The organism is Citrobacter sp. Cs237, assembly GCF_030332325.1.
GTDB classification, from domain to species: domain Bacteria; phylum Pseudomonadota; class Gammaproteobacteria; order Enterobacterales; family Enterobacteriaceae; genus Citrobacter_A; species Citrobacter_A sedlakii.
The window spans coordinates 59107-114540 of record NZ_JAOWIB010000104.1 but is presented as its reverse complement, the minus strand read 5'-3'; the positions used below and the strand labels follow the sequence as shown (position 1 = coordinate 114540).

The 55434-nt window shown below is 54.9% G+C and carries 55 protein-coding genes, 1 tRNA gene, 1 other RNA gene and 1 pseudogene; 17 read left to right on the top strand and 41 right to left on the bottom strand.

The genetic code is table 11. The features are described 5' to 3' along the window. Positions 1 to 20 precede the first annotated feature (20 nt). From OGY07_RS12575 to actS, 4 genes and pseudogenes are all read right to left on the bottom strand, one after another. Positions 21 to 1168, bottom strand: a protein-coding gene (locus OGY07_RS12575) for an IS3 family transposase (RefSeq protein ID WP_199957947.1) whose coding sequence is annotated in 2 segments (ribosomal slippage) — positions 21 to 931 and positions 931 to 1168 — 1149 coding nt in all. Because the reading frame shifts where the segments join, the coding sequence is not laid out codon by codon here. 56 nt (positions 1169 to 1224) lie between these two features. Then, positions 1225 to 2259 (bottom strand): annotated as a pseudogene (locus tag OGY07_RS12570) (site-specific integrase); the annotation flags it as partial. 323 nt (positions 2260 to 2582) lie between these two features. After that, positions 2583 to 2656 (bottom strand) — tRNA-Gly (locus OGY07_RS12565). A 78-nt stretch (positions 2657 to 2734) separates the two neighbouring features. Further along, the gene (gene actS, locus OGY07_RS12560) at positions 2735 to 3484 is read right to left on the bottom strand and encodes an amidase activator ActS (protein ID WP_042292370.1); all 750 of its coding nucleotides are present in this window, start codon (positions 3482 to 3484) and stop codon (positions 2735 to 2737) included. A 222-nt stretch (positions 3485 to 3706) separates the two neighbouring features. On the opposite strand from actS, the gene idi reads away from it, so the two are divergent. Beyond that, the gene (gene idi / locus OGY07_RS12555) at positions 3707 to 4252 is read left to right on the top strand and encodes an isopentenyl-diphosphate Delta-isomerase (RefSeq protein ID WP_200035470.1); all 546 of its coding nucleotides are present in this window, start codon (positions 3707 to 3709) and stop codon (positions 4250 to 4252) included. Between the two features lie 89 nt (positions 4253 to 4341). Here the strand turns inward: idi and lysS are convergent, their stop codons facing one another. The 5 genes from lysS to xerD all read right to left on the bottom strand — a co-directional run bounded on the left by lysS (position 4342) and on the right by xerD (position 10431). Further along, positions 4342 to 5859 carry a lysine--tRNA ligase gene (gene lysS, locus OGY07_RS12550; protein WP_042292124.1) on the bottom strand — a complete coding sequence of 506 codons (1518 nt, stop codon included), beginning with the start codon at positions 5857 to 5859 and terminating at the stop codon, positions 4342 to 4344. Positions 5860 to 5868: 9 nt separating this feature from the next. Then, positions 5869 to 6967, bottom strand: a protein-coding gene (gene prfB / locus OGY07_RS12545) for a peptide chain release factor 2 (protein ID WP_120714868.1) whose coding sequence is annotated in 2 segments (ribosomal slippage) — positions 5869 to 6891 and positions 6893 to 6967 — 1098 coding nt in all. Because the reading frame shifts where the segments join, the coding sequence is not laid out codon by codon here. 91 nt (positions 6968 to 7058) lie between these two features. Continuing rightward, complete coding sequence (gene recJ, locus OGY07_RS12540) at positions 7059 to 8792, bottom strand: single-stranded-DNA-specific exonuclease RecJ (RefSeq protein WP_286600903.1); 1734 nt, start codon at positions 8790 to 8792, stop codon at positions 7059 to 7061. 5 nt (positions 8793 to 8797) lie between these two features. Further along, entirely contained in the window at positions 8798 to 9511 is a 714-nt protein-coding gene (gene dsbC / locus OGY07_RS12535) for a bifunctional protein-disulfide isomerase/oxidoreductase DsbC (RefSeq protein ID WP_286600901.1), read from the bottom strand. 23 nt (positions 9512 to 9534) lie between these two features. Next, on the bottom strand, positions 9535 to 10431 hold the full coding sequence (gene xerD, locus OGY07_RS12530; protein ID WP_286600915.1) for a site-specific tyrosine recombinase XerD: 897 nt from the start codon (positions 10429 to 10431) through the stop codon (positions 9535 to 9537). 99 nt (positions 10432 to 10530) lie between these two features. On the opposite strand from xerD, the gene fldB reads away from it, so the two are divergent. Continuing rightward, the gene (gene fldB / locus OGY07_RS12525; protein WP_042292135.1) at positions 10531 to 11052 is read left to right on the top strand and encodes a flavodoxin FldB; all 522 of its coding nucleotides are present in this window, start codon (positions 10531 to 10533) and stop codon (positions 11050 to 11052) included. 44 nt (positions 11053 to 11096) lie between these two features. Here the strand turns inward: fldB and OGY07_RS12520 are convergent, their stop codons facing one another. Beyond that, positions 11097 to 11504: a protein YgfX gene (locus OGY07_RS12520; RefSeq protein WP_269535699.1), complete on the bottom strand. Its 408-nt coding sequence runs from the start codon at positions 11502 to 11504 to the stop codon at positions 11097 to 11099. Further along, positions 11485 to 11751 carry an FAD assembly factor SdhE gene (gene sdhE / locus OGY07_RS12515; RefSeq protein WP_042292140.1) on the bottom strand — a complete coding sequence of 89 codons (267 nt, stop codon included), beginning with the start codon at positions 11749 to 11751 and terminating at the stop codon, positions 11485 to 11487. Before sdhE ends, OGY07_RS12520 begins: the two co-directional genes overlap by 20 nt. A gap of 256 nt (positions 11752 to 12007) precedes the next feature. On the opposite strand from sdhE, the gene ygfZ reads away from it, so the two are divergent. Beyond that, positions 12008 to 12988: a tRNA-modifying protein YgfZ gene (gene ygfZ, locus OGY07_RS12510; RefSeq protein ID WP_181822563.1), complete on the top strand. Its 981-nt coding sequence runs from the start codon at positions 12008 to 12010 to the stop codon at positions 12986 to 12988. A 100-nt stretch (positions 12989 to 13088) separates the two neighbouring features. Here the strand turns inward: ygfZ and trhA are convergent, their stop codons facing one another. Continuing rightward, positions 13089 to 13748, bottom strand: a complete 660-nt coding sequence (gene trhA / locus OGY07_RS12505) for a PAQR family membrane homeostasis protein TrhA (RefSeq protein ID WP_286600900.1) — start codon at positions 13746 to 13748, stop codon at positions 13089 to 13091. Between the two features lie 162 nt (positions 13749 to 13910). Then, a complete protein-coding gene (yqfB, locus tag OGY07_RS12500) occupies positions 13911 to 14222 on the bottom strand; it encodes a N(4)-acetylcytidine aminohydrolase (RefSeq protein ID WP_042292149.1) in 312 nt (103 codons plus the stop codon). A 52-nt stretch (positions 14223 to 14274) separates the two neighbouring features. On the opposite strand from yqfB, the gene OGY07_RS12495 reads away from it, so the two are divergent. Both OGY07_RS12495 and OGY07_RS12490 read left to right on the top strand, forming a co-directional pair. Continuing rightward, on the top strand, positions 14275 to 15003 hold the full coding sequence (locus tag OGY07_RS12495; protein ID WP_060569471.1) for a MurR/RpiR family transcriptional regulator: 729 nt from the start codon (positions 14275 to 14277) through the stop codon (positions 15001 to 15003). Between the two features lie 117 nt (positions 15004 to 15120). Continuing rightward, complete coding sequence (locus OGY07_RS12490) at positions 15121 to 16554, top strand: 6-phospho-beta-glucosidase (protein WP_286600899.1); 1434 nt, start codon at positions 15121 to 15123, stop codon at positions 16552 to 16554. Positions 16555 to 16612: 58 nt separating this feature from the next. On the opposite strand, the gene OGY07_RS12485 is transcribed toward OGY07_RS12490, so the two are convergent. From OGY07_RS12485 to gcvT, 4 genes are all read right to left on the bottom strand, one after another. Continuing rightward, positions 16613 to 17356 (bottom strand): SDR family oxidoreductase, encoded by a 744-nt coding sequence (locus OGY07_RS12485; RefSeq protein WP_042292156.1) that lies wholly within the window; start codon positions 17354 to 17356, stop codon positions 16613 to 16615. A gap of 75 nt (positions 17357 to 17431) precedes the next feature. After that, complete coding sequence (gene gcvP, locus OGY07_RS12480; RefSeq protein WP_286600898.1) at positions 17432 to 20305, bottom strand: aminomethyl-transferring glycine dehydrogenase; 2874 nt, start codon at positions 20303 to 20305, stop codon at positions 17432 to 17434. A 208-nt stretch (positions 20306 to 20513) separates the two neighbouring features. Further along, entirely contained in the window at positions 20514 to 20903 is a 390-nt protein-coding gene (gcvH, locus tag OGY07_RS12475; RefSeq protein WP_042292161.1) for a glycine cleavage system protein GcvH, read from the bottom strand. Between the two features lie 25 nt (positions 20904 to 20928). Further along, on the bottom strand, positions 20929 to 22023 hold the full coding sequence (gene gcvT / locus OGY07_RS12470) for a glycine cleavage system aminomethyltransferase GcvT (protein WP_042292164.1): 1095 nt from the start codon (positions 22021 to 22023) through the stop codon (positions 20929 to 20931). A 293-nt stretch (positions 22024 to 22316) separates the two neighbouring features. Between gcvT and OGY07_RS23480 the strand changes: the two genes are divergently transcribed. Further along, a complete protein-coding gene (locus OGY07_RS23480) occupies positions 22317 to 22400 on the top strand; it encodes a hypothetical protein (RefSeq protein ID WP_434219506.1) in 84 nt (27 codons plus the stop codon). Positions 22401 to 22473: 73 nt separating this feature from the next. Here OGY07_RS23480 and ubiI read toward each other — a convergent pair whose 3' ends face one another. From ubiI to ygfB, 4 genes are all read right to left on the bottom strand, one after another. Continuing rightward, positions 22474 to 23676 carry an FAD-dependent 2-octaprenylphenol hydroxylase gene (gene ubiI / locus OGY07_RS12465; RefSeq protein ID WP_286600896.1) on the bottom strand — a complete coding sequence of 401 codons (1203 nt, stop codon included), beginning with the start codon at positions 23674 to 23676 and terminating at the stop codon, positions 22474 to 22476. 99 nt (positions 23677 to 23775) lie between these two features. Then, positions 23776 to 24954 (bottom strand): 2-octaprenyl-6-methoxyphenyl hydroxylase, encoded by a 1179-nt coding sequence (ubiH, locus tag OGY07_RS12460; RefSeq protein WP_060569476.1) that lies wholly within the window; start codon positions 24952 to 24954, stop codon positions 23776 to 23778. Next, positions 24951 to 26267 carry a Xaa-Pro aminopeptidase gene (gene pepP / locus OGY07_RS12455; protein ID WP_199957201.1) on the bottom strand — a complete coding sequence of 439 codons (1317 nt, stop codon included), beginning with the start codon at positions 26265 to 26267 and terminating at the stop codon, positions 24951 to 24953. Before pepP ends, ubiH begins: the two co-directional genes overlap by 4 nt. Before the next feature lie 27 nt (positions 26268 to 26294). Further along, the gene (ygfB, locus tag OGY07_RS12450) at positions 26295 to 26873 is read right to left on the bottom strand and encodes a UPF0149 family protein YgfB (protein WP_131729030.1); all 579 of its coding nucleotides are present in this window, start codon (positions 26871 to 26873) and stop codon (positions 26295 to 26297) included. 167 nt (positions 26874 to 27040) lie between these two features. On the opposite strand from ygfB, the gene zapA reads away from it, so the two are divergent. The 3 genes from zapA (at position 27041) to OGY07_RS12435 (ending at position 28215) form a co-directional block, all read left to right on the top strand. Next, positions 27041 to 27370: a cell division protein ZapA gene (gene zapA, locus OGY07_RS12445; protein WP_006686880.1), complete on the top strand. Its 330-nt coding sequence runs from the start codon at positions 27041 to 27043 to the stop codon at positions 27368 to 27370. A 41-nt stretch (positions 27371 to 27411) separates the two neighbouring features. Beyond that, positions 27412 to 27595: non-coding RNA, 6S RNA (gene ssrS / locus OGY07_RS12440), on the top strand. Positions 27596 to 27618: 23 nt separating this feature from the next. After that, a complete protein-coding gene (locus OGY07_RS12435) occupies positions 27619 to 28215 on the top strand; it encodes a 5-formyltetrahydrofolate cyclo-ligase (protein ID WP_060569478.1) in 597 nt (198 codons plus the stop codon). Between the two features lie 68 nt (positions 28216 to 28283). On the opposite strand, the gene OGY07_RS12430 is transcribed toward OGY07_RS12435, so the two are convergent. Then, a complete protein-coding gene (locus OGY07_RS12430; RefSeq protein WP_199957203.1) occupies positions 28284 to 28763 on the bottom strand; it encodes an Hcp family type VI secretion system effector in 480 nt (159 codons plus the stop codon). 216 nt (positions 28764 to 28979) lie between these two features. After that, the gene (locus tag OGY07_RS12425) at positions 28980 to 29696 is read right to left on the bottom strand and encodes a hypothetical protein (protein ID WP_286600888.1); all 717 of its coding nucleotides are present in this window, start codon (positions 29694 to 29696) and stop codon (positions 28980 to 28982) included. A 196-nt stretch (positions 29697 to 29892) separates the two neighbouring features. Here OGY07_RS12425 and OGY07_RS12420 point away from each other — a divergent pair, with 196 nt between their 5' ends. Together OGY07_RS12420 and OGY07_RS12415 are read left to right on the top strand one after the other, a co-directional pair. Next, a complete protein-coding gene (locus tag OGY07_RS12420) occupies positions 29893 to 30120 on the top strand; it encodes a hypothetical protein (protein ID WP_286600886.1) in 228 nt (75 codons plus the stop codon). Between the two features lie 189 nt (positions 30121 to 30309). Further along, positions 30310 to 30756, top strand: coding sequence for a hypothetical protein (locus tag OGY07_RS12415; protein ID WP_286600883.1), 447 nt, complete (start codon positions 30310 to 30312; stop codon positions 30754 to 30756). An 88-nt stretch (positions 30757 to 30844) separates the two neighbouring features. On the opposite strand, the gene serA is transcribed toward OGY07_RS12415, so the two are convergent. Continuing rightward, complete coding sequence (gene serA / locus OGY07_RS12410) at positions 30845 to 32077, bottom strand: phosphoglycerate dehydrogenase (protein ID WP_042292195.1); 1233 nt, start codon at positions 32075 to 32077, stop codon at positions 30845 to 30847. Positions 32078 to 32339: 262 nt separating this feature from the next. Next, positions 32340 to 32999, bottom strand: a complete 660-nt coding sequence (rpiA, locus tag OGY07_RS12405) for a ribose-5-phosphate isomerase RpiA (protein WP_042292197.1) — start codon at positions 32997 to 32999, stop codon at positions 32340 to 32342. 161 nt (positions 33000 to 33160) lie between these two features. Here rpiA and argP point away from each other — a divergent pair, with 161 nt between their 5' ends. Then, the gene (gene argP, locus OGY07_RS12400; RefSeq protein ID WP_060569479.1) at positions 33161 to 34054 is read left to right on the top strand and encodes a DNA-binding transcriptional regulator ArgP; all 894 of its coding nucleotides are present in this window, start codon (positions 33161 to 33163) and stop codon (positions 34052 to 34054) included. A gap of 6 nt (positions 34055 to 34060) precedes the next feature. On the opposite strand, the gene OGY07_RS12395 is transcribed toward argP, so the two are convergent. The 4 genes from OGY07_RS12395 to serB are packed head-to-tail and all read right to left on the bottom strand — an operon-like array spanning position 34061 to position 38612. Beyond that, positions 34061 to 34960, bottom strand: coding sequence for a LysR family transcriptional regulator (locus OGY07_RS12395; protein ID WP_060569480.1), 900 nt, complete (start codon positions 34958 to 34960; stop codon positions 34061 to 34063). Between the two features lie 22 nt (positions 34961 to 34982). After that, positions 34983 to 36215 carry a multifunctional transcriptional regulator/nicotinamide-nucleotide adenylyltransferase/ribosylnicotinamide kinase NadR gene (gene nadR / locus OGY07_RS12390; RefSeq protein ID WP_042292205.1) on the bottom strand — a complete coding sequence of 411 codons (1233 nt, stop codon included), beginning with the start codon at positions 36213 to 36215 and terminating at the stop codon, positions 34983 to 34985. A 34-nt stretch (positions 36216 to 36249) separates the two neighbouring features. Then, positions 36250 to 37632 (bottom strand): DNA repair protein RadA, encoded by a 1383-nt coding sequence (gene radA, locus OGY07_RS12385; RefSeq protein ID WP_181822548.1) that lies wholly within the window; start codon positions 37630 to 37632, stop codon positions 36250 to 36252. 11 nt (positions 37633 to 37643) lie between these two features. Beyond that, positions 37644 to 38612 carry a phosphoserine phosphatase gene (gene serB, locus OGY07_RS12380; RefSeq protein WP_042292209.1) on the bottom strand — a complete coding sequence of 323 codons (969 nt, stop codon included), beginning with the start codon at positions 38610 to 38612 and terminating at the stop codon, positions 37644 to 37646. Positions 38613 to 38729: 117 nt separating this feature from the next. Between serB and OGY07_RS12375 the strand changes: the two genes are divergently transcribed. Together OGY07_RS12375 and lplA are read left to right on the top strand one after the other, a co-directional pair. Further along, a complete protein-coding gene (locus tag OGY07_RS12375) occupies positions 38730 to 39374 on the top strand; it encodes a YtjB family periplasmic protein (RefSeq protein WP_060569483.1) in 645 nt (214 codons plus the stop codon). 20 nt (positions 39375 to 39394) lie between these two features. Then, positions 39395 to 40411, top strand: a complete 1017-nt coding sequence (gene lplA, locus OGY07_RS12370) for a lipoate--protein ligase (RefSeq protein ID WP_286600879.1) — start codon at positions 39395 to 39397, stop codon at positions 40409 to 40411. Between the two features lie 59 nt (positions 40412 to 40470). On the opposite strand, the gene deoD is transcribed toward lplA, so the two are convergent. The 4 genes from deoD to deoC all read right to left on the bottom strand — a co-directional run bounded on the left by deoD (position 40471) and on the right by deoC (position 44726). Beyond that, positions 40471 to 41190, bottom strand: coding sequence for a purine-nucleoside phosphorylase (deoD, locus tag OGY07_RS12365; protein ID WP_042292216.1), 720 nt, complete (start codon positions 41188 to 41190; stop codon positions 40471 to 40473). Between the two features lie 103 nt (positions 41191 to 41293). Then, positions 41294 to 42517: a phosphopentomutase gene (gene deoB, locus OGY07_RS12360; protein WP_286600876.1), complete on the bottom strand. Its 1224-nt coding sequence runs from the start codon at positions 42515 to 42517 to the stop codon at positions 41294 to 41296. A 51-nt stretch (positions 42518 to 42568) separates the two neighbouring features. Then, positions 42569 to 43891, bottom strand: a complete 1323-nt coding sequence (gene deoA, locus OGY07_RS12355; RefSeq protein ID WP_060569485.1) for a thymidine phosphorylase — start codon at positions 43889 to 43891, stop codon at positions 42569 to 42571. A gap of 55 nt (positions 43892 to 43946) precedes the next feature. Then, complete coding sequence (gene deoC, locus OGY07_RS12350; RefSeq protein ID WP_042292223.1) at positions 43947 to 44726, bottom strand: deoxyribose-phosphate aldolase; 780 nt, start codon at positions 44724 to 44726, stop codon at positions 43947 to 43949. A 261-nt stretch (positions 44727 to 44987) separates the two neighbouring features. Between deoC and OGY07_RS12345 the strand changes: the two genes are divergently transcribed. Next, positions 44988 to 46538: a YjjI family glycine radical enzyme gene (locus OGY07_RS12345; protein ID WP_286600871.1), complete on the top strand. Its 1551-nt coding sequence runs from the start codon at positions 44988 to 44990 to the stop codon at positions 46536 to 46538. After that, on the top strand, positions 46510 to 47373 hold the full coding sequence (locus OGY07_RS12340; protein WP_286600869.1) for a YjjW family glycine radical enzyme activase: 864 nt from the start codon (positions 46510 to 46512) through the stop codon (positions 47371 to 47373). The genes OGY07_RS12345 and OGY07_RS12340 overlap by 29 nt, the downstream gene beginning before the upstream one ends. A gap of 151 nt (positions 47374 to 47524) precedes the next feature. On the opposite strand, the gene OGY07_RS12335 is transcribed toward OGY07_RS12340, so the two are convergent. From OGY07_RS12335 to OGY07_RS12300, 8 genes are all read right to left on the bottom strand, one after another. Further along, positions 47525 to 48301, bottom strand: a complete 777-nt coding sequence (locus OGY07_RS12335) for a metal-dependent hydrolase (protein ID WP_286600866.1) — start codon at positions 48299 to 48301, stop codon at positions 47525 to 47527. Beyond that, a complete protein-coding gene (locus OGY07_RS12330) occupies positions 48298 to 49371 on the bottom strand; it encodes a patatin-like phospholipase family protein (protein WP_060569488.1) in 1074 nt (357 codons plus the stop codon). The genes OGY07_RS12335 and OGY07_RS12330 overlap by 4 nt, the downstream gene beginning before the upstream one ends. 124 nt (positions 49372 to 49495) lie before the next feature. After that, complete coding sequence (locus OGY07_RS12325) at positions 49496 to 49657, bottom strand: DUF1328 domain-containing protein (protein ID WP_000490275.1); 162 nt, start codon at positions 49655 to 49657, stop codon at positions 49496 to 49498. Between the two features lie 127 nt (positions 49658 to 49784). Further along, the gene (gene osmY, locus OGY07_RS12320) at positions 49785 to 50402 is read right to left on the bottom strand and encodes a molecular chaperone OsmY (protein ID WP_042292235.1); all 618 of its coding nucleotides are present in this window, start codon (positions 50400 to 50402) and stop codon (positions 49785 to 49787) included. Positions 50403 to 50805: 403 nt separating this feature from the next. Further along, a complete protein-coding gene (gene prfC, locus OGY07_RS12315) occupies positions 50806 to 52395 on the bottom strand; it encodes a peptide chain release factor 3 (protein WP_042292237.1) in 1590 nt (529 codons plus the stop codon). A gap of 91 nt (positions 52396 to 52486) precedes the next feature. After that, positions 52487 to 53164: a pyrimidine 5'-nucleotidase gene (gene yjjG / locus OGY07_RS12310; RefSeq protein WP_286600912.1), complete on the bottom strand. Its 678-nt coding sequence runs from the start codon at positions 53162 to 53164 to the stop codon at positions 52487 to 52489. Positions 53165 to 53178: 14 nt separating this feature from the next. After that, positions 53179 to 53625: a ribosomal protein S18-alanine N-acetyltransferase gene (rimI, locus tag OGY07_RS12305; protein WP_042292239.1), complete on the bottom strand. Its 447-nt coding sequence runs from the start codon at positions 53623 to 53625 to the stop codon at positions 53179 to 53181. Then, complete coding sequence (locus OGY07_RS12300) at positions 53594 to 54007, bottom strand: DNA polymerase III subunit psi (RefSeq protein WP_042292241.1); 414 nt, start codon at positions 54005 to 54007, stop codon at positions 53594 to 53596. The genes rimI and OGY07_RS12300 overlap by 32 nt, the downstream gene beginning before the upstream one ends. 102 nt (positions 54008 to 54109) lie before the next feature. On the opposite strand from OGY07_RS12300, the gene rsmC reads away from it, so the two are divergent. Further along, positions 54110 to 55138: a 16S rRNA (guanine(1207)-N(2))-methyltransferase RsmC gene (gene rsmC / locus OGY07_RS12295; protein ID WP_199957212.1), complete on the top strand. Its 1029-nt coding sequence runs from the start codon at positions 54110 to 54112 to the stop codon at positions 55136 to 55138. Positions 55139 to 55434 lie beyond the last annotated feature (296 nt).

Below are 55434 nucleotides of genomic sequence, written 5' to 3'. Positions count from 1 at the left end.
ACTGAATCGCCACGGATAACCTAGACACTTCTGAGTCGTTGATAATATAGGTTTTCATATTCAACTGGTGGCATCTGCTCGCTCGAACCATGCCGACGCTTACTGTTATAAAACATTTCGATGTAATCAAAAATATCGCTTCTGGCTTCGTCTCTAGTTCCGTAGATCTTTTTCTTAATCCGTTCGCGCTTCAGTAGCTGGAAAAAGCTTTCCGCAACCGCATTGTCGTGGCAGTTTCCGCGACGGCTCATGCTGCCTTCCAGACCGTGTGATTTCAGGAACGACTGCCACTCATGGCTCGTGTACTGACTGCCCTGATCAGAGTGAACCAGTACCTGCTTTTGAGGATTACGCCTCCACACCGCCATAAGTAATGCGTTCAGGACAATCTCTTTTGTCATTCGGGGTTGCATTGACCAGCCGATAACTTTTCGGGAGAACAGGTCAACCACCACGGCCAGATACAACCAGCCTTCGTGGGTTCGGATGTAGGTTATGTCCGTAACCCAACGTTCATCCGGTGCTTCCGGGTTGAACTGCCGCTGGAGCTTGTTGGGCGTCACAATACTGGCTTCACCTTTACGCGCCCGTGGACTTCGGTATCCGACCTGAGCCTTTATCCCCACACGTTGCATCAACCGCCAGACTTTGTTTACACCGCATTGTTGCCCGGAATCCCGCAGATCGAGATAGATCTTGCGATAGCCATAAACACAGCCCGACTCCAGCCAGAACTGCTTAATATGTCCCGTCAGCTTCAGGTCAGCATGATACCGTCGTGAATGTGGCTGCTTAAGCCAGGCGTAAAACCCACTCGGATGCACATCCAGCACCTGGCAGAGCAGGCGGACAGGCCAGCAACGATTGTTGTCACGGATAAAGGCGTACCTCAGTCGGACAGCTTTGCGAAGTACGCCGCGGCTTTTTTTAATATATCCCGTTCGTCAGTAACCCGCTTTAACTCCTTCTGGAGTCGGCGGATCTCGGCCTGAGCATCTGACTGTTCATTATTAGTGGAAGAATCCGGACCGTACTTCTTTATCCAGGCGTAAAGGCTGTGGGTGGTGATATCGAGACGAGTTGCAACGCTGGAAACAGAATGACCACGATCAACAACCTGTTTGACTGCTTCAATTTTAAACTCTTCAGGATAACGCTTACCGCTCATGGGCACCTCTCTTTAAGTCATCTTAAATGACTCTGGGGTGTCTGTTAAACCCGTGGCGATTCAATGCTCTTACCGGGCAGAGTGCTAGTATCTTCATTGATATGAATATAAGAGGTCCCGGCCTCGGTGGTCCTGACATCTTTAACCTGAATCTGAGCAACTTCATTAAGTCTCGCTCCGGTAATAGCTGCCAGCATAACAACATAATAGTGATATGGCTTACCAGATGGCTTCTGAGAGTATTTCTTTGCAGCATCAATAAGTTGGCCTACCTGCGTCACTGAAAACGCTTTACGGGCTTCTGATGCCTTTCTTGGTGGCACTTTTAGCTCTAAACCTTCGGTCAGGTTCTTGATTAACAAGTCATTGCGTACAGCCCACTTAAACAAGGCTGCCATCTTAACCAAATATTTGTTGTTAATGGTCACGACATCCATGCACTCATGGGTCTTATCCGTAGTCAGCAGGTCAACCAATGGGGCATCCTTGAAGCGCTGTTTACGATTCTTCGGTATCTTCTGGAGCACATCACGAACCTCAAGCATGTCCGCTCGGGTAATTGCAGTCAGGTCCGTCAGCCCGAGATAATCGAAAATCTCAATGAGCGTATCGTGTGACGCCTGGTTCTCTTTTAAAGTCGCTGGCTTCCAGTTCTGCGCTTTCTCTTTTTCGTACTGCTCAACGAGGAATCTTAATGTGACCGTTGGGCGTGGCTCTACGCTTTCTACTTCCTGCTTCACCGACTGCCTCACTCCTCCATCAAACCCGTCAATATAATCAATCAGCGGCTGGCTGTTCCCTTCTACCCTCGCCATGCAAGCCTTGAGCACATCTTGCGCTTCGTTTAAGTAACGATGCTGGTCAACGGTTAATGGTTCACTAACAATAGCGTCAACAAGACTCTCACCGAGTTCTCCATACTGGTCACGGTAAATATCCACCATGTCAGGCTCAAAAATATCTGAACGACCTAACGATAACTCTGCTTCGGCTAATTCTCGAAGATGACCGCGCATGTCTTCATAGGTTAATAATGGATTATCGGCACGAATGGCCCTGAGTGCTGACTTGATGTGATGATGTTGACGCATAGCGATTCTCCTGTTCCGTGTCCTAAGTGAGACTGAGGATATTCTGACAGAATTAAATTTGGACGTCCAGACGTCTATTGATAAATGAACTTTCAGTCGGCAATAGTAGATTCCGTTGCGCTGATAGAGATAGCAGACGGCACGAGTACATAGCTCTTTAGGTAATGATGATGGACATAGCTGATAATCAGCAACAGAGAGTCCCATGTGTGAATAATTCCCGATGAAGGGTTACACAGAAGGTTACAGTCAGTAACTCTGCAATCAGGCTTTCGCCGTATCGCCAAGGGATTCAATAAGATAGAGGTGATTCAGAAGTATCATGGAGCGGGCGAAGGGAATCGAACCCTCGTATAGAGCTTGGGAAGCTCTCGTTCTACCATTGAACTACGCCCGCTTAGATGAGCGTAAAGCATTATAAACCTTACGCTCTTGTTGGCAAGGGACAATCTGCTGACTGGCGATTAATTCGCCGTCAGCATTTCGGCGGGCTACCCTGCGGCGGCAGATAGCGCAGCGGATCGATGGCCGTGGCGCGATAGCGGATCTGGAAATGCAGTCGCACCGACGCCGCGTCAGTACTGCCCATTGTGGCAATCTTCTGCCCGGCCTTCACGCTCTGCCCGTTATTGACCAGCATTGTGTCGTTGTGCGCATAGGCGGTAATGTAATCTTCACTGTGCTTGATCATAATGAGATTACCGTACCCGCGCAGTTGGTTACCGACGTACACCACCTTCCCCGCGCCTGCGGCGTAAACGGGCGTGCCACGGGCGGCGGCAATATCAATTCCTTTATTGCCCCCGTCAGCCGTTGAGTAAGGCAATATCACTTTCCCGCTGGCAGGCCAACGCCAGCAGCGCTGTCCAACAGGCGGCCAGGATGACTGGGGTACGGAAGAAGACGGTCTGACGGCTGCCGTTTTGCTGGTCGATTTTTTACTCGTTTTGGCGGAAGCCTTTTTCGAACCGCCAAGCCTGAGTTTCTGCCCCACTTCGATGGTATAAGGCGGCGAAATACCGTTCAGGCGCGCCAGCTCTTTAACGCTGGTCCCCGTCGAACGTGATATACGGTAAAGCGTATCCCCCCGTTTAACGGTGTAAACGGCGCCAGAATACGATCCAGATCCGGATGATTTATTTCCTGAACAGCCCGCAAGCAGCAATCCCACACACAGCAGCATCGCCATACCCAGACCATTTCTCTTCAGGCGTCCTGCGCTCAAAACACGTCCTCGCAAAATAATCAGACGCTTTATCATAGCAGCCATAAGGCTGATGCCAAATTTATTGCGTAAGGACAGAACAATCGAGACCATTATTGTCTTATATTTCTGGCTGCCGGGGCGTGTTTTGGTAATACTTAACCCGCAATTCTGCGCTACTCTGGTTCTCTGAATACAAGGTTCAGCGCATTGCCGAATCGTTATCGCTTTTCAGGAGTTTTCATGACCGGGGAACATGTCATTTTACTGGATGCGCAGGATATTCCTTCCGGCACGCTGGAAAAATACGCCGCCCATACCGCTCACACCCCACTGCACCTCGCGTTTTCTTCCTGGCTGTTTAATACCGACGGGCGATTTCTGGTCACTCGCCGTTCGTTACTGAAAAAGGCGTGGCCAGGCGTATGGACGAATTCCGTATGTGGTCATCCCCAGCAGGGCGAAAGCACAGAGGAGGCGATTGTTCGTCGTTGCCGCTTTGAACTTGGCGCGCAAATCAGCCGTCTTACGCCGGTTTATCCTGATTTTCGTTATCGCGCCGCCGACCCGAACGGGATCGTCGAAAATGAAGTGTGCCCGGTCTACGCCGCGCAGGTAGTCGGCGACATGGCGGTAAACAGTGAGGAAGTGATGGAATATCAATGGTGCGATCTGGAGAGCATACTGGCATCCATTGACGCCACGCCGTGGGCGTTCAGTCCGTGGATGGTAATGCAGGCGTCAAACAGCGCAGCGCGTCATTTGCTTCGGGAATACTGCCAGCGCTAAAGGTTATCGAATGGCGTAACGCTTACCCGGCCTACAGAACAAATGCCGCAGGCCGGATAAAGCAAAATCGCCATCCGGCAACTCAATGCTTACTTAACCGGACGCATCGCCGGGAACAGGATCACGTCACGAATAGTATGGCTGTTGGTAAACAGCATGACCATACGGTCGATACCGATACCCAGACCCGCCGTTGGCGGCAGGCCGTGTTCCAGCGCCGTCACGTAATCTTCGTCGAAGAACATCGCTTCGTCATCGCCCGCCGCTTTCGCGTCAACCTGATCCTGGAAGCGTTGCGCCTGATCTTCTGCGTCATTCAGCTCGCTAAATCCGTTACCGATCTCACGTCCACCGATAAAGAACTCAAAACGATCGGTGATTTCCGGGTTCACATCGTTGCGACGCGCCAGCGGCGACACTTCCGCCGGGTACTCGGTAATAAAGGTCGGCTGAATCAGATGCGCTTCCGCCACTTCTTCGAAAATCTCGGTCACGATTCGGCCCAGGCCCCAGCTTTTCTCAACCTTAATGCCGATAGCTTCAGCAATGGCTTTTGCCGAGTCGAAGTTATCCAGATCGGCCATCTCGGTTTCCGGACGGTATTTCTTGATCGCTTCGCGCATGGTCAGTTTTTCGAACGGCTTGCCGAAGTCGAACACATCGTCGCCGTAAGGTACCTGGGTGGTGCCCAGAACGTCCTGCGCCAGAGTGCGGAACAGCGACTCGGTCAGTTCGATCAGATCTTTATAGTCCGCATACGCCATGTAGAGTTCCATCATGGTGAACTCTGGGTTGTGACGTACAGAAATCCCTTCGTTACGGAAGTTGCGGTTGATTTCGAACACACGCTCGAAGCCGCCGACCACCAGACGCTTCAGGTACAGTTCCGGCGCAATACGCAGGTACATGTCGAGGTCCAGCGCGTTGTGATGGGTGATAAACGGACGCGCAGATGCGCCGCCAGGGATCACCTGCATCATCGGGGTTTCAACTTCCATAAAGCCGCGTCCCACCATGAACTGACGAATCCCCGCCAGGATCTGCGAGCGGATTTTGAAGGTGTTGCGAGACTCGTCGTTAGAGATGAGGTCCAGATAGCGCTGGCGATAGCGCGCTTCCTGATCCTGCAAACCGTGGAACTTGTCCGGCAGCGGGCGCAGCGCTTTGGTCAGCAGGCGTAGCTCTGTGCAATGAATAGACAGTTCGCCAGTTTTGGTCTTAAACAGCTTGCCTTTCGCGCCAAGGATGTCGCCCAGGTCCCATTTTTTAAACTGCTCGTTATAAACGCCTTCCGGCAGATCGTCACGGGCGACATACAGCTGAATGCGTCCACCGACGTCCTGCAGCGTAACGAAAGAGGCCTTGCCCATGATACGACGGGTCATCATACGGCCTGCGACGGATACCTCGACGTTCAGCGCTTCCAGCTCTTCGTTCTCTTTGGCGTCGAAGTCAGCGTGCAGTTGGTCTGAGGTGTGATCGCGTCGAAAATCGTTCGGGAAGGCGATACCCTGCTCGCGCAGGCCAGCCAGCTTCTCGCGGCGCGTTTTCAGTTCATTGTTAAGATCGGCTACCGCGTCAGCGCCCTGTGCGTGTTGTTCAGACATGTTGGTTCCTCATAACCCTGCTTTCAAACTTGCTTCGATAAATTGATCCAGGCTGCCGTCCAGCACCGCCTGCGTGTTACGGGTTTCAACCCCGGTACGCAAGTCTTTAATGCGGGAGTCATCAAGGACGTAAGAACGAATCTGGCTACCCCAGCCGATGTCCGATTTGTTGTCTTCCATCGCCTGCTTCTCGGCATTTTTCTTTTGCATTTCCAGTTCATAAAGCTTTGCTTTCATCTGCTTCATGGCCTGGTCTTTGTTCTTGTGCTGAGAACGGTCGTTCTGGCACTGGGTCACAATCCCGGTCGGGATGTGGGTGATACGCACCGCTGATTCGGTACGGTTAACGTGCTGACCACCCGCGCCGGATGCGCGGTAAACATCAATACGCAGATCCGCCGGGTTGATTTCGATATCAATGTCATCGTCCACTTCCGGGTAAACAAACGCGGAGCTGAACGAGGTGTGACGGCGACCACCGGAATCGAACGGACTTTTACGCACCAGGCGGTGAACGCCGGTTTCGGTACGCAACCAGCCGTAGGCGTATTCACCTGAAATTTTAATGGTGACGGATTTGATACCGGCCACTTCACCTTCAGACTCTTCAATGATCTCGGTCTTGAATCCGCGCGCTTCCGCCCAGCGCAGATACATACGCTCCAGCATGCTCGCCCAGTCCTGCGCTTCAGTACCGCCGGAACCGGCCTGGATATCCAGATAACAGTCGGCGCTGTCATATTCACCGGAGAACATACGACGGAATTCCAGCTGCGCCAGTTTTTCTTCCAGCGTATCAAGTTCAGCTACGGCTTCGTTAAACGTTTCTTCATCGTCGGCCTCTACAGCCAGTTCCAGCAGGCCGGAAACGTCTTCCAGACCCTGAGCCATTTGATCAAGAGTGTCGACAATGGCTTCCAGCGAGGAACGTTCTTTACCCAGCGCCTGTGCGCGTTCGGGTTCGTTCCAGACGTCCGGCTGTTCCAGCTCGGCGTTTACTTCTTCCAGACGCTCTTTCTTGGCATCGTAGTCAAAGATACCCCCTAAGAACGTCCGAGCGCTCCGTGAGGTCCTGAATGCGGTTTTTTACCGGGTTAATTTCAAACATGGTCTGATTTCTTTTATTGGACTCGTTAAAATGCGGTGATAAGAGCGGGATTGTACCGAATCCACGCTCTTTTTTATAGGTATTGCTGACGCTAAATTGGCCAGATATTGTCGATGATAATTTGCAGGCTGCGGTTACCACGAAACTCGTTGATGTCGAGCTTATAGGCCAGTTCCACTTCGCGCACGCCGTTGTCCGGCCAGCAGGTGGTGTCGACGTTAAAGGCGATACCGTCCAGCAGCGGCCCGCCGCCAACCGGCTCCACCATCACCTTCAGGTGCCGTTCCCCCACCAGACGCTGCTGGAGCAAACGAAAACGCCCGTCAAACAGCGGCTCCGGAAACATTTGACCCCACGGGCCTGCGTCGCGCAGCATCTGCGCCACTTCCATCGTCATCTCAGCCGCGCTGAGCGGGCCGTCGGAAACCACTTCGCCCTGCAGCAGAGAAGGATCCAGCCAGTCAGTCACCAGCTCGCCAAAGCGTTGCTGAAACAGCTCAAACCGCGATTCCTCCAGCGACAATCCCGCCGCCATCGCATGGCCGCCAAATTTGATCATCAGCCCGGGATGCAGCGTATCTAACCGCTCCAGCGCATCGCGCATATGCAGCCCCTGGATCGAGCGGCCAGAACCTTTCAGCGTACCATCACCCGCAGGCGCGAAAGCAATGACCGGACGGTGAAAGCGCTCTTTAATGCGTGACGCCAGGATCCCGACCACCCCCTGATGCCATTCGGGATGGTACATCGCCAGGCCGCCCGGCAGGGCGTCGCGACTGCGTTCAAGCTTCTCGCACAAGGCCAGCGCTTCCGCCTGCATTCCCTGTTCGATCTCCTTGCGCGTCTGGTTTAGCGCGTCCAGTTCATTCGCCAGCACGCGTGCTTCGCCAATGTTGTCGCACAGCAGTAACGCCACGCCGACGGACATATCATCCAGCCGCCCCGCGGCATTCAGACGCGGTCCGAGTGCAAAACCCAGGTCGCTGGCGGTCAGCTTTTGCGGGTCGCGATTCGAGACTTCCAGCAACGCTTTGATCCCTGGCCGACACTTCCCGGCGCGAATCCGGCTTAGCCCTTGCCACGTCAAAATACGGTTGTTGGCGTCCAGCGGCACCACGTCGGCGACGGTGCCGAGCGCCACGAGATCCAGCAGTTCCGCCAGATTCGGCGGCGTAATACCGCGTTCGTCAAACCAACCCTTATCACGCAAAAACGTGCGCAGCGCGAGCATCAGATAAAACGCGACGCCCACGCCCGCCAGCGACTTCGACGGGAAGTCGCAGTCACGCAGATTTGGGTTAATAATGGCCTGAGCGGCAGGCAGCGTCTCGCCCGGGAGATGGTGATCGGTCACCACCACCGGTATCCCCAGCGCGCTGGCGTGATCGACGCCCGCATGAGAGGAGATGCCGTTATCAACAGTGACAATAAGCTGTGCGCCGCGAGCGTGGGCCTGATCGACCACTTCCGGACTCAGACCGTAGCCATCTTCAAAGCGGTTCGGCACCAGATAGCTGATGTTATCGCAACCCAAGGCGCGCATACCCAGCACGCTCAGGGCGGTACTGGTCGCGCCATCGGCGTCAAAGTCGCCAACCACGATAATCCGCGTCCCCTCGCGAAACGCGTTATAGAGGATCTCCACTGCTTTTTCGACGCCGCTTAGCTGCTGCCAGGGCAGCATGCCTTTTACGCTGCGTTCCAGATCCCGTGCGCTACGTACGCCGCGGCTGGCATACAAGCGGCGCAACAATGGCGAGAGGTCGGAAGGCAGTTCCGCGGTCTCATCGACCTCACGCCGACGAAGCTGTATCTGTTGTTTCACGCGAATTACTTACCGCTGGTCTGTTTCTGATGCGCGTCGAGGAACGCCTTCATCTCTTTCGGTCCCTGGTAGCCGGGAACCACATAGCCGTTATTCAGCACAATGGCTGGCGTCCCGCTGACGCCAAACTGCACGCCCAGCGCATAATGGTCGGCAATATCCACGTCGCAGGTTGCCGCTTTCACGCCCTTGCCTGCCATCGCTTCGTCGAAGGCTTTGGTTTTGTCCTTCGCACACCAGATCGATTTCATATCCTGCTCAGCCTGGCTTTCCAGCCCCTGGCGCGGGAAGGCCAGGTAACGCACAGTGATCCCCAGCGCGTTGTAATCTTTCATCTCTTCATGCAGCTTGTGGCAATAGCCGCAGGTGATGTCAGTAAAAACGGTAATAACGTGTTTTTCCTGCGGCGCTTTATAGACGATCATCTCTTTTTCCAGCGCGTTCAGGCGCTTCATCAGCAACTGGTTGGTCACGTTTACCGGACTCGCGCCGCTGACGTCATACATCGGCCCCTGAATGATGTGTTTACCGTCTTCGGTGACATACAGTACGCCGCTGTTTGTCATCACCGTTTTCATCCCGGCAACCGGTGCGGGTTGGATATCGGTGCTCTGTACGCCCAGTTTGGTGAGCGACTGGCGAATCGCGGCGTCGTCAGCCTGCGCCAGACCAGAAAACGCGGCGGCCAGCAAGGTGAACATTATTAAACCTTTTTTCATATCTTTTCCTGTTCTTTCAGCCATCACGCTCTGGGGTGATGCTGTTGATGAAGTTGACGCAAGCGCTCGGTCGCGACGTGAGTATAAATCTGTGTGGTGGAGAGGTCGCTGTGTCCCAGCAGCATCTGCACCACGCGTAAGTCAGCGCCATGATTGAGCAAATGCGTGGCAAATGCGTGACGCAAAACGTGCGGCGACAGTTTCTCGCTGTCGATCCCCGCCAGCACGGCATAATGCTTAATGCGGTGCCAGAAGGTCTGGCGCGTCATCTGCTGCGCGCGCTGGCTGGGAAACAATACGTCAATGGAGGCGCCGTTAAGCAGCCATGGACGCCCATGTTCAAGGTAAGTCTCCAGCCAGTACACCGCTTCCTCGCCCAAAGGAACGAGGCGTTCTTTGTTGCCTTTACCAATCACGCGGACCACCCCCTGACGCAGGCTGATGTCACTCATTGTCAGCCCCACAAGTTCAGAAACACGCAATCCGGTGGCATACAGAATCTCGAGCATCGCTTTATCGCGTAACTCCAGCGGTTGGTCAACCACCGGCGACTGTAATAATCTCTCAACTTGCGCTTCGCTAAGATCCTTCGGCAAGCGCTGCGGAAGTTTGGGCGACGCCAGCGCCGCGCTCGGATCGTCTGCACGAATCTTTTCCCGATACAGATACTGGAACAGACGACGCACGGCGCTCAGCAGTCGCGCCGTACTGGTCGCTTTATAGCCACCGTCCATCCGCTCGGCCAGCAGCGCCTGCAGATCGTCGCTCTGAACGGTTTCCAGCGACGCGTTACGGTGCGCCAGCCACTCCACCAGCATAGTGAGATCGCGACGATAGGCGCTCAGGGTATTTTCCGCCAGATTTTTCTCCAGCCACAGCGCATCAAGAAAGTGTTCAATGCGCGCGAGATCCTTTTCCACATCAGCCTCTTTGATTTTGCAAGCCGCCATTATGACTCAATGGTATGGGTTCTGGTACACTACGCCTAAAATCAAAGCAAATATTGAGACGTTTACGCGATGAATATGGGTCTTTTTTACGGTTCCAGCACCTGCTACACCGAGATGGCCGCGGAGAAAATTCGTGACATCATCGGCCCGGAACTGGTCACCCTTCATAACCTGAAAGACGACGCGCCTGCCCTGATGGAGCAGTACGACGTGTTAATCCTCGGTATTCCTACCTGGGATTTTGGCGAAATTCAGGAGGACTGGGAAGCCGTCTGGGATCAACTGGACACACTCAACCTCGAAGGCAAAATTGTCGCGCTCTACGGGATGGGCGACCAGTTAGGCTACGGCGAATGGTTCCTTGACGCGCTGGGCATGCTGCATGACAAGCTGGCGACCAAAGGCGTAAAATTCGTCGGCTACTGGCCTACCGAAGGTTATGAGTTCACCAGCCCAAAACCGGTTATTGCCGATGGTCAGCTGTTTGTCGGTCTGGCGCTGGATGAAACCAACCAGTACGACCTTAGCGACGAACGGATCCAGACCTGGTGTGAGCAAATTCTCGGCGAGATGGCGGAACACTACGCCTGAATGGCCTCAGTCTGACGGCACAGGGTTCTGCCTGTCCGTCAGCGTTACCGTTGCATTGACTGTTGCAGCATCAGCCGACATAAATCCCGCCACTCCGCTTCATCCATGCTGTCCGCTGCAAGCCACAGATGCTGGCGCTTCCCGCTTTCTGAACGCAGGCGCAACATCATGCCGGTTTTGATGATCCAGGGCGCGTTGACGATTGTCCATTCACGCCCTTGCCATCGAAGCCGACCGTCCATTAGCAGTTTCACCTCGCCCTGACAGGCGTTTATTCGACGCTGACTGCGGACGCAGTCAAACACCACCAGCGACAGTAAAATCATCCACAGCGGGGTGTAGCTCAGCGGCCAGGGCATTAACAAAATCGCCGCGGCCACCAGCCCATGCAGGAGCAGCGACAACCACTGCGCGCGCCACGAGACGCGGAGATCAGATTGCCACAGGACCACGATCCCGATTCCGTGTCTGGATGAGTCGTACCATCTGTTCCAGCTCAACATCCGCTGGTTTACCGTGGTTCATTAACCAGTTGAATAAATCGGGATCGTCGCATTCCAGCAGACGGACAAAAATGCGTTTTTCATCATCGCTTAACGTATCGTATTCATGTTCGAAAAACGGCATGATGGAAATATCGAGTTCACGCATACCGCGACGGCATGCCCAGTGAATACGTGCTTTGTTGTTAATATCCATGTTCTTCTTCCTGTCTTACGAAAATGAACGACCCGGCTATTGTAACGTGTTTTTCATCATAATTTACGGGAATATCAGTATTCGGAAGCACGATCGCTAATTAAAACCACATAGAGACAATGGATTCATTGTTTCTGGATGACGCCTCGCAATGCGAAAAATAAGGCACAAATGGGATGAGTAAAGCGCTTGCATTAGGCACTGGCTCTTTTACCATTAGTCATTATTACTGCGTTAAGCAAATCAGGACATTATTATGGCATTTACTCCATTTCCTCCCCGTCAGCCGTCAGCCTCCGCACGTTTGCCGCTGACGCTGATGACGCTTGATGACTGGGCGCTGGCTACCATTACCGGCGCCGACAGCGAAAAATATATCCAGGGTCAGGTCACTGCCGACGTGAGCCAACTGGATGAGCACCAGCATGTTCTGGCGGCGCATTGCGATGCTAAAGGCAAAATGTGGAGCAACTTGCGCTTGTTCCGTGACAACGACGGTTTCGCCTGGATTGAGCGCCGCAGTCTGCGTGACGCTCAGCTCACCGAACTGAAAAAATATGCCGTGTTCTCGAAAGTGGTTATCGCGCCGGATGACGAGCGCGTGCTGCTCGGCGTTGCTGGTTTTCAGGCGCGTGCGGCGCTGGCGAACAGTTTCAGCGTACTGCCGGACGCCGAAAAGCCGGTTGCTCGTGATGGCGTTACCACGCTGTTATGGTTTGAACATCCGGCAGAGCGTTTTCTGTTGATCACCGATGCCGCAACCGCGGAAGCCGTCAGCGAAAAATTGCGCGGCGAAGCAGAACTGAACAACAGCCAACAATGGCTGGCGCTGGATATCGAAGCCGGTATTCCGGTCATTGACGCGGCAAACAGCGCGCAGTTTATTCCGCAGGCTACTAACATTCAGGCGCTGGGCGGCATCAGCTTTAAAAAAGGCTGCTATACCGGCCAGGAAATGGTCGCCCGGGCGAAATTCCGCGGCGCCAATAAGCGCGCGCTGTGGTATCTGGCCGGTAAAGCCAGCCGGGTTCCGGAAGCGGGTGACGATCTGGAATTGCAGATGGGTGAGAACTGGCGCCGCACCGGCACAGTGCTCGCTGCGGCGCAGCTCGACGATGGTCAGCTGTTGGTGCAGGTGGTGATGAACAACGACATGGAAGCTGACAGCGTATTCCGCGTTCGTGACGATGCCAATACGCTACACATCGAACCGCTGCCCTATTCGCTGGAGGAGTAAAAACCGACCCAGTGGCGCGGCGTCTGACGGCGCTGCGCTTACCAGACCTACCGCTCGGTTAGACGCCGGATGAGGCGCTCACCGATATCCGGCATACAAACTACGCCTGACCGACGTAGAGATAAATCGCGAGGAAATGGCAGACGCTGCCGCCGAGCACAAAGCCGTGCCAGATGGCATGGTTATAAGGTATGCGTTTACATAAGTAGAAAATAACGCCCAGCGAGTAGACCACGCCGCCGACTGCCAACAACGTCACACCGCCTGCCGCCAGCTTGATCGCCAGTTGGTACACGACAATCAACGACAGCCAGCCCATCGTCAGATAGGTCACCAGCGACAGCACCTTAAACCGGTGCGCAATTGTCAGCTTGAACAAAATGCCCAGCAGCGCCAGACTCCAGATCACAATCATCAGACCACGCGCCAGCGGTGAGTTCAGTCCCACCAGCAAAAACGGCGTATAAGTACCGGCAATCAACAGATAGATCGCGCAGTGGTCGAATTTCTTCAGCCACACTTTGGCGCGCTGATGTGGGATGGCGTGATACAACGTGGAGGCCAGAAACAGCAGAATCATACTGCCGCCATACAGACTGTAGCTGGTAATCGCCGTGGCGCTGGCGTTCATATCCACCGCCTGAACCAGTAACAGCACCAGGCCGACAATACCAAACACCAGCCCAATACCATGACTGATGCTGTTGGCGATTTCCTCTGCCAGTGAATATCCCTGTGCGATTAATGGCTTTTGAACCATAGCTTACTCCGGAGAAACGAACACATTCGTGATTGCTCCTCTAGCGTAACTGAGAATAGTTCCAGTGAACACCTGTTAGCTAAAATATTTCCACTTTTAAATTTAATCATTCAATATCAATGACTTGAATTTACCATTTCAACTTACAGCTGTTCGGTAAAATCAAACACATTTAAAATCAATTACATAAAACTGCTTCTCATTCGGGTAAATGTCAGCGATTACCTGCTTTAGCTCATCAAGCGTCATATTTTCCTGTCGTGCATGTTCTTCCGTCAGCGTGTCCAGCGTCACTGTCGACGTCCCCACCACGTTAATCGTGCAAAAATAACCATCATCTTCATAACGCCCCACCCGCAGAACATCGCCTGCTTTAAAGTGCGCTTCAGAAGCATCGCGAATGGTGATGGTTTTCCGGCCTGCCAGAATATCGTCCTGGAAGCGCTGAAAAAAAGTGATGTCATTGGACTGCATGTTATTATTTCCTGAAGATCAAGTCAGATGAGTGAGTTTTGCCATTGTGAGTATGTTCTCCCACGCCGCCGTCGCCAGTCTCAACAATATCGAGATGTTGGTCTACAACTATGTCATTAAAAACCGTGACAAAGTGATCTACATGACCATCCGCGAGCTGGCCGACGCGGCAGGGGTTTCCACCACCACCGTGTTACGCTTCTGCCGCAAACTTAGTTGCGAAGGCTACTCAGAATTTCGCGTACGTTTTAAATTATATGTAGAGCAAAATGAACCGCAACAGACAAATTTTGGCGCCAGCGAAATCATTAGTTTCTTTAAAGGCGTAAATAATGATGAATTTGATCAGTTACTCGATCGGGCCGTCGAGATAATATTGTCTTCTGAACGCATTATATTTGTCGGTGCAGGGACATCCGGCGCCTTAGCGAAATACGGAGCGCGTTTTTTCTCGAATGTGGGTAAATTCAGTAACCATATTGACGACCCTTATTTTCCGGTCACTAACGATATGGCGCGTAATGCGCTGGCGATTGTGCTTTCAGTTTCGGGCGAAACCGAGGAGATCCTGCGTTTTGCCAGCCAGTTCAGCCTGCATAAGTGTAAGGTCCTGTCGGTCACCAGCCATGAACATTCGCGCCTGGCAAAACTGGCCGACTTTAATCTCTCCTGGCACGTCCCGCAAACCCGTATTGGCGGCGTATACGATATTACTACGCAAATTCCGGTGATTTATATTCTTGAGACGCTTGGTCGCAAGCTGGCAAAAAAATTAGCGTAAAAACAGGGTGTTTTTTGGTGGTAACAAATTACCGCTGCGCTATTTTGTTATATCGTGACATTTACCTTCCCTTTGTTAGACTCAAATCCGTTTGTATGAATTTGAGATAACCTGACGATGAACACACTCACCTTACCGAAAGATTTTTTATGGGGCGGCGCAGTCGCAGCGCATCAGGTGGAAGGCGGCTGGAATAAAGGCGGCAAAGGACCGAGCATTTGTGATGTGCTGACCGGCGGCGCGCACGGCGTACCGCGTGAAATCACCCGGGAAGTGGTGCCGGGCAAATACTACCCGAATCACGACGCGGTGGACTTCTATGGTCACTATAAAGAAGACATCAAACTGTTTGCCGAAATGGGCTTCAAATGTTTTCGCACATCGATTGCCTGGACGCGCATTTTTCCACAGGGCGATGAAACACAACCCAATGAAGAGGGGCTGAAGTTTTACGATGACATGTTCGATGAGTTGCTTAAGTACAACATTGAACCGGTCATCACCCTCTCCCACTTTGAAATGCCGCTGTATCTGGTAGAGCAATACGGTGGCTGGACGAACCGTAAGGTGGTCGATTTCTTTGTTCGTTTCGCTGAAGTGGTGTTTGAACGCTACAAACACAAGGTCAAATACTGGATGACCTTCAACGAGATCAACAACCAGCGTAACTGGCGCGCGCCGCTGTTTGGCTACTGTTGCTCCGGCGTGGTATATACCGAGCATGACAATCCTGAAGAAACCCTCTATCAGGTGTTGCATCATCAGTTTGTCGCCAGTGCGCTGGCGGTGAAAGCGGCGCGGCGCATCAACCCGGAAATGAAGGTCGGTTGTATGCTGGCCATGGTGGCGCTGTACCCCTTCTCCTGTAAGCCGGAAGATGTGATGTTCGCTCAGGAGTCGATGCGTGAGCGCTATGTTTTCACCGACGTCCAATTACGCGGATATTATCCTTCTTACGTGCTGAACGAATGGGCGCGCCGCGGCTTTACCATTCACATGGAAGAAGGCGACACGGACATTTTACGTGAAGGCACCTGCGACTATTTAGGCTTCAGCTACTATATGACCAACGCGGTGAAAGCGGAAGGCGGCAGCGGCGACGCCATTTCCGGCTTTGAAGGCAGCGTGCCGAACCCGCACGTGAAAGCCTCTGACTGGGGCTGGCAGATCGATCCGGTGGGTCTGCGTTATTCCCTCTGCGAACTGTACGAGCGCTATCAGAAACCGTTGTTTATCGTCGAAAACGGCTTTGGCGCTTACGATAAAGTCGAGGAAGACGGCAGCATTAATGACGACTATCGCATCGACTACCTGCGCGCCCACATCGCGGAAATGATCAAAGCGGTAACTTACGATGGCGTGGATCTGATGGGTTACACCCCGTGGGGCTGCATCGACTGCGTCTCGTTCACAACGGGTCAGTACAGTAAGCGCTACGGCTTTATTTACGTCAACAAACACGACGACGGTACCGGCGATATGTCACGCTCACGCAAAAAAAGTTTTGAGTGGTATAAAAAAGTGATTGCCAGTAACGGCGAAAAGCTTTAACCCTTTACGCCGGGTGGCGGCTTCGCCTGACCCGGCCTGGACAGGGCCGCGGTGGGATTTACTTCCCCCCGGCCAGTTCCAGAAAACTCCCCGTCACGTATGACGCCTTCTCACTTAATAGCCAGACGATCGCCTGCGCCACCTCTTCCGGCTGACCGCCGCGCTGCATTGGCAGCATTGACTTCACCCGATCCACCCGCCCGGGCTCGCCGCCGGAAGCATGAATATCGGTATAAATCAGTCCAGGACGAACGCAGTTGACGCGGATGCCCTGCGCCGCCACTTCCAGTGATAATCCCGTCGTAAGGGAATCGACGGCGCCTTTTGACGCCGCATAATCCACATATTCCCCCGGCGCACCTAACCGTGACGCCGCAGAGGACACATTCACAATCGCCCCGCCTTTGCCTCCGTGCCTGAACGACATACGTTTAACCGCTTCACGACAGCAGAGAAAATACCCCGTCACGTTAGTTGCCAGCACGCGATTGATCCGCTCAGCGGTCAAATACTCAACCGTGCTTTGTTCAAACAGGATACCTGCATTATTGACCAGCGCGGTTAGCGGCTCGTTTTCACTATCGATAGCGGCGAACATCGCCACGACCTGCGCCTCGTCGCTAATGTCAGCGCGCAGGGCAAAAGCCTTGCCGCCCGCGGCCGTTATCGCCTGCACGACCTCGGTTGCCGCGCGGATATTATGATGAAAATTCACGGCGACGGTATAACCTTCGCACGCCAGTTGCAGCGCGGTGGCCCTGCCAATTCCCCGGCTGGCGCCGGTGACCAGTGCAATTCCCATACTCTTTCCCCCACAAAAAAGCCGAGCGGCAGTGACGCTCACCCGGCCTACAATGTCACTGACACAGCGGAATGATTACTGGTATTCGCTCATCGGTACGCAGGAGCAGAACAGGTTACGGTCGCCGTAAACATCATCAAGACGCTTCACGATCGGCCAATACTTATTCGCCACCCCCGCCGGGAACACCGCGACTTCGCGGCTGTAGCTGTGATGCCATTCTGCCACCAGCTCGTTCTGGGTATGCGGCGCGTTCACCAGCGGGTTATCGTCCAGCGACCACTCACCCGCTTTCACGCGATCGATCTCCGCACGAATCGCCAGCATCGCATTGATAAAGCGATCCAGCTCGACCTTGCTTTCAGATTCCGTTGGTTCCACCATCAACGTGCCCGCTACCGGGAACGACATGGTCGGCGCATGGAAGCCGTAGTCGATCAGGCGCTTGGCAATATCCAGTTCGCTGATGCCTGTCTCTTCTTTCAGTGGACGAATGTCGAGAATACATTCGTGCGCCACGCGACCGTCGCGGCCGGTATACAGCACCGGGAACGCGTCTTTCAGACGGCTGGCGATATAGTTGGCATTGAGAATCGCCACCTGGCTTGCCTGCTTTAAGCCCTCCGCGCCCATCATCCGGATGTACATCCAACTGATCGGCAGAATAGACGCACTGCCAAACGGTGCGGCGGAAACCGCGCCCTGACGAGTCAGCATTCCTTCAATCTGTACCACGCTGTGGCCCGGCACAAACGGCGCCAGGTGCGCTTTCACGCCAATCGGCCCCATGCCCGGACCGCCGCCGCCGTGCGGAATACAGAAGGTTTTATGCAGGTTAAGGTGCGAAACATCCGCGCCGATAAAGCCTGGCGAGGTAATGCCAACCTGAGCGTTCATATTCGCCCCGTCAAGATATACCTGACCGCCAAACTGATGAACGATCTCGCACACTTCACGGATCGTCTCTTCATACACGCCGTGGGTGGAGGGGTAGGTCACCATGATGCAGGAGAGATTTTCGCCCGCCTGCTCTGCCTTCGCGCGCAGATCGGCAAGATCGATGTTACCGTTCTTGTCGCAAGCGACAACCACAACCTGCATCCCTGCCATTTGTGCAGAGGCCGGGTTAGTACCGTGGGCGGAGGCCGGGATCAGGCAAATATCACGATGCCCTTCGTTACGGCTTTCATGGTAATGACGAATCGCCAGCAGACCAGCATATTCCCCCTGCGCGCCGGAGTTTGGTTGCATGCAAACGGCGTCGTAGCCGGTCAGTTTCACCAGCCAGTCGGCAAGCTGGCCGATCATCTGCTGGTAACCTTCCGCCTGCTCCGGTGGACAGAACGGATGCAGTTCAGCGAATTCCGGCCAGGTGATTGGGATCATCTCTGCCGCCGCGTTCAGCTTCATCGTGCAGGAGCCCAGCGGGATCATCGCCTGATTCAGAGCCAGATCTTTGCGCTCAAGCGAGTGCATGTAGCGCATCATTTCGGTTTCGCTGTGATAGCGGTTAAATACCGGATGACTCAGGATCGCGTCGTCACGCAGCATACTTTGCTGAACAGAGCGGCTGTCATGGGCGACGTCTTTGTCCAGTGCGTCTACGTTCAGACCGTGATCGTCGCCGAGCAGGACGGTAAAAAGTTGCTCTACGTGTTCACGGGTTGTGGTTTCATCCAGAGTAATGCCCACTGCGCTGATGATATCGCTGCGCAGATTAAATTCTGCGGCTTCCGCACGCGCCAGCACCGCGGCTTTATCTGCCACTTCCACACACAGGGTATCGAAGTAGTGCGCATGACGCAGTTTCAGCCCTTTTTGCTGCAAACCTGCCGCCAGAATATCCGTCAGGCGGTGAATACGATTTGCGATACGTTTCAGGCCAACCGGACCGTGATATACCGCATACAGGCTGGCAATATTCGCCAGCAGCACCTGTGAGGTACAGATGTTGGAGTTGGCTTTTTCACGACGGATGTGCTGTTCGCGCGTCTGCATCGCCATGCGCAGCGCGGTGTTACCCGCCGCATCTTTCGATACGCCAATGATTCGGCCCGGCATGGAGCGTTTAAATTCATCTTTTGCCGCAAAGAAGGCCGCGTGTGGACCGCCGTAGCCCATCGGCACGCCAAAGCGCTGGGCGGAGCCGAATACAATGTCCGCGCCCTGTTTGCCCGGCGCCGTCAACAGCACCAGCGCCATAAAATCGGCCGCGACGCTGACAATCACCTTCCGCCCCTTCAGTTCGCTAATCAGCGCGCGGTAATCGTGCACTTCGCCGGTGGTGCCAACCTGCTGCAACAGCACGCCAAAGACGTCCTGATGATCCAGCACCTTTTCGGCGTCATCGACAATCACGTCAAAACCGAAGGTTTCCGCACGCGTCCGCACGACATCCAGCGTTTGCGGATGGACGTCAGCGGCGACGAAGAAACGGTTGGCGTTCTTCAGTTTGCTCACCCGCTTCGCCATCGCCATGGCTTCTGCTGCGGCAGTCGCTTCATCGAGCAGCGAGGCAGACGCCATATCCAGACCGGTCAAATCCAGCGTTACCTGCTGGAAGTTGAGCAGCGCTTCCAGACGGCCCTGAGACACTTCCGGCTGGTATGGCGTGTAAGCGGTGTACCAGCCCGGGTTTTCCAGCATATTGCGCAGGATCACCGGCGGTAACTGCACGGCGGTGTAACCCATACCAATGAAGGAGGTGAAGCGCTTGTTACGTCCGGCGATGGCTTTTAATTCAGCCAGCGCTGCATATTCTGTCGCCGCCTCGCCCACCTGCGGCGGTGTGGCAAGCTGAATATCTTTCGGCACAATCTGGCCGATCAGCGCATTTAACGACTCGGCGCCAACCGTATTCAGCATTTCTTGCTGCTGCGCGGCGTCCGGTCCGATATGGCGTTCAATGAAAGCGCCGCTGTTTTCAAGCTGGCTTAACGTCTGTGTCATGGGCGATGGTTCCTGAAACGTGCAGTGAATCGTGATTGTCTTTAACTCAATTGCCCGGTGGCGATACGCTTACCGGGCCTGGGCGTATGAAACAAATATGCAGAATCATTCGCGTTGCAGGAGGGCGGCGACGCAGAGGATCCCCAGGCGCTTAGGTGAGTCAGTGACCGGGGTAAGCCACGCCTGCAGCGTGAAGGATGCAGCGTTTTTACTCGTCTTCTAACAATGCTTCGTACGCCGTGGCGTCCAGCAGCGAATCCAGTTCGCTCTCATCGCTGGCTTTGATCTTAAAGATCCAGCCCGCGGCATACGGCTCGCTGTTGACCAGTTCCGGAGAGTCGCTCAGCGCGTCGTTGACGGCCACAATCTCGCCGCTCACTGGCGCGTAGATGTCAGACGCCGCTTTCACGGACTCGGCCACCGCGCAGTCGTCGCCTGCGCTGACCGTCGCGCCCACTTCCGGCAGGTCAACAAACACCATATCGCCCAGCAACTCCTGAGCGTGTTCAGTGATGCCAACGGTGTAGGAGCCATCTGCTTCTTTACGCAGCCATTCGTGTTCTTTGCTGTATTTCAGTTCTGCGGGTACGTTGCTCATCAATCAATCTCCAGAAAAGGATGAATCACGCGACGGCTTTGCCGTTGCGCACAAAGACAGGTTTAGTCACTTTTACCGGCATTTCACGGTTACGGATCTGCACAATCGCCGTCTCGCCAATGCCTTCCGGCACACGCGCCAGCGCAATGCTGTAGCCCAGCGTTGGAGAGAACGTACCGCTGGTGATGATGCCTTCTTGTTGATTACCCTGGGCATCGGTAAAGCGGACCGGCAGCGCAGTGCGCAGCACGCCTTTTTCCGTCATTACCAGACCGACCAGTTGTTCGGCGCCTTTTTCACGCTGCATCTCCAGCGCTTCACGACCGATAAAGTCGCGCTCAGCCGGTTCCCAGGCGATCGTCCAACCCATATTGGCCGCCAGCGGGGAGATCCCTTCGTCCATCTCCTGACCGTACAGGTTCATGCCCGCTTCCAGGCGCAACGTGTCGCGCGCGCCGAGGCCGCACGGTTTAACGCCAGCATCGACCAGCGCCCGCCAGAAATCGGCGGCCTTTTCATTCGGCATCGCAATTTCATAGCCCGCTTCGCCGGTGTAGCCGGTGGTTGCGATAAACAGATCGCCCGTCTGGACGCCGAAAAACGGTTTCATGCCTTCTACTGCCTGACGCTGTTCGTCGGTGAACAACGTGGCGGCTTTCGCCTGCGCGTTCGGCCCCTGAACGGCAATCAGCGACAGGTCATCACGAACGGTGATCTCAATGGCGTAAGGTTCGGCGTGTTGGGAGATCCAGGAGAGGTCTTTTTCGCGGGTGGCGGAGTTGACAACGAGGCGGAAGAAATCTTCGGTAAAGTAATACACAATCAGGTCATCGATGACGCCGCCCGACGCGTTAAGCATACCGGAATACAAGGCTTTCCCGGTTTTGGTGAGCTTTGCCACATCGTTCGCCAACAGATAGCGCAAAAACTCCCGGGTGCGGCTGCCGTGCAAATCGACGATGGTCATGTGCGACACATCGAACATGCCGGCATCGGTGCGGACCGCATGGTGCTCATCAAGCTGAGAACCATAATGCAGCGGCATCATCCAGCCATGAAAATCGACCATGCGCGCGCCACATAGCGTGTGTTGTTCGTACAAAGGAGTCTGTTGAGCCATCTTGTCCTCATTGAATAAGCGGGGCTGACAACCATTTCGCCGTGACAATATTCACCACGAAACCTGGCGCCGGAGCCCTGTCCCGACCCCGACGCAAACGTTCTCTTTGACTCTGAACTTACCACCGAAACTGACGCTTAACCATAAGGCAAAATTAATCATCACATTAGCTTATGACCAAAAATCGCCAGCAGCACAGAAAAATAAAATACTGCTTAAACGCCCTTCTGTCTGTGTTTTATTTTTAAAATTGCGCACCCTCTCCGCAGAATGAAACATTAAATGCGGAAAAATTGTCAAAAATCGCGCAGCGCAAAAACACTTTCATTAGAAAAAGTAATGCGAAAACGTGGGTGAAATTAGTTTATTTCAAATGAGCGAAGGTCCCCGGCGAAGACGCCGGGAGAGAGAAGTGTGACGGGTCTCAAACTCTGTGAATCGGGACGATTCTCAGCGTAGCCATTCGGGAAGATCGTTCAGGCCCATCGCCTGACGAATCAACTGCGGTTTTACGCCAGGAAGGGTATCGGCCAGCTTCAGACCGATATCCCGCAGCATTTTCTTCGCCGGGTTCTCACCGGCAAACAGTTCGCGGAAACCCTGCATACCCGCCAGCATCAGCGCGGCGCTGTGCTTGCGGCTGCGCTCGTAGCGACGCAGATAAAGATATTGACCGATATCTTTGCCCTGACGATGCAGACGCTTGAGCTCCTCAATCAGTTCTGCGGCATCCATAAAGCCAAGATTCACGCCCTGACCGGCCAGCGGGTGGATGGTATGGGCGGCATCGCCGACCAGCGCCAGCCGGTGCGCAGCAAACTGACGCGCATAGCGCCCGATCAGCGGAAACGCCTGACGCTCGCTTTCCACACGGCACAGGCCGAGACAGTTATCAAACGCGATGGTCAGCGCCTGGTTAAACGCGGCCTCATCAGCCTGCTGCATCCGTTCCGCCTCTTCAGGCGAAAGCGACCAGACGATAGAACACAGGTGCGGATCGCTAAGCGGCAGGAATGCGAGAATCCCGTCGCCGTGAAACACCTGACGGGCCACTGCGCCGTGCGCTTCTTCAGTACGAATGGTGGCGACCAGCGCATGGTGACGATAGTCCCAGAAGGTTAGCGGAATGTCCGCTTTATTACGCAACCACGAATGCGCCCCGTCAGCGCCAATGACCAGACGCGCGGTGAGCATCGTTCCGTCCTTCAGGGTCAGGAAGGCTTCGTTTTCACCCCACGCCACCTGTTGTAACTCCGCTGGCGCCAGCAGCGTGATATCGGAAGACTGTCGGGCCTTTTGCCACAGCGCGTCGTGAATGACAGCATTCTCGACGATATGACCGAGATGGCTGTACCCCATACTTTTGTCATCGAACGTGATACGGCCAAAGCTGTCTTTATCCCAGACTTCCATTCCGTGATAACAGCTCACACGGTGGGAAACGATCTCTGACCATACGCCGAGACGGCTCAGAAGTTTTTCACTGGCGGCGTTGATGGCCGACACGCGAAGCGCTGGCGCCGCATCCGCTGCCAGAGGCTGCGGTTCACGCTGCTCAAGAACCGCGACGCGCAGTCCGCTGCCCTGTAAACCACAGGCGACAGCCAGGCCAACCATGCCTCCACCAACAATTGCTACATCAACACTTTGCACTGTTTACTCCTGGTCAAAAAAACGTCTTTCGTCTGTTGCAGACCTGATAAAGCCCTCATTCAGGCATTTTAACGCGCATCGTGCCGGATGGCGGTTCACTTATCGCGCAACCCAGCCAAGCGTGCGCTTCACCAGAGCGTCACGGGCGGGTGGAAAAAGCTCCATAGCCATTAACCCGACGTTGCGCCCAACCACCAGCGGTATCCAGCGATTGGCAAACAGATGCACCATGCCGTCGGTCACGCCGACCGTGGCGTTCCGGTCTTGCTGGCGGCGCTGCTGATAGGCGGAAAGCACATTGTAATCGCCGATATCCTGCCCCACAGACTGCGCCTGCGTCAGGGTTTCAGCAAGACTCATCACATCGCGCAGCCCGAGGTTAAACCCTTGTCCGGCGATTGGATGCAGCGTCTGCGCCGCATTGCCCACCAGTACGGTGCGATGGGTAAACGCTTTCGCCGCCGTAGTCAACGCAAGCGGATAAGCATTACGTTTGCCCGCCAGCGTGATCCGGCCAAGCCGCCAGCCGAATGCTGTCTGCAGTTCGCGGCAAAAACGTTCGTCTGACCAGGCCAGAATCTCGTCGCGCTTTTCCAGCGGGTGACACCACACCAGCGAACAGCGGCCTTCAGACATGGGCAGCATCGCCAGCGGACCATGCGCGGTAAAGCGTTCAAAGGCGCGGCCGTCATGCGCAAGAGACGTGGCGACGTTCGCTATCACCGCCAGTTGCTCATACGGTTCCTGCTGCCAGTCAACGCCACACGCGCTTGCCAGCGCTGAACGCGTGCCGTCGGCGGCAACCAGCAGGCTACCGGTAACCGTCTGACCGTTTTCCAGCGTCACGCTCACCTGCTCCGCCGTGCGCGATACGCTGGCGACCCGATCCGGGCAGTGCAGCGTAACGCCAGACGCTTTGCGCAGCAGGGCAAAAAGCCGCAGCCCTACGTCGTGCAGTTCAACCACCTGCCCCAGCGCCGGGAGGCGATAGTCCTCAGCATGAAGGGTAACAAATCCGGCATGACCGCGATCGCTGACGTGAACGCTCGTGATAGCGGTCGCGCAGTCGGCAATGGCCTGCCACACGCCTATTCGCGCCAGTTGCTGGCAGGTACCTGCTGCCAGCGCAATCGCCCGGGCGTCGAATCCGGGGTGGCCATCGGCCTCCGGCGCCGTCGCTTCAATCAGATGTACCGGCAGCGTCCCATGACTGAGTTGCGAAATAGCCAGCGCCAGCGTCGCGCCGACCATGCCGCCGCCCACGATAATCACACTCATTGCTGACGCGCCGCCGCCATCAGCGCTTCAATCTCGTCCGCTTTTTTCACGACGCTGGCGGTGAGATTCTCGTTGCCGTTTTCGGTGATCAGGATGTCATCTTCAATACGAATGCCAATGCCACGGTATGCGTCAGGCACATCGGCATCCGGAGCGATATACAAACCCGGTTCAACGGTGATGACCATCCCCGGTTCCAGAATCCGCGAGCGATCCTGACCGTATTCGCCAACATCGTGCACATCCAGACCCAGCCAGTGGCTCAGGCCATGCATGAAGAACGGGCGATGAGCGTTGTCGGCAATCAATTGCTCCACCTCGCCATGCAGGATGCCAAGCTTCACCAGTCCGGTGATCATAATGCGCACCACCTCGCCGGTGACCGCCTGAATGGACGTTCCCGGACGGAACAGGCGCAGGCTGGTTTCCAGCGACTCGAGCACGATGTCATAAATTTCACGCTGGGCCGGGGTGAATTTGCCATTCACCGGGAAAGTACGTGTGATGTCCCCCGCGTAGCCTTTGTATTCACATCCCGCATCGATCAGCACCAGATCGCCGTCGCGCATTTCGCTTTCGTTTTCTGTGTAATGCAAAATACAGCCGTTTTCACCGCTGCCAACAATGGTGTTGTAAGAAGGATAACGTGCGCCGTGGCGGTTAAATTCGTGATGAATTTCACCTTCAAGCTGGTATTCGAACATACCGGGACGGCACTTTTCCATCGCCCGGGTATGCGCCAGCGCGCTGATTTCGCCGGCGCGACGCATGACGGCGATCTCTTCTTCTGATTTAAACAGGCGCATTTCATGCACCATTGGACGCCAGTCGGTCAGGGTTGCCGGTGCTTTCAGATTCTGCCGCGACCCTTTGCGCAGTTTTTCCAGCGCAGAGAAGACGATCTCATCGGCATAAGCGTACGCGCCCTGCGCGTGATAAACCACGTCCAGCCCGTTAAGTAACTGGTACAGTTGCTGATTAATTTCGCTGAAGGCCAGCGCGCGATCGACACCCAGTTTTTCCGGTGCGGCATCCTGCCCCAGACGACGACCAAACCAGATTTCTGCGGTCAGATCGCGCACGCGATTGAACAATACGCTGTGGTTATGGGTTTCGTCGCTTTTGATCAGCACCAGCACAGCTTCCGGCTCGTTAAAACCGGTGAAATACCAGAAATCGCTGCTCTGGCGATACGGGTACTCGCTGTCTGCGCTGCGGGTGACTTCGGGTGCGGCAAAAATCAGCGCGGCGCTGCCTGGCTGCATCTGCGCCAGCAGTGCCTGGCGACGACGTTGGTATTCCTGCGGTGTCATGACGTGGCCTCCGTTTTCGTTATCTTTTTAGTGTAGCGTCGGTTTTCGCACTTCCGGTGCGGTCGGTTGCTGTCGGGTAAAAGTGTCGTGACACAGCAGCGCGGCAACGCGCACGTACTCGATGATCTCCTCGAGGGACATTTCCAGTTCCTCCTGGTCTTCATCTTCGTCGTAGCCAAGTTGCGCGATATTACGCAAGTCGTCGATGGCTTCACCCGTTTCGCCGGTGACCTTATCCAGTTTAGGCTGCGTCACGCCCAGACCGAGCAGGAAATGGTTGACCCATCCCGCCAGCGCGTCGGCGCGATCGAAGACGCTCACGTCATCGCCTTCAGGCAGATAAAGCTGAAAAAGGAAGCCGTCATCTTCCAGCGCGTCGCTGGTGGCCGCGTGCATTTTGCGCAACGCCTGAGCCAGTTCATGACCGAAGGCCAGTCCCTCGTTCGTCAGGTCGTGAAGCAGCGGCTGCCATGAGCTGTCGTTGTTGCCGCCGCAAATCATCCCGCTGATTAAACCGTGCATTTCGGCTGGTGTCAGGCCAGCCCCTTGTTGGTTCAAATACTGGTTCATTTCGTTGTAACCAGGCATTTCGTTCTGTATAGACATACGCATTCGTCATCAAAGGGAGGATATTCATGATATGCTACCACTTTGGACCCTGGTGATACCAGAAAAGGGCTTGTATCTTCACACCAGGGTAGCTATAGTGTCGCCCCTTCGCGGACCCCGGGTCTGGAGACGAAGGCAGCGCAGTCAATCAGCAGGAAGGTGGCATGTCTGCACAACCCGTCGATATCCAAATTTTTGGCCGTTCACTGCGAGTGAATTGCCCGCCTGAACAAAGGGATGCGTTGAATCAGGCTGCGGACGATCTGAATCAGCGGTTGCAAGATCTGAAAGTTCGCACTAGAGTCACAAATACTGAGCAGCTGGTTTTCATTGCCGCACTGAACATCAGCTACGAATTAACTCAGGAAAAAGCGAAGACCCGCGACTACGCGGCGAGCATGGAGCAGCGTATTCGGATGCTACAACAGACCATCGAACAGGCACTGCTTGATCAGGGTCGCATAACCGAAAAAACGGGCCAAAATTTTGAATAACACTTCCCGGTTGACTATGGTACAGTGACCGTGAAGAAAAAATTTCTCTGAGATGTTTGCAAGCGGGCCAGTCCCCTGAGCCGATATTTCATACCACAAGAATGTGGCGCTCCGCGGTTGGTGAGCATGCTCGGTTCGTCCGAGAAGCCTTAAAACTGTGACGACACATTCACCTTGAACCAAGGGTTCAAGGGTTACAGCCTGCGGCGGCATCTCGGAGATTCCCCTTCTTAAATCTGGCGACAGCCATGACGCTACATTCTGAACTTTCCTTATCCAGACAAGACATTCGCCGTATGATTCGGCTACGCCGCCGCGCCCTGACGCCATCATATCAACGTGAATCTGGTCAGCGCGCCGCTACCCGTATGCTTGCTTATCCTCCGGTGGTGATGGCGCATACGGTCGCCGTGTTTTTATCCTTTGATGGCGAACTCGACACACAGCCGCTGATCGAGCAACTCTGGCGCGCGGGCAAGCGCGTTTATCTGCCGGTTCTTCATCCTTTCAGCCCCGGCAATCTCCTGTTTTTACACTATCACCCGCAAAGCGAACTGGTGACAAACCGTCTGAAAATTCAGGAACCTAAGCTCGACGTACGCGACGTACTGCCGCTTGCGGATCTGGACCTGCTGGTGACCCCGCTGGTGGCGTTTGACAAACAGGGTCAGCGATTAGGCATGGGCGGCGGTTTTTACGATCGCACGTTGCAAAACTGGCAGCAGCATGGTTTTACGCCAGTGGGGTATGCGCACGATTGCCAGGTTGTAGAAGCCTTGCCCGTTGAGAAGTGGGATGTTCCGCTACCTGCGGTGGTGACGCCGTCGAAAGTGTGGGAGTGGTGAAAAAAAACCGGGCGGCGACGACGCCTTACCCGGCATGAAGATAGTATTGTTCATATTTCATACTTTTTTCACGCTACTATGCGATCGTTCCAGCAGTCTTTATACATAATGTTTCCGTCCGTATGCTTCCATGTAATTGTTTCATAACGGAGATTTATTTCTTCGAGATGCATATTAGTCATACCACTGGGATGCAAATTAGGCGTTATTGCAGTAATTTTCACATTCTCTAAGAGCATATTGAAATACTCAACTTCGATACCTGCATCATTAATCTTGTACATTTTTATCGTGGCTGATTTGAGCGTTCTTCCTTCACAAAGCGCCCGAAATAACAGTGGCGTTGTTTTATCAAATTCTTTCTGGAACAGAACAGGCGCATGGAGTCTGGTACCTGTCAGTCTTCCTGTATGCTGATCTGTAGGTAACCAGACATGATGGCTCACTGATCGTAATTCTATAGAACCGAGTCGGGTTGGCATCAAACAAGAACCCGTGACCGGGGAACCATTTTCATCTGTTAACCATAAATATGCAGGATTTGACATAGTATAAAACCCTCAAATAATTATTTCCATTTAAACCAAAGAAAGATATGTATACCGATGATCAGTAGAATATAAAAGCCCATCAGTGTAATTGCGAAATCAGGAAAAAATGACACTGCTACCATGCTCAAAACAACAATCGACAGCAACCATCCCGCAGACCAGAAAAAAAGGAAAAGCTCTTCCTTCAACCATTTTATAAAGTAACCCATATAATCACTTCACCAACCTGATGATCAAATCAACTAACGCATCATCTGTAATAAAAGCCGGGTTTAAATATGGGTTCTTCGTAATGACAGGCTCTATGAATAAATACATCATTTCCAGATGATACTCATATAAAGCCTGATAATAGTAGACATTAAACCTCTTCAAATTATTCGCACTTATTGATGCCTGTTGAACTAACCCATAAATGTTCAGTGCCATTGCCGTTGTTGTTACACTGCCTTTTAGCATAAGCGAGCGTAACTTCGATATACGACTGTACACCAGGGCATTAAAAGTAAAACTTTGACAGATTGCGACCGCCACGGAGGAGATCAATAATCTATTGGTTAAACCTGTTGTTGAAATATGAACCCCTGCACCTACAAGTTTTCGTACTATATTTTGCACCTGCCCTTCTTTTTTATTCTTGAAATGAATCTCTATATAGATCCGCATCATTAGAAAAATAATATTGCGATCCTTTACGAGTTGAATAAGACCAGAAATAAACCTTACATCTTCATGTTTGAGTCGAGTGCAAACGTCCTGATAGTTTTCCATAAAACAAGAAGAATAATATGTAGCACGAGTAAAACCATCACCCATTTGTTTCAATGTATCGATAACATTTTTTTTCACTCCAGTCAGTGCACTTTCGAGCTTCAAAGCGAGAATTTTTTCAGCTTCTATTGATGTAATGATTGAGTCACTATAATACATAACCATCCTTCAATAATATTCATTAAATAGCAGCATGAATTGATACAGTCATAGGCTTTCAACACGCTGTCTGTATTTAACATCAGGTTATACTAAAAAAGGGTTATTCACGCTTATGTCATCTTTTTTCAGAATAAGGCCCGAAAAGGGCAAAAATAGCTGCGCTTGCTGAAGACAGGAAAGGGGACTTGTCCAAATGCCGGATGGCGGCGATGCCTCACCCGGCCTGGAGTTCATGATTCGTGGTTTGCGGCTTGCGGTTATTCCAGGCCCGGTAAACGTAGCGCCTCCGGGAAAAATCATCAGCCATATCAATAGGTTAATTTTTCGAGTCGCCTTCCAGAATACCCTCTTGTCAGCGTCATGGTTAAGCGGTATCTTCATGCCGCACCTGCAAAATCAGGTGCCGGAATTAGCCTTCTGAAAATCATACTGGCGATATATACTTCTATGTCGTGCGACTGGTCTCGCCTCAATGGTGGGCCGGTCGGGGGCGTCGCAAGACGCGCCGGTATCCAGTATGACCGGTAAGGCTAACTCCGTCCGGCACCACCACCCGCGAGATTAGCCTCTCCAGTGGTGGTTTAAATACGACATACTGGAGACGTCCCTAATGGACACTACCCCGCTTTTTTCACACTCTTTATTTACCCTGCCGTTTAACCATGCCACGGATTTCACCGAACTGGCGGATAACTGCGAGCGCTTTACAGAAGCGTTGGTCGAATGCCATAACCCGGTGGAGAAACTGGCTATCTGCGCACGTCTGTCCGCCTGTCTCGCGTTGTTACAGCCCACGCTAACCGAGCCTGTGCCCGCGCATTTGAAAGACAGCCTGACGGTTGTCACCTTGCCGACGCGTTTTCCTCTTTTCGCGCCGGAAGCGGATCAGACCGGACGCTACTGCCAGCTGTTAACGCAGTTGTTGATGAGCAAAACGCTTTCCGCGGAGATGGAGCGGGTCGCCGGTGATTTATTGCAGGATCTGGTCATCTTTTTTGCCGATACGCTAAAAGCGCCACGCTGGCTGAAAACCGAAGAAGGGTTGGTGGACCTGTAAAAAACCGGGCGGCGACGCCTTACCCGGCCTGGAGCTTGACTTTGTATCAGGCCCGGTCAGCGTTAACGCCACCGGGCATTCTGGATAATCAGTACAGCAGACGTGCGCGAATGGTGCCTGGAATGGCTTTCATCGCCTGCAACGCTTTTTCCGCCACGTCTTCATCCGCTTCAATATCAATCACCACATAGCCCATTTGCGCTGAGGTTTGCAGATACTGCGCAGCGATGTTCACGCCCTGCTCAGCAAAGATCTGGTTAAGCGCAGTCAGTACGCCCGGACGGTTTTCGTGGATGTGCATCAGGCGACGCCCACCGTGCAGCGGTAGCGAGACTTCCGGGAAGTTCACCGCAGAAAGCGTGGAGCCGTTATCGGAGTATTTCACCAGCTTACCCGCCACTTCAAGACCGATATTTTCCTGCGCTTCCTGCGTGGAACCGCCGATGTGCGGCGTCAGGATCACGTTATCGAATTCACACAGCGGCGAGGTAAACGGATCGCTGTTGGTCGCAGGCTCGGTCGGGAAGACATCGATTGCCGCCCCGGCCAAATGTTTGGTTGCCAGCGCATCGCACAGCGCCGGAATGTCGACGACCGTACCGCGCGCGGCGTTGATCAGCAGCGATCCGGGCTTCATCAGGGCGATCTCTTTCGCGCCCATCATATTTTTCGTGGAGGCGTTTTCTGGTACGTGCAGGCTGACCACGTCGCTCATATTCAGCAGGTCAGAAAGATGCTGCACCTGGGTCGCATTACCCAACGGCAGTTTGTTTTCAATATCATAAAAGAAGACATGCATACCCAGCGATTCCGCCAGGATCCCAAGTTGCGTACCGATATGGCCGTAACCAATGATCCCCAGCTTTTTGCCACGCGCTTCGAACGAACCGGCCGCCAGTTTGTTCCACACGCCGCGGTGCGCTTTGGCGTTGGCTTCCGGCACGCCGCGCAGAAGCAGCAAGAGTTCACCAATCACCAGTTCCGCAACCGAACGGGTATTCGAGAACGGTGCGTTGAACACCGGAATACCGCGCTTCGCCGCCGCGGACAGGTCAACCTGATTGGTGCCGATGCAGAAACAGCCGATGGCGACCAGTTTTTCCGCTGCGTTGATCACGTCTTCAGTCAGATGGGTACGGGATCGCAGGCCAATGAAGTGGGCATCACGGATGGACTCTTTCAGCTGTTCAGCATCCAGCGCCCCTTTGTGAAATTCGATGTTGGTATACCCTGCCGCACGAAGGCTATCCAGCGCCTTCTGGTGCACGCCTTCAACCAGCAGAAACTTAATCTTGTCTTTCTCCAGCGATACCTTTGCCATTTCCCCGACCCTGTGTTTTATCTGATGTTGTGTGTGCGGATTTCCATCCGCCTTTCAACATATCAAAAAAAATTATTGCGGCAATATGAACGTTTGCGTCGACTTGCTGAAGAAATATCATGCAGCGGGAAATACCAGAGGAAAATGCTGGAGATAACTTTTTCTTTGGTGAGTTCAGCAGGGCAAACGATAAAACGTGACAGAAGTCACCAAATTTGCCCTGCGGAAATTTTTTAACCGGAGACGGACGCCCCCTGTCAGATCATTTGGTAATGGTTTTTACGCCGTCGGCAGTACCGATCAACGCCACATCCGCGCCACGATTGGCGAACAGACCGACGGTCACCACGCCTGGAATAGCGTTGATCGCGTTTTCCATCGCCACAGGGTCGAGGATCTCCATGCCGTGGACATCAAGGATCACGTTACCGTTGTCGGTCACCACGCCCTGACGGTATTCAGGACGACCGCCCAGTTTTACCAGTTGACGCGCGACCGCGCTGCGCGCCATCGGGATCACTTCGACCGGCAGCGGGAAGTTGCCAAGAATATCCACTTCTTTCGAGGCGTCGGCGATGCAAACGAACGTCTTCGCCACCGAAGCGATGATTTTTTCACGGGTCAGCGCCGCGCCGCCGCCTTTAATCATCTGCATATGCGGGTTAATTTCATCCGCACCGTCGACGTAAACGCCGAGGCTGTCCACTTCGTTGAGATCGAACACAGGAATGCCGAGGCTTTTGAGTTTTTCGGTGGAGGCGTCCGAGCTGGAAACCGCGCCTTCAATTTGTCCTTTCATGGTGCCCAGCGCATCAATAAAGTGTGCGGCGGTTGAACCGGTTCCCACCCCCACAATGGTACCTGGCTGTACATACTGAAGTGCCGCCCATCCTACCGCTTTTTTCAGTTCATCCTGCGTCATGATCGTATCGCCTGTGATATGGAAAAATTCACGCGCATTATAGACGATTGCGCGGAAAAATCTTCCCGCCCCGCTCTCACGCTGCGGATTTCGTCTTTACCGGGGGCGAAATTATGTCATAGTGCAGAACAAGCAATAATTTTCAGGAGTGGGTCAGAGCAATGAAACGTCCGGACTACAGAACATTACAGGCACTGGATGCGGTGATACGTGAACGCGGGTTTGAACGCGCGGCGCAGAAGCTGTGCATCACCCAATCCGCGGTATCACAACGCATTAAGCAGCTTGAAAACATGTTCGGACAGCCGCTACTGGTGCGCACCGTTCCGCCGCGTCCGACCGAGCAGGGGCAGAAACTGCTGGCGCTGCTGCGTCAGGTAGAACTGCTGGAAGAGGAGTGGCTCGGCGATGAGCAGATCGGATCTACGCCGCTGCTGCTGTCGCTGGCGGTTAACGCCGACAGTCTGGCGACCTGGCTGTTGCCCGCGCTGGCGCCGGTGCTGGCCGACTCCCCTATCCGCCTCAATTTGCAGGTGGAAGATGAAACCCGAACCCAGGAGCGTTTGCGTCGCGGTGAAGTGGTGGGCGCGGTGAGTATTCAGCATCAGGCGCTACCAAGCTGTCTGGTCGATAAACTCGGGGCGCTGGACTATCTGTTTGTCGGCTCGAAACCCTTTGCCGAGCGCTATTTCCCAAACGGCGTTACCCGTTCAGCGCTGCTGAAAGCGCCTGCTGTGGCGTTTGACCATCTCGACGATATGCATCAGGCCTTCCTGCAGCAGAACTTCGACTTACCGCCTGGCAGTGTGCCGTGCCATATCGTTAACTCCTCGGAAGCCTTCGTCCAGCTGGCGCGTCAAGGCACCACCTGCTGCATGATCCCGCATTTGCAGATCGAGAAAGAGCTGGAAAGCGGCGAACTGATCGACCTCACGCCGGGACTGTTCCAGCGTCGGATGCTTTACTGGCACCGCTTTGCGCCGGAAAGCCGGATGATGCGCAACGTAACCGACGCCCTGCTGGCCTACGGTCACAAGGTGCTGCGCCAGGACTGACGCACTTTAAGACCCCGTGTAAAAATGCCTGAGTTCGTCAAATTGCATGGCAAACTCAATATAGCTCATCAGCGCGGGGGAATTCAGCTTACGGCTGGGGTAAACCAGCCAGAGATCGTTTCCCGCCACCGTCCATTCCGGCAGCACCTGGATTAGCTCGCCTTTTTCGACGCGATCTTCCAGCATAAATGCCGGTAGCAAAGTGATCCCCGCCCCGGCAATCGCGCTTTCACGCGCATAGACCAGGTTATCCGTCAGATGCAGGCGATCGGGTACGTGTTGATAATCTTCGTCCCCGCGATGGAATACCCACTCCGTCCACGCCTTGTGGGTAATGCACTGATGTTCCGGCAGTTGCCGCGGATGAGTCAGTTGCGCAAACCGCGAAAGGTAGTCCGCCGACGCCAGCAGGTAACGCGGGCAATGGCCTATCATCCGGCCAATCAGCGTCGAATCCTGCGGCCTGCCGGTGCGCAACGCGACATCGAACCCGCTGTCGACCAGATCCAGCATTTCGTCAGAAATCGAGACTTCAAGGTTCACGTCGGGATAATGCTGTTGAAAGCGGGCGTTCAGACGCGCCAGCAGCGTCGCGCCGATGCCCGCCGGCGAGGTGATGCGCAACCGCCCGCTGGGGTTGTCGCGCAGACGTTGCACCGCGTACTCCGCGCGTTCGCTGGCAGCGAGGATCTCCCGGCAGTGCACAAGATAGTGTTCGCCAGCATAAGTCAAGTTCAGCTTACGGGTGGTGCGGTTGAGCAAACGGATGCCGACCTGCTGTTCAAGCTGGCTGATGCGCTGGCTGACACTGGACTTCGGTAGCCCCGCCTTCTGCGCCGCCGCGGTAAAGCTGCCGTTTTCAGCGACCAGGGCGAACAGCGCCATATCCTGCAAATGCTTAAACATCGTGTTCACCCCGCCGCGAACATTATCCCTGCTCGCCCATCATCTCTTTGACCAGCTCGACGCAGCGCAGGAAGCGTCCGTCGTAATCGGCCTCCTCAACGTGGACAAAGTCGATGTTGTTTTCGCGCAACATCTCCACCAGCAGGGTCTGGAACTCTTTGCGATCCACCGAACTGCCGAGGCTACGCAGGCCATCGGCCACCCACGGGGTATTATTTTCCAGCAGGATCACCAGATCAAAACGGTACTCGTCAATCAGCGCCTGCACAAACGGATGCTCTCGCCCTTCGTACTTTTTGCAGAACGCCTGGGTCGTGACGAAATCGGTGTCGATAAACGCCACTTTGTTTGCGTATTTGACCGCAAAATCAATGTATTGCGCATGTCCTAGCGCAATCTTGTCGTAGTCGGAATACTGAAGCGCCATTTCGTCGCCGCCAAGATGGGAAAAGACGTAGTCACGCCCGTATTCCCACGCGCTGGTGGTGTTGAAGATATTCGCCAGCTTGTTGACCAGCGTCGATTTGCCGCTCGACTCGCCGCCCAGTACCGCCACGGTGCGGACGAAAAACGGCTTTACTTCCGTTGGGATGTATTCCCAGTAGCGGAACGGGTTTTCACGGATTTGCGCGCCGCTAATGCTCATAAAAGTGCGTTTCGGATCGATAAGCACCGTTTCAATGCCCAAATGTTCCAGATACTGCGGCGCGTCGGCTTCCTCAGAGGTATAGATCCAGTTGGGCTGAATGCCCTTATCAGCCATAAATGTTTTGATGCCGCGACTCCACACATCCCAGCCGTGGGGATACGGCTCCATGCCCTCTTCGTTGAACGCATGAATACGAATGTTCTTCTGGTATTTAAAGGTCTGGAGTAGCCAGCGCAGCCGATCCGGCACCGTTGGCTGCTGGGACATGGCGCTGTCTTCAAACAGTTCGCGGTCGCGGGTATCGTCGTAACCCATGATGATATGCAGCTCGTCCACCTGGCTACAGGCACGCTGAATCAGATAAATGTGCCCGGTATGCAGCGGGTAGAACTTGCCAAACACCACGCCGATGTTTTTCTGCTGGCGCGGAAATTCCAGACCGAGAAAGCGGTGCAGCGCCTCCAGCTTCTGCGCGCTGGGGCTTTTGATTTTTGCGTTAAGAAGCTGGCTGAGATACCCCTTGGTCATGCCGCTGGCATCCGCCACTTGTTGCAGGGTACAGCCCTTCTGCTTGATGGCGGTTTTGAGATAGTCGAACGATGACACAAGAGCCTCCTGCTGGAAAAACGACGGGTCTTAATTATAAATCGTCAAACACGCTTAGCGCGTCAGAAAGTTTTTTAACGCCGAACACCTGCATCCCTTCCGGCGGTTTTTTCGGCACATTCGCCGCAGGCACAATCGCCCGACGGAAGCCGTGCTTTGCGGCCTCGGAAATACGTTCCTGTCCGCTCGGGACCGGGCGGATCTCGCCCGCCAGCCCCACTTCGCCGAAGACCACCAGGTCCTGTGGCAGCGGTCTGTCACGCAGACTGGAGACCATCGCCAGCAGCAGCGCGAGGTCGGCGCTGGTTTCGGTGACCTTCACCCCGCCCACTACGTTAACAAAGACGTCCTGATCCGCCATTTGCAAACCACCGTGGCGATGCAGTACCGCCAGCAAAATCGCCAGCCGGTTTTGTTCCAGACCGACCGCCACGCGGCGAGGGTTCGCCATCATCGAGTGATCCACCAGCGCCTGAATCTCTACCAGCAGCGGGCGCGTGCCTTCCCAGACCACCATCACCGAACTGCCGGAGGTAATTTCGTCGCCGCGGCTTAAAAAGATGGCGGATGGGTTGCTGACTTCCCGGAGCCCCTGTTCAGTCATCGCGAAAACGCCAAGTTCATTGACCGCGCCAAAACGGTTTTTATGGCTGCGCAGGGTACGGAAGCGGGAGTCCGCGTCGCCGTCGAGCAGTACTGAACAGTCGATGCAGTGCTCAAGCACTTTCGGCCCCGCCAGCGAACCGTCTTTGGTGACATGCCCGACCATCACAATCGCCACCCCGCGCGTTTTGGCAAAGCGCGTCAGGTAGGCGGCGGTTTCACGCACCTGCGCCACGCTGCCGGGCGAGGACTGAATATCCGCCATGTGCATCACCTGAATGGAGTCGATCACCATCAGCTTCGGCTGTTCTTCTTCCGCAATCAGGCATATCTGCTCAATGCTGGTTTCCGACAGCATGTTGAGATTGTTGGTCGGCAGGCCGAGACGGTGCGCGCGCATCGCCACTTGCTGTAACGACTCTTCACCCGTGACGTACAGGGTTTTCATCTGCTCGGCGAGTTTACACAGCGTTTGCAGCAGCAGCGTTGATTTCCCCGCGCCGGGATTACCGCCTATGAGGATGGCGCTACCGGGAACGACGCCGCCGCCCAGTACGCGATCGAACTCTTTAAAGCCGGTCGAAAAGCGCGGTAGCGCTTCCAGGCTGATATCGGAAAGTTTTTGAACTTTCGCCACGCCCGCGCTGCCGGCGTAACCGCTGAGCCGCTCGTTACGCGCCACCGTTGGCGATGCGGCGAGACGCACCTCAGTGATGGTGTTCCAGGCGTGGCAGGCGCTGCATTGCCCCTGCCAGCGTGGATAATCCGCCCCGCATTCATTACATACAAAGGCGCGTTTTGGAGCTTTTGCCACGGGTTACCTCGTTATTTCTGATTCATGCTGCCAGAAAGAATGCAAAACACGCCCATCAGATCGGCGTGACGGATGGTGATTTCCGTTTTCTCATTCACTTTCGGCTTGGCGTGGTAGGCTATGCCCAGCCCCGCCGTTTTGATCATCGGCAGATCGTTCGCGCCGTCGCCAATCGCCACCGTTTGCGCCATGGGGATCTCATACTCCTGCGCCAACCGGGTCAGGGTATTGGCCTTATATTGCGCGTCAACGATATCCCCCGTCACGTGTCCGGTGAATTTGCCGTCTACGATCTCCAGTTCGTTCGCCACCACGGCGGTTAAGCGCAGCTTTTCACGCAGATACTCGGCAAAAAACGTGAAGCCGCCGGAGGCGATCGCCACCTTCCAGCCCAGCGTTTCCAGCTTCAGCACCAGTTGCGTCAGACCGGGCATGAGCGGCAGCGTGTCGCGCACCTGATGCAGGATGTTAGCGTCAGCGCCTTTCAGCGTCGCCACGCGGCTGCGCAGGCTGGCGGTAAAGTCCAGTTCGCCGCGCATCGCGCGCTCGGTCACTTCCGCGACCTGCTCGCCGGTACCGGCCAGTTTTGCGATCTCATCAATGCACTCGATCTGGATCGCGGTGGAGTCCATGTCCATCACCAGCAAACCTGGCGTCCGCAGATGCGGTATTTTACCCAGTGGCGCGACGTCCAGTTGCGCATCATGCGCCAGCTTCGTGGCGCGCGGTGTCAGCGACCCCGCCAGGCGGATCACCTGGTAGTCTTCCACGCACCAAGCTGCGACGATCACCATTGCCGCGCCCAGCTTGCTCTGGTACTGGGTTAGTCGTTGTTTATCCAGCCCGCGACCATACAGCAGCCAGCCGCTACGTCCTGCGTGGTAATCCAGTGGCATCACCTCGTCACCACTTAAAGAAAGGGGCAAACCTGGCCATAAAGAGACATCTTCAGGCAAATCGCACCAGGTAATGTTAGGCATTAAAGCTCCTGTAAAATCGTTCGGGCCGGGAAGGTTCCTGGGGAAAATAACGCATGAGGCTACCTTGTATCCATCGCTTCTGGCAACATTAAGCCTCAAATTTTCAGCAGGTGGAATATGGCTCGCGCAAAACTGAAATTTCGGCTTCATCGTGCAGTGATTGTATTGTTCTGTCTCGCACTGCTTGTCGCGCTCATGCAGGGGGCGTCCTGGTTTAGTCAAAACCACCAGAAGCAACGCAATCCGCAGCTTGAAGAACTGGCTCGCACACTGGCGCATCAGGTCACGCTGAACATCGCGCCTTCTATGCGTACCGAAACGCCTGACGAAAAGCGTATCAAAAGCATATTGCAGCAATTGACCCATGAAAGCCGCATCCTTGACGCCGGGGTTTATGATGAACAGGGCGACATGATTGCCCGCGCGGGTGAAAGCGTAAACGTGCGCGACCGCCTGGCGCTGGACGGCAAAAAAGCCGGGGGCTATTTTAACCAGCAAATCGTCGAACCCATTCAGGGAAAAAATGGTCCGCTGGGCTATCTGCGCCTGACGCTGGATACCCACACCCTGGCGACCGAAGCGAAACAGGTGGATAACACCACCAATATTTTACGCCTGATGCTGCTGCTCTCGCTGGCGATTGGCGTGGTGCTGACCCGAACATTGCTGCAGGGTAAACGAACGCGCTGGCAGCAATCCCCTTTCTTGCTCACCGCCAGTAAGTCGGTACCGGAAGAGGAAGAGAGCGAGAAAAAAGAATAAATTCTGTAAAGGAAAACGCTATGTCTACACTTCGCCTGCTTATTTCTGACTCTTATGATCCGTGGTTTAACCTGGCGGTAGAAGAGTGCATTTTCCGCCAGATGCCCGCCACCCAACGCGTGCTTTTCCTGTGGCGCAACGCGGATACGGTGGTGATTGGCCGTGCGCAAAATCCGTGGAAAGAGTGCAACACACGACGGATGGAAGAGGACAACGTGCGCCTGGCGCGTCGCAGTAGCGGCGGCGGCGCGGTGTTCCACGACCTCGGCAATACCTGTTTTACCTTTATGGCGGGCAAGCCGGAATACGATAAAACGATTTCGACTTCAATTGTTCTTAACGCCCTCCATGCGCTCGGCGTGACGGCGGAGGCCTCCGGGCGTAACGATCTGGTGGTCAAAACACCGGACGGCGATCGTAAAGTCTCTGGTTCGGCCTATCGCGAAACCAAAGATCGCGGCTTTCACCACGGCACGCTACTGCTTAACGCCGATCTCAGCCGTCTGGCAAATTACCTGAACCCGGACAAAAAGAAGCTGGCGGCTAAAGGGATTACCTCGGTTCGCTCCCGCGTGGCGAACCTCACCGAACTGCTGCCTGGGATCACGCATGAGCATGTCTGTCATGCAGTCAGCGAAGCCTTCTTCACTTACTATAACGAACGCGTTGACGCGGAAGTGATCTCGCCGGATAAAACCCCGGATCTGCCCAACTTTGCTGAAACCTTTGCCCGCCAGAGCAGTTGGGAGTGGAACTTCGGCCAGGCGCCAGCGTTCTCTCATCTGCTGGATGAGCGCTTTACCTGGGGTGGCGTGGAACTGCATTTTGACGTAGAGAAAGGTCGTATCACCCGCACACAGGTGTTCACGGACAGTCTTAATCCCGCGCCATTAGAGGCGCTGGCAGCACGTTTGCAGGGGTGTTTGTATCGGGCGGATACATTGCAGCAGGAGTGCGATGCGTTGAGGGGTGACTTCCCGGAGCAGGAAAAGGAATTACGGGACGTGTCGGCATGGATAGCGCAGGCAGTGCGTTAAGCGCGTTCTGATGCCTCACCCTGCCCCTCTCCCTTACAGGAGAAGGGCAGGAAAGAGCATTACGCTTTATCGCCCAGCAGAACGGATTCCAGCGCGATTTTGATCATGTCGTTGAAGGTGGTCTGACGCTCAGCGGCGGTGGTCTGCTCGTGAGTACGGATATGGTCAGACACGGTGCAGATGGTCAGCGCTTTCGCGCCAAATTCCGCCGCGACGCCGTAAATGCCCGCCGCTTCCATTTCCACGCCCAGGATGCCGTATTTTTCCATCACGTCGAACATTTCGCCGTCCGGGGAGTAGAACAGATCCGCAGAGAACAGGTTGCCTACGCGCGCGTCAACGCCCAGCGCTTTTGCCGCATCAACCGCGTTACGCACCATATCAAAGTCGGCAATCGCCGCGAAGTCATGATCTTTGAAACGGATACGGTTCACTTTGGAATCGGTGCAAGCCCCCATACCGATGACCACATCACGCAGTTTGACATCGTGACGCACGGCGCCACAGGAACCGACGCGGATGATTTTCTTCACGCCGAAATCGGTGATCAGCTCTTTGGTGTAGATGGAGCAGGACGGGATCCCCATACCGTGGCCCATCACGGAGATTTTGCGGCCCTTATAGGTCCCGGTGAAGCCCAGCATGCCGCGAACGTTGTTCACTTCACGCACGTCCTCGAGGAAAGTTTCTGCAATGTGCTTCGCGCGCAGCGGGTCGCCAGGCATCAATACGACGTCAGCGAAATCACCCATTTCTGCATTAATGTGAGGAGTTGCCATCTTTCAGTTCCTTTTAATTTGATTTTTTGCCCGGTGACGCGGCGCGATCCGGGCCTACGGTGTTGTAGGCCGGGTAAGGCGCAGTCGCCGCCCGGCAATGACCTCAGAACATCGCCTTGCCATATTCCATGTCAGACGTGCCAAAATATTTCGCAATGGTCTGGCCGATATCCGCAAAAGTTTCACGGTGTCCCAGTGAACCGGGTTTCACTTTCGGGCCGTACACCAGCACCGGGATGTGCTCACGGGTGTGGTCAGTACCGGTCCAGGTTGGGTCACAGCCATGATCCGCGGTCAGGATCAGAATGTCATCTTCCCCTACCAGTTCCATCAGCTCCGGCAGGCGGCGGTCAAACAGTTCCAGACCCGCAGCGTAGCCTGCGACGTCGCGACGGTGGCCCCAGGAGGAGTCGAAGTCCACAAAGTTGGTGAAGACAATCGTGTTGTCACCCGCGTCTTTCATCTCTTTGACGGTCGCGTCGAACAGCGCGTCCAGACCGGTCGCTTTCACTTTTTTGGTGATGCCGCAGTTAGCGTAGATATCCGCGATTTTACCCACAGACACTACCTGACCGCCCTTCTCGTCGACCAGCTTTTGCAGCACGGTGGGGGCAGGAGGCTCAACGGCCAGGTCGTGACGGTTGCCGGTACGCTGGAAATTACCCGCTTTGTCGCCGATAAACGGACGCGCGATCACGCGGCCAATGTTGTAGCCGCCTTCGGTCAGCTCTTCACGGGCGATTTCGCACAGCTCGTAGAGTTTATCCAGACCAAACGTCTCTTCGTGGCAGGCGATCTGGAACACGGAGTCAGCAGAGGTGTAGAAAATCGGCTTGCCGGTTTTCATGTGCTCTTCCCCGAGCTGGTCCAGGATCACCGTACCGGAAGAGTGGCAGTTACCGAGGTAGCCCGGCAGATTGGCGCGCTTCACCAGCTTATCAAGCAGTTCCTGCGGGAAGCTGTTCTTGTGATCCGAGAAGTAGCCCCAGTCGAACAGCACCGGTACCCCGGCGATTTCCCAGTGACCAGACGGCGTATCTTTACCGGAGGAAAGTTCGTGCGCCCAGGCGTAAGCGCCAATGACTTCCGCATTCGCGTCCATTCCGGCCGCGATTTTTCCGGTTGAGCCTTCATGGGCTTTCACCAGACCCAGGCGGGTCAGGTTCGGTAAATTCAGCGGGCCTTTGCGACCGTTATCCGCTTCGCCTTTAGCACAGGCTTCTGCGATGTGTCCCAGAGTATCGGCGCCCACATCGCCAAAGCGATCGGCATCTTCCGTTGCACCAATACCAAAGGAGTCCAGCACCATAATAAATGCACGTTTCATAATGTTCTCCATACATCTGCGCTGTAAAAAAGCGATCAGATCAGTATACCGCTATTCGGTAATACGACGATAGACCGTTGGTGTAATTTCAGGCGCGTTGTCGTCAAGGATAATTGCCGCTTTGACCGCTTTCGCCGCATCCTGCCAGCTGGTTTCATCTTTGGCATGAATCACCGCCAGCGGACGTTGGCCATCAACGCTGTCGCCCAGACGGACCATGTCGGTGAAGCCGACGCTGTAATCAATGGTGTCGGATGCCTGACGACGACCGCCGCCCATCGAGACCACCGCCATGCCGAGCGCGCGGGTATCCATCGCGCTGACGAAGCCTTCGCTATCGGCATACACCGCTTTGCTGAGCATCGCGGTTGGCAGGTATTTCGCGTAATTTTCCACGAAGTCGGTCGGGCCTTTCTGCGCCGCCACCATGCGGCCAAAAATTTCCGCCGCTTTGCCGTTGTCCAGCACCGCCTGAAGCTTCGCGCGGGCTTCCGTATCGTCTTTGGCAAGCTTGCCGGAGATCAGCATCTCCACGCACAGCGCCATAGTCACGTCGAACAGGCGCGGGTTGCGATACTCGCCCGTCAGGAACTGCACGGCTTCACGCACTTCGACAGCGTTACCGGCGCTGGAAGCCAGCACCTGGTTCATGTCCGTCAGCAGTGCGGTGGTGCGCACGCCCGCGCCGTTGGAGACGCCAACGATCGCTTCGGCCAGCGCCTCAGAGAGTTCATAGGTTGGCATAAACGCGCCGCTGCCCACCTTCACATCCATCACCAGCGCGTCCAGACCTTCCGCCAGTTTTTTGGCAAGAATCGAGGCGGTGATCAGCGGGATGGAATCTACGGTTGCAGTGATATCGCGGGTCGCGTAGAAACGCTTGTCTGCCGGCGCCAGAGAGCTGGTCTGGCCGATAATCGCCACGCCAACGTCTTTAATAATTTCGCGGAAGCGGTTGTCATCCGGGAAGATATCGAAGCCCGGAATGGCTTCCAGCTTGTCGAGCGTACCGCCGGTATGGCCCAGGCCGCGCCCGGAGATCATCGGAATGTAGCCGCCGCAGGCTGCCACCATAGGACCGAGCATCAGCGACGTCACATCACCCACGCCGCCGGTGGAGTGTTTATCCACAATCGGGCCGTTAAGGTTGAGGCTTTTCCAGTCCAGAACGGTTCCTGAATCTCGCATCGCCATGGTCAGCGACACGCGCTCAGGCATCGACATATCGTGGAAGAAAATGGTCATCGCCAGGGCAGCAATCTGTCCTTCAGAGACGGTGTTGTCACGAATGCCGTTGATAAAGAAGCGGATCTCTTCGTCGCTCAGGGCAAGACCATCACGTTTTTTACGAATAATTTCTTGTGCGAGAAACACGGTAACCTCCTCAAACCAGGCCGGGCTCGCTACGCGTCGCCCGGCAATTCAAATCTTAGTAGCTGCTTGCGCTCTTACCGTCGCCGTGACCCAGCGCTTTCAGCAGGCTGGCCAGCAGGCTCGACGCGCCGAAGCGGTAGTGACGGGAATCCGCCCACTCAGCGCCAAACAGCTCGTCGGCAATCGCCAGAAATTTCTGCGCGTCTTCCGCCGTACGTACGCCGCCCGCAGGTTTAAAGCCCACGGTTTTTTCGACGCCCATATCACGGATCACTTCCATCATGATGCGCGCGCTTTCCGGGGTTGCGTTGACCGGCACTTTACCGGTAGAGGTTTTAATGAAATCAGCCCCGGCTTTGATAGCGATTTCAGACGCTTTACGGATCAGCGCCTCTTCTTTCAGTTCGCCAGTTTCGATGATCACTTTCAGCAGCACGTTTGCCGCCGCGCACGCGTCTTTACAGGCTTTCACCAAATCAAAGCCGACCTGCTCATTACCGGCGATCAGCGCGCGGTACGGGAACACCACGTCAACTTCGTCTGCGCCATACGCGATCGCGGCGCGGGTTTCCGCCACGGCGATCTCAATGTCGTCGTTGCCGTGCGGGAAGTTGGTCACGGTCGCGATGCGGATCTCCGGGGTGCCCTGCTCTTTCAGGGTCTTACGCGCAATGGGAATGAAACGCGGATAGATGCAGATGGCGGCGGTATTGCCGACCGGGGTTTTCGCCTGATGACACAACGCGATCACTTTTTCATTGGTGTCGTCGTCATTCAGGGTTGTCAGATCCATCAGTTTCAGGGCACGCAGGCTGCTTGCTGTTAAATCGCTCATAACATTCTCCAACGGCATCGCCGTATCAATTCTCACCTTGCGGGTTTGTTAGTATTCTAACATCCACCCGCGATTACACTTCGATATACATCACAGTTAATGAAAACTACGTACAAATTTGCATTACTGTAATGAGATCAAATTCAAATAAATGACCTCTTCTGCCGCGATCTTCTTCGCACAGGCGCATCAGGATCAAAAGCCGCGTCAGCGCTTCTTTCTACAATGCCCGCACGCCCTTCGGCATAAAAAGGAATCACGATGACCACGAGCAACGAAACCGCGCTGCAACAGCGCTGCCAGCAAATCGTCACCAGCCCGGTGCTGAGCCCGGAGCAAAAACGGCACTTTCTGGCGCTGGAGGCCGAAAACATTTTGCCTTATCCCGCGCTGCCCGCCGGGGCGCGCCAGGCGCTGGACGACGGGGTCATTTGCGATATGTTTGAAGGCCACGCGCCGTTCAAGCCCCGCTATGTGCTCCCCGATTACGCCCGTTTTCTGCGCAATGGCTCCGCCTGGCTGGAACTGGAAGGCGCGCAGGATCTGGACGATGCGCTGTCGTTACTGACCATCCTTTATCATCATGTGCCGTCGGTAACCTCCATGCCGGTTTACCTCGGTCAGCTTGATGCGCTGTTGCAACCCTATGTTAAAATTCTAACACAAGACGCGATCGATATTCGAATAAAACGTTTCTGGCGCTATCTCGACAGAACCCTGCCAGACGCGTTTATGCATGCCAATATCGGTCCTGCCGATACTCCTATTACCCGGGCGATTTTACGTGCTGACGCAGAACTAAAGCAGGTTGCGCCAAACCTGACCTTTATCTACGATCCGGACGTCACCCCGGACAATCTGCTGTTGGCGGTGGCAGAAAACATTTGTGAATGCAGTAAGCCGCATATTTCCAATGGCCCGGCGAATGATAAAATTTTCACAAAAGGGCAGTACGGCGTGGTGAGCTGTTACAACTCGCTGCCGCTTGGAGGCGGCGGCAGCACGCTGGTGCGTCTTAACCTGAAGGCCGTGGCGGAGCGCAGCAGCTCTGTTGATGACTTCTTCACAAATGCGCTTCCTTACTATTGCCGCCAGCAAATCGCCATCATTGATGCCCGATGTGAATTCCTCTATGAAAAATCACATTTCTTTGAGAATAGCTTCCTCGTGCAGGAAGGACTGATCGATCCACAACGTTTTGTGCCCATGTTCGGTATGTACGGTCTGGCGGAAGCGGTAAACCTGCTGTGCGAAAAAGCGGGCATGCGTGCGCGCTACGGAAAAGCGGAAGCGGCTAACGAACTGGGCTATCGCATCAGCGCTCAACTGGCGGAATTTGTCGAGAATACGCCGGTAAAATATGGCTGGAAGCAGCGCGCAATGCTGCATGCACAGTCAGGGATTAGCTCTGACGTTGGCACCACGCCGGGCGCGCGTCTGCCCTATGGCGACGAGCCGGACCCGATCAGCCATCTGCAAGCCGTCGCGCCGCATCACGTCCATTATCATTCCGGGATCAGCGACATACTAACCCTGGACGAAACCATCAAATGCAATCCACAGGCGCTGGTGCAGTTGTGCCTCGGCGCGTTTAAGGCCGGGATGCGCGAATTTACCGCTAACGTCAGCGGCAACGATCTGGTCCGGGTGACTGGCTACATGGTGCGTCTGTCGGATCTGAAAAAGTATCGCGCTGAAGGTTCCCGTACCAATACCACCTGGCTGGGTGAAGAGGCCGCGCGCAATACGCGTATTCTGGAACGACAACCCCGGGTGATCGGTCATGAACAGCAGATGCGCTTCAGTCAGTAAGCTGATCCCCTTCTCCTGCGTTGACGGACCCGGAAGTCGTCTGGCCCTGTTTTTACAGGGCTGTAATCTGCGCTGTAAAAACTGCCACAATCCATGGACGATGGGACGCTGTAACCACTGCGGCGAGTGCGTGGAGCAGTGTCCACACCAGGCGCTGAGCGTCAGCGACGGAAAAGTCATCTGGCACGCCGAGCATTGCCAGCAGTGCGACACCTGTCTGAAGATGTGTCCGCAACAGGCGACGCCGATGGCGCAGAGCATGAGCGTTGACCAGATGCTGACCCACATCCGCAAGGCCGCGCCGTTTATTGAAGGCGTTACCGTTAGCGGCGGCGAAGCCACGACCCAGCTGCCGTTTATCCTTGAACTGTTCACCGCGATGAAAGGCGATCCGCAACTGGCATCGCTGAGTTGCCTGGTGGACAGCAACGGGCAGCTTAGCGAAACCGGCTGGCTGAAACTGCTGCCCGTGTGTGAAGGCGTGATGCTCGACCTTAAAGCCTGGAGCAGCGAATGCCACAGGCGGCTTACCGGTCGCGATAACGCGCAGATTAAGCATAGTATCGTGTGGCTGGCAGAGCGTGGAAAGCTGGCGGAACTGCGGCTGCTGGTGATTCCGGGACGGGTGGATTATATGCAGCATGTCGATGCGCTCGCCGCGTTCATCCGACAGCTTGGCGATGTGCCGGTGAGGCTAAACGCCTTTCACGCGCACGGGACGCATGGCGAAGCCAGGACATGGGCAAGCGCAACGCCAGAGGACGTAGAGCAACTGGCCGATGCCCTGCGCGAGCGCGGCGTAGAAAAATTGCGCTTTCCTGCGTTATATCTGTGAATATGCCGGGGGCGCATGGAGCATATAGCGTGCGGCATCTGGCTCCAGGATATTCTCAACGTTGTCACATCAGCAACAGGTTGCGTTCACCCTACGGGAAGTGCTTCTCTACCTCTTCAGCACATTTGAACACTGAGCAGCGACAACGATATTACACATCAAACAACGCCGTGGTATTGCGATACAACGCGTCAGCGATCACGTCCGCAGGTTCCGGGCGCAGTTCGCAAAGCGCATCAAACACCTTAGCCGCCTGTTCCGGGCGGTTTGGCTGGCCCTGAAAACCATTAAGCGGCATGTCCGGGGCATCGGTTTCCAGCAGTAGCGCCGTAAGCGGCAGTTGCGCTATCACGTCGCGGGTTTTGCTGGCGCGCGGATAGGTGATCGTGCCGCCGACGCCAATCCGGTAACCCAGTTGCACAAAACGCTCGGCTTGCTGAAAACTGCCGGCAAAGCCATGGACTACGCCGGTGCGCGGCAGGTTCTGACGTTTCAGATGCATCGCCAGCTTGTCATGGGTGCGACGGGAATGGAGGATCACTGGCAGATCGTAGCGTTTTGCCAGCTTTAGCTGCGCCTCCAGGATCTGTTCCTGCCTGTCGAACCGCGGGTCGTCGCGAAACAGATCCAGGCCGATCTCTCCCACCGCCACCACTTTTGCCGGACGATCGTCCAGAACCTGCTGTAAGCGTTCCAGACCGTCATCCGCATGCTGTTCGATCACTATCGGGTGTAGCCCCAGCGCGGCGTATAGCGGTACGAAGCGTTCTGCCAGCGCCAGTACGCGGGCAAAATTGGCCGCCTCTGTCGCTGGCACAATCATCTTCTCAATACCCGCTGCGCAAGCCCGCTGCAGGCTGGCGCGCTCATCGCCGGTAAACGGCGGAAAATCAAAGTGACAATGGGTATCGATAAAACGCAAACTCACGCCAGATCCTCATCAGTAAACAGTGTGTCATTGGCCTGCGGCGCTGCTGACACCGCCGCCACATGGGTATCGTTGGCGACCGGTGCGGGAGGCACCACCACCGGGCCAGGCGTGACAATTTTCGGAAGATGCCGCAGCAAAGGCGGCTCTTCGGCCAGCATTTTACCGACCGTGGCGAGAAAATAACGGCCACATAGCCGCCCGACTTTATAATCTTCGCGCAACGCTGGAATGCGGCTGCCCAACGCCATGCTTTTTAATGGCTTCGGCGGATAAATTTCAAAAAGACGGATCCTGCCCGGCGGCTTTTCAATGAAACGCTGGATGTCGGTGTAACTTGCCTCATGATGCTGCACCAGATTCACCAGCGGCTGCAGGCTGCTCTCGCCCAGCCAGCGCTCCATGCGCTTGAACCATTGCGGCGTGTAATACATTTGCGACGGCACGGTGCGGATCACCACCACCGTTTGCGCCCCTTGTTTCACTGCTTCGCGAACCGGGATCGCATCGCTAATCCCACCGTCCAGGTAGCTGACCCCTTCCAGCGACACCCCGGTGCGATAAAAACCGGGGATTGCGCTCGACGCGCGAATGATATCCAGCCAGTTCTGCTTCGTCGGCGTGAAGTAACCGGGCGTATAGTCGTCGCCACGGCAGGCGCACATATAAAAATGTTTGCCGCTGTCGAACAGCCGGGCGGCGGTATCCATTTGCAGCGGCATCTGGCTGGCGGTCGCCTCCACCAGCCAGTCAAGATCGATAAGATTGCCTCCACGCACAAAGCGCAACGGATCAAAAAATTCTTTGCGCGTGGTGTAACGCATGATGACTTTGCGCCCATAGCCAGGCTGATTACAGAGGTAGGCTGAGAGATTTTGCGCGCCTGCGGAGGTGCCGTAGTAGAGATCGAACGGATTAAACTGCGCGCGCATAAATTCATCCAGCACGCCTGCGGTAAAGATGCCGCGCTGTCCTCCGCCTTCACACACCAGCGCCAGGCGGCCCGGCTTGAACGGTCTTAATGACAACGGCGCAATATTGCCGAGCGTGACGGGTATACGCTGCCCCACCTCTGCCTTCCTGTTATTGTTATGCTTAAGGGAGCCAAAGTAACGCAAATTGACCGCGGCGAAAACAGAAAAAGCCAGTCCACTGGACTGGCTTCGTTGCAAGTTAGCGTTACGCTTTCACGCACTAGGGTCGTTTACGGCCCATAAACAGGCTGACCAGGAACAGGATGATACCGACGACGAAAACAATTTTCGCTGCGCCTGCAGCTGTACCTGCCAGTCCACCAAATCCCAGAGCGGCGGCAATTAACGCGATAACCAGAAATATAATGCCCCAACGAAACATAAGCCTCTCCTTTACCATAGTTAATGTCGACCGCTTGTTATGAGCGCTCAGGCTACTCATTCGCGATATTTTTAGTGTGGTGCACATTACGCCTCCCGACAAATGTCAGGAGGTCGAATACGAAGAATTACTGAGCTTTCAGATCGTTCTTGACGCTTTTCACGCCATCAACGGCTTTTGCGATGCTCTCAGCGCGATCGATTTGCGCCTGCGACTCTACGGTTCCGGACAGCTGGACAACACCATCGGTGGTTTCCACTTTCACTTTTCGGGAAGGAACAATGTCATCCGCCAGCAGTTTGGCTTTGATTTCACTGGTGGTTGCCGTATCACCGGCATAGCCTTTCACTGAACTCTCTTTGCCGTCGCGAACGTGCAGTTTGTCGCTCACCGAGGTCACGCCTTCCACGCCTTTCGCCACTTTCACGGCTTCTTCAGCCTGTGCCTGACTTTCGACGAAGCCGCTCAGGGTCACCACTTTCTGATCGGTTTTGACAGAAATATCGGTGCTCTTAATATTTTCATGATCCACCAGTGCCGCTTTTACTTTTGCGGTAATGGCGCTGTCATCCATGAAATTACCGACTTTATTCATAGAGCTATCGACTTTTTGCCCTGCGCTTTCGGCCCCGGCTTGCGCTTTGTCCATGGTAGCGTTTTCTGCATATGCAGAACCCGTCGCCACAGCAGACGTCAGCATTACGGCCAGCAGAGTTTTAGAAATCTTCAGTCTTGTCATAGTCATCGATCTATTCCTGTATGTTTGCTCGTAATTTGAGCTCCGGCAACACGGGGTTGCATTGCTGAATGGGGTGATAAAACATCACCCAGTCAGAAGTCAATGGCAGCGGTCACATTCACAACGTGTGAAGCAGTGCTGTCGAAGGCCCTTCCGTTTCAGTTATTAATATCGTGGCTACAATCAACATCAGCTTTAAGCACTCCACTTCACGCATTGAACGGTATTTAAAGCCAATATTTATGTCATCACTTTGTTAAATATAGATCACAATTTTGAAATCGCGCGGGGAATTGCGCAAAAAATCGGCAAACATAAGCAAAAGAGAGGGATTTAAGAACATTCCGCAAGGGACTAAAAAGGCAGGGAAAGTGGCAGAGCGCAGCATTGCCGCGCTCTGAGAGGGAGATTAGTGCTCGCGAGTCTTACGGAACTGAACATCAGGATAACGTTCCTGCGTCAGGTTGAGGTTCACCATCGTTGGCGCAATGTAGGTGAGGTTGTCACCGCCATCCAGCGCCAGTTGAACTTCATTTTTACGTTTAAACTCTTCGAACTTCTTCGCGTCAGCGCATTCCACCCAGCGAGCGGTCGCCACGTTGACGGATTCATAAATGGCTTCAACGTTGTATTCGCTCTTCAGACGCGCAACCACCACGTCAAACTGCAGCACACCGACCGCGCCGACGATCAGATCGTTATTGGCGATAGGGCGGAACACTTGCACCGCGCCCTCTTCCGACAGCTGGACCAGCCCTTTCAACAGCTGTTTCTGCTTGAGCGGATCTTTGAGGCGGATGCGGCGGAACAGTTCCGGCGCGAAGTTCGGGATACCGGTGAACTTCATCATCTCACCCTGAGTAAAGGTGTCGCCGATCTGAATGGTGCCGTGGTTATGCAGGCCAAGAATATCCCCCGGATACGCTTCTTCAACGTGTGAACGATCGCCAGCCATGAAGGTCAGCGCATCAGAAATCACCACGTCTTTACCGATGCGCACCTGACGCATTTTCATGCCTTTTTCATATTTTCCGGAAACGACGCGCATAAACGCCACGCGGTCGCGGTGTTTCGGATCCATGTTGGCCTGAATCTTAAAGACAAAGCCAGTGAACTTCTCTTCTTTGGCTTCCACGGTGCGGGTGTCGGTTTGACGCGGCATCGGCGCTGGCGCCCACTCCACCAGACCGTCCAGCATGTGGTCAACGCCAAAGTTGCCCAGCGCGGTACCAAAGAAGACCGGCGTGATTTCCCCGGCGAGGAACAGTTCTTTGTCGAATTCGTTAGACGCGCCCTGCACCAGTTCCAGTTCATCGCGCAGCTGCTGCGCCAGATCGTCCCCCACAGCGGCGTCGAGATCCGGGTTGTTCAGCCCTTTAACAATGCGCACTTCCTGAATGGTATGGCCTTTCCCTGTCTGGTACAGATACGTTTCGTCTTTATAGAGGTGATACACCCCCTTGAACAGCTTGCCGCAACCGATCGGCCAGGTGATCGGCGCACAGCCAATTTTCAGCTCGTTCTCAACTTCGTCCAGCAGTTCCATCGGGTCGCGGATGTCGCGGTCGAGCTTGTTCATAAAGGTCAGGATCGGTGTATCGCGCAGACGGGTGACCTCCATCAGCTTACGCGTGCGATCCTCGACGCCTTTCGCGGCGTCGATAACCATCAGACAGCAGTCCACCGCCGTCAGCGTGCGGTAAGTATCTTCCGAGAAGTCTTCGTGCCCCGGGGTGTCCAGCAGGTTTACCAGGCAGTCGTGATACGGAAACTGCATTACTGAGGTGGTAATAGAGATACCACGCTGCTTTTCCATTTCCATCCAGTCGGATTTCGCGTGCTGGCTGGAACCACGGCCTTTAACGGTACCCGCCGTCTGGATAGCCTGTCCGAACAGCAGCACCTTCTCGGTGATGGTGGTTTTACCGGCGTCCGGGTGAGAAATAATGGCAAAAGTGCGGCGCTTGGCCACCTCCTGCAAATAAGGAGACAACGTCATAATTCATTCTTCTTGGTAAGCGCGGCGTCGCGCCGCGCATGTTGAATACGAAAAATTGCGGCTATTTTACCCATCAACGGGGGGGAGGCAATCAGTGTTTACACAGGAGTTGCTCCAGTTCGGCTAATGACGTCACGGTCCAGGTCGGTTGTATGCCTTCTGGCTGCTCGCGATGATGCGCATTCAACCAGCATGTCGCCAGCCCGGCATTGATACCGCCTAGGATATCAGATGCCGGGGTATCGCCCACCATCAGTACCCGGGAACGGTCCGGATTACCGGCCTGCGCCAGCGCGTAATCGAAAATCTTCGGGTCCGGCTTCGCCACGCCAACTTCTTCTGAGATGACCAGCAAATCAAAATAATCGCGCAGACCGGTCCGCTCTAAACGGATCTGTTGCAGGGCGGTAAAACCGTTGGTGATGATGCCAAGCCGGGCATTGCCGCGCAGGGCATTAAGCAGCGATACAGCGCCTGGCAGCGGCGCGCAGATCTCCGCCATCGCATTCATAAAGGCGTCATTAAGCTGCCCCGGCGCCACGTTGAGCCGTTCCGCCCAGCTTTGAAACCGGGCATGCTGAAGCTGTAATGAGGTGATCGCGCCGTTTTGGTAATCCACCCACAGTGGTTTATTGACGGCCTGATAGTCCTGAAAATCCTCAGCGGTAAAGGTAATGCTATAGTCGAGAAACATCCGCTGTAAGCCGGTAAACGAGTCAAACGTAAACAGCGTTTCGTCGGCATCAAAGAAAATCCAGTCCCACTTCATCATTACACCTTCTCTTACATACTGATTGGCAGTGCCATTATGATGGCGTCCTCGCGACCGTCGGCGGTCGGGTAGTAGTTGCGGCGAATCGTTGCCTCGTTGAAGCCTAAGCTTTCATACAGTGCGATGGCGGCAACGTTGGAGGCGCGAACCTCCAGCCACAGCGTCAGGACGCCGCGTTTTTCCAGCTCATCAATGAGGTGTTCCAGCAGCGCTTTCCCTACGCCCTGACGCTGAAAGTCGGGATCGACCGCGATATTGAACAGCGTCGCTTCATCGACTACCACCTGCGTGATGGCAAATGCGGCCATGCGTCCGTCTATCGTCAACTGATAGTTGAGATAACGTTCCCCCTGATTACTGGTAAATGTCTGTTCACTCCAGGGAAACGCGTGGGCGCGCTTTTCAATCTGAAACGCCGCGGGTAAGTCACGCTGGCTGAGGGAAGAAATCGTGTTCATGTGTGCAGATTTGTCGCCATAACGCGGCGCGCGCGGGCGCGCTGGTCTGTAGTTCATTAAATGAAGGCGTTGAAATCACCGCCCCTTCCAGCGTGACGGGCGCATCGTTGCCGAGACGCCAGCAGTGGCAGCGGCTCCCCTGCGGCAGCATGACCACGCGGTCGGGCGTCAACGGTAATACCTGATCCGGCGTCAGGCGCAGCGCGCGAAGAATATCGCGCATCAGCGGTTCCGTCAGCGCGGGGAGATCGTCGCCAACGATCACCAGGCTGACGTGCCGGGGAAGCGTAATCGCAATCTCGCCCTGTAAAGCGCCAGGGCGACGCAGTGACCACTGGGTGATACCCAACTGTTGCAATTGCCAGTCTCGCCGCGATGTCATGTAAAACGCTCCTGTCTGTCAAGGGCGCAAATATAGCAAATTCATCGAAACTGCGCCAATTACGCTCTATAATCCCCGGCTGATTAACTTAAGGAGCCTTCCATGTCTGCTTTTACCCCGGCAAGTGAAGTCTTGCTGCGCCACAGTGATGATTTCGAACAAAGCCGTATTCTGTTTGCCGGAGATTTGCAGGATGACCTGCCCGCGCGTTTTGCCAGCGCCGCCAGCCGTGTGCATACCCAACAGTTTCACCACTGGCAGGTGCTAAGCGGCCAGATGGGCGACAGCGCCCGTTTTAGCCTGGTAGCCCAGGCAGAAGACGTGGCCGACAGCGATACGCTGATCTACTACTGGCCGAAAAACAAACCGGAAGCCCAGTTCCAGCTGATGAATCTGCTGTCGCTGTTGCCGGTGGGCACCGATATTTTTGTCGTTGGCGAAAACCGCAGCGGCGTGCGCAGCGCTGAACAGATGCTGGCGGAATTTGCGCCGCTGAACAAAGTCGACAGCGCCCGTCGCTGCGGTCTGTATCATGGCCGTCTGGAAAAACAGCCGGTCTTTGACGCAGAAAAATACTGGGGCGAATACGCCGTTGACGGCCTGACCATCAAAACCCTGCCGGGGGTGTTTAGCCGCGATGGTCTGGATGTGGGCAGCCAGTTGCTGCTTTCCACCCTGACGCCGCATACCAAGGGTAAAGTGCTGGATGTCGGCTGTGGCGCTGGCGTGCTTTCCGTCGCGCTTGCCAGCCACTCGCCGAAGGTGCGCTTAACCCTGTGCGACGTTAGCGCACCCGCGGTTGAAGCCAGCCGCGCAACGCTTGCCGCCAACGGCATTGAGGGTGAGGTGTTTGCCAGCAACGTCTTTTCTGAAGTGAAGGGTCGGTTTGACATGATCATCTCCAACCCACCGTTCCACGACGGTATGCAGACCAGCCTGGATGCGGCGCAGGCGCTGATTCGCGGCGCAGTGCGCCACCTGAACAGCGGCGGCGAGTTGCGTATCGTCGCTAACGCCTTCCTGCCCTACCCACAGGTGCTGGACGACACCTTTGGCTTCCATGAGGTCATCGCTCAGACCGGTCGCTTTAAGGTCTACCGTACCGTTATGACCCGCCAGGCGAAGAAATAGTCTGGTCATCCCTGGCCGGATTAAGGTGTCTGCGCACCGTCCGGTATGGTTTACAGATGCCGGATAACGCGTTGTTTATCCGGCCTGCGTTCAACGCTACGGTTAGCGCCCATTTTTCCAGCAATTGAACTTGCGTGCGCAATTAACTATTGACGAAAAGCTGAAAACCACTAGAATGCGCCTCCGTGGTAGCGATTCTTTTCAAGAATCGATGGTATGCGAAGGTGGCGGAATTGGTAGACGCGCTAGCTTCAGGTGTTAGTGTCCTTACGGACGTGGGGGTTCAAGTCCCCCCC

Coding starts and splice junctions, on each gene's coding strand:
- OGY07_RS12495 (WP_060569471.1), top strand. CDS start 14,275: ATGTTCTCCCACGCCGCCGTCGCCAGTCTCAACAATATCGAGATGTTG.
- rimI (WP_042292239.1), bottom strand. CDS start 53,625: ATGAACACGATTTCTTCCCTCAGCCAGCGTGACTTACCCGCGGCGTTT.
- serB (WP_042292209.1), bottom strand. CDS start 38,612: ATGCCTAACATTACCTGGTGCGATTTGCCTGAAGATGTCTCTTTATGG.
- OGY07_RS12340 (WP_286600869.1), top strand. CDS start 46,510: ATGAACAGCAGATGCGCTTCAGTCAGTAAGCTGATCCCCTTCTCCTGC.
- prfC (WP_042292237.1), bottom strand. CDS start 52,395: ATGACGTTGTCTCCTTATTTGCAGGAGGTGGCCAAGCGCCGCACTTTT.
- fldB (WP_042292135.1), top strand. CDS start 10,531: ATGAATATGGGTCTTTTTTACGGTTCCAGCACCTGCTACACCGAGATG.
- rpiA (WP_042292197.1), bottom strand. CDS start 32,999: ATGACGCAGGATGAACTGAAAAAAGCGGTAGGATGGGCGGCACTTCAG.
- yqfB (WP_042292149.1), bottom strand. CDS start 14,222: ATGCAGTCCAATGACATCACTTTTTTTCAGCGCTTCCAGGACGATATT.
- ygfZ (WP_181822563.1), top strand. CDS start 12,008: ATGGCATTTACTCCATTTCCTCCCCGTCAGCCGTCAGCCTCCGCACGT.
- OGY07_RS12395 (WP_060569480.1), bottom strand. CDS start 34,960: ATGTTTAAGCATTTGCAGGATATGGCGCTGTTCGCCCTGGTCGCTGAA.
- gcvP (WP_286600898.1), bottom strand. CDS start 20,305: ATGACACAGACGTTAAGCCAGCTTGAAAACAGCGGCGCTTTCATTGAA.
- osmY (WP_042292235.1), bottom strand. CDS start 50,402: ATGACTATGACAAGACTGAAGATTTCTAAAACTCTGCTGGCCGTAATG.
- OGY07_RS12415 (WP_286600883.1), top strand. CDS start 30,310: ATGGACACTACCCCGCTTTTTTCACACTCTTTATTTACCCTGCCGTTT.
- OGY07_RS12435 (WP_060569478.1), top strand. CDS start 27,619: ATGACGCTACATTCTGAACTTTCCTTATCCAGACAAGACATTCGCCGT.
- lysS (WP_042292124.1), bottom strand. CDS start 5,859: ATGTCTGAACAACACGCACAGGGCGCTGACGCGGTAGCCGATCTTAAC.
- rsmC (WP_199957212.1), top strand. CDS start 54,110: ATGTCTGCTTTTACCCCGGCAAGTGAAGTCTTGCTGCGCCACAGTGAT.
- OGY07_RS12300 (WP_042292241.1), bottom strand. CDS start 54,007: ATGACATCGCGGCGAGACTGGCAATTGCAACAGTTGGGTATCACCCAG.
- OGY07_RS12345 (WP_286600871.1), top strand. CDS start 44,988: ATGACCACGAGCAACGAAACCGCGCTGCAACAGCGCTGCCAGCAAATC.
- trhA (WP_286600900.1), bottom strand. CDS start 13,748: ATGGTTCAAAAGCCATTAATCGCACAGGGATATTCACTGGCAGAGGAA.
- gcvH (WP_042292161.1), bottom strand. CDS start 20,903: ATGAGCAACGTACCCGCAGAACTGAAATACAGCAAAGAACACGAATGG.
- yjjG (WP_286600912.1), bottom strand. CDS start 53,164: ATGAAGTGGGACTGGATTTTCTTTGATGCCGACGAAACGCTGTTTACG.
- zapA (WP_006686880.1), top strand. CDS start 27,041: ATGTCTGCACAACCCGTCGATATCCAAATTTTTGGCCGTTCACTGCGA.
- gcvT (WP_042292164.1), bottom strand. CDS start 22,023: ATGGCTCAACAGACTCCTTTGTACGAACAACACACGCTATGTGGCGCG.
- OGY07_RS12420 (WP_286600886.1), top strand. CDS start 29,893: ATGCCGGATGGCGGCGATGCCTCACCCGGCCTGGAGTTCATGATTCGT.
- ubiH (WP_060569476.1), bottom strand. CDS start 24,954: ATGAGTGTGATTATCGTGGGCGGCGGCATGGTCGGCGCGACGCTGGCG.
- deoD (WP_042292216.1), bottom strand. CDS start 41,190: ATGGCAACTCCTCACATTAATGCAGAAATGGGTGATTTCGCTGACGTC.
- OGY07_RS12325 (WP_000490275.1), bottom strand. CDS start 49,657: ATGTTTCGTTGGGGCATTATATTTCTGGTTATCGCGTTAATTGCCGCC.
- OGY07_RS12425 (WP_286600888.1), bottom strand. CDS start 29,696: ATGTATTATAGTGACTCAATCATTACATCAATAGAAGCTGAAAAAATT.
- sdhE (WP_042292140.1), bottom strand. CDS start 11,751: ATGGATATTAACAACAAAGCACGTATTCACTGGGCATGCCGTCGCGGT.
- dsbC (WP_286600901.1), bottom strand. CDS start 9,511: ATGAAAAAAGGTTTAATAATGTTCACCTTGCTGGCCGCCGCGTTTTCT.
- deoB (WP_286600876.1), bottom strand. CDS start 42,517: ATGAAACGTGCATTTATTATGGTGCTGGACTCCTTTGGTATTGGTGCA.
- lplA (WP_286600879.1), top strand. CDS start 39,395: ATGTCTACACTTCGCCTGCTTATTTCTGACTCTTATGATCCGTGGTTT.
- OGY07_RS12490 (WP_286600899.1), top strand. CDS start 15,121: ATGAACACACTCACCTTACCGAAAGATTTTTTATGGGGCGGCGCAGTC.
- deoC (WP_042292223.1), bottom strand. CDS start 44,726: ATGAGCGATTTAACAGCAAGCAGCCTGCGTGCCCTGAAACTGATGGAT.
- OGY07_RS12485 (WP_042292156.1), bottom strand. CDS start 17,356: ATGGGAATTGCACTGGTCACCGGCGCCAGCCGGGGAATTGGCAGGGCC.
- ygfB (WP_131729030.1), bottom strand. CDS start 26,873: ATGTCTATACAGAACGAAATGCCTGGTTACAACGAAATGAACCAGTAT.
- argP (WP_060569479.1), top strand. CDS start 33,161: ATGAAACGTCCGGACTACAGAACATTACAGGCACTGGATGCGGTGATA.
- OGY07_RS12375 (WP_060569483.1), top strand. CDS start 38,730: ATGGCTCGCGCAAAACTGAAATTTCGGCTTCATCGTGCAGTGATTGTA.
- pepP (WP_199957201.1), bottom strand. CDS start 26,267: ATGACACCGCAGGAATACCAACGTCGTCGCCAGGCACTGCTGGCGCAG.
- serA (WP_042292195.1), bottom strand. CDS start 32,077: ATGGCAAAGGTATCGCTGGAGAAAGACAAGATTAAGTTTCTGCTGGTT.
- idi (WP_200035470.1), top strand. CDS start 3,707: ATGACCGGGGAACATGTCATTTTACTGGATGCGCAGGATATTCCTTCC.
- OGY07_RS12430 (WP_199957203.1), bottom strand. CDS start 28,763: ATGTCAAATCCTGCATATTTATGGTTAACAGATGAAAATGGTTCCCCG.